General features: G+C 63.3%; 52 protein-coding genes (1 of these 52 running past the window's edge). 28 read left to right on the top strand and 24 right to left on the bottom strand.

The features are described 5' to 3' along the window. Together KLP42_RS03840 and KLP42_RS03835 are read right to left on the bottom strand one after the other, a co-directional pair. Positions 1 to 921, bottom strand: the 5' portion of a protein-coding gene (locus KLP42_RS03840; RefSeq protein ID WP_215564881.1) for a UxaA family hydrolase. The gene continues 612 nt to the left of window position 1, outside the view; only the first 921 of its 1,533 coding nucleotides appear in the window; its start codon is at positions 919 to 921; its stop codon lies off the left edge, out of view. Between the two features lie 49 nt (positions 922 to 970). Continuing rightward, positions 971 to 1,666: a FadR/GntR family transcriptional regulator gene (locus KLP42_RS03835; RefSeq protein WP_215565407.1), complete on the bottom strand. Its 696-nt coding sequence runs from the start codon at positions 1,664 to 1,666 to the stop codon at positions 971 to 973. A 271-nt stretch (positions 1,667 to 1,937) separates the two neighbouring features. Here KLP42_RS03835 and KLP42_RS03830 point away from each other — a divergent pair, with 271 nt between their 5' ends. The 17 genes from KLP42_RS03830 (at position 1,938) to KLP42_RS03750 (ending at position 21,535) form a co-directional block, all read left to right on the top strand. After that, positions 1,938 to 3,473, top strand: a complete 1,536-nt coding sequence (locus tag KLP42_RS03830) for a sugar ABC transporter ATP-binding protein (RefSeq protein ID WP_215565406.1) — start codon at positions 1,938 to 1,940, stop codon at positions 3,471 to 3,473. A 19-nt stretch (positions 3,474 to 3,492) separates the two neighbouring features. After that, positions 3,493 to 4,515 (top strand): ABC transporter permease, encoded by a 1,023-nt coding sequence (locus KLP42_RS03825; RefSeq protein WP_215564880.1) that lies wholly within the window; start codon positions 3,493 to 3,495, stop codon positions 4,513 to 4,515. Positions 4,516 to 4,609: 94 nt separating this feature from the next. Beyond that, positions 4,610 to 5,557, top strand: a complete 948-nt coding sequence (locus tag KLP42_RS03820) for an ABC transporter substrate-binding protein (RefSeq protein WP_215564879.1) — start codon at positions 4,610 to 4,612, stop codon at positions 5,555 to 5,557. A 66-nt stretch (positions 5,558 to 5,623) separates the two neighbouring features. Next, the gene (locus tag KLP42_RS03815) at positions 5,624 to 6,637 is read left to right on the top strand and encodes an aldo/keto reductase (RefSeq protein WP_215564878.1); all 1,014 of its coding nucleotides are present in this window, start codon (positions 5,624 to 5,626) and stop codon (positions 6,635 to 6,637) included. 2 nt (positions 6,638 to 6,639) lie between these two features. After that, positions 6,640 to 7,458, top strand: coding sequence for an amidohydrolase family protein (locus tag KLP42_RS03810; protein ID WP_215564877.1), 819 nt, complete (start codon positions 6,640 to 6,642; stop codon positions 7,456 to 7,458). 4 nt (positions 7,459 to 7,462) lie between these two features. Next, complete coding sequence (locus tag KLP42_RS03805) at positions 7,463 to 8,473, top strand: zinc-binding alcohol dehydrogenase family protein (protein ID WP_215564876.1); 1,011 nt, start codon at positions 7,463 to 7,465, stop codon at positions 8,471 to 8,473. 108 nt (positions 8,474 to 8,581) lie between these two features. Next, a complete protein-coding gene (locus KLP42_RS03800) occupies positions 8,582 to 9,313 on the top strand; it encodes an SDR family oxidoreductase (protein WP_215564875.1) in 732 nt (243 codons plus the stop codon). A 26-nt stretch (positions 9,314 to 9,339) separates the two neighbouring features. After that, complete coding sequence (locus KLP42_RS03795; protein WP_215564874.1) at positions 9,340 to 10,185, top strand: fumarylacetoacetate hydrolase family protein; 846 nt, start codon at positions 9,340 to 9,342, stop codon at positions 10,183 to 10,185. A 44-nt stretch (positions 10,186 to 10,229) separates the two neighbouring features. Further along, positions 10,230 to 11,546: an L-fuconate dehydratase gene (locus KLP42_RS03790; protein WP_215564873.1), complete on the top strand. Its 1,317-nt coding sequence runs from the start codon at positions 10,230 to 10,232 to the stop codon at positions 11,544 to 11,546. 113 nt (positions 11,547 to 11,659) lie between these two features. Continuing rightward, entirely contained in the window at positions 11,660 to 12,868 is a 1,209-nt protein-coding gene (locus KLP42_RS03785) for an efflux RND transporter periplasmic adaptor subunit (protein ID WP_215564872.1), read from the top strand. Positions 12,869 to 12,872: 4 nt separating this feature from the next. Beyond that, a complete protein-coding gene (locus tag KLP42_RS03780) occupies positions 12,873 to 14,831 on the top strand; it encodes a MacB family efflux pump subunit (RefSeq protein ID WP_215564871.1) in 1,959 nt (652 codons plus the stop codon). A 111-nt stretch (positions 14,832 to 14,942) separates the two neighbouring features. Next, on the top strand, positions 14,943 to 15,308 hold the full coding sequence (locus tag KLP42_RS03775) for a FlxA-like family protein (RefSeq protein WP_215564870.1): 366 nt from the start codon (positions 14,943 to 14,945) through the stop codon (positions 15,306 to 15,308). 131 nt (positions 15,309 to 15,439) lie between these two features. Next, positions 15,440 to 16,102: a TetR/AcrR family transcriptional regulator gene (locus KLP42_RS03770; protein WP_215564869.1), complete on the top strand. Its 663-nt coding sequence runs from the start codon at positions 15,440 to 15,442 to the stop codon at positions 16,100 to 16,102. A 180-nt stretch (positions 16,103 to 16,282) separates the two neighbouring features. Then, the gene (locus tag KLP42_RS03765) at positions 16,283 to 18,058 is read left to right on the top strand and encodes an N-acetylglutaminylglutamine amidotransferase (RefSeq protein ID WP_215564868.1); all 1,776 of its coding nucleotides are present in this window, start codon (positions 16,283 to 16,285) and stop codon (positions 18,056 to 18,058) included. A gap of 4 nt (positions 18,059 to 18,062) precedes the next feature. Further along, complete coding sequence (gene ngg, locus KLP42_RS03760) at positions 18,063 to 19,862, top strand: N-acetylglutaminylglutamine synthetase (protein ID WP_215564867.1); 1,800 nt, start codon at positions 18,063 to 18,065, stop codon at positions 19,860 to 19,862. A gap of 2 nt (positions 19,863 to 19,864) precedes the next feature. Continuing rightward, complete coding sequence (locus KLP42_RS03755; protein WP_215564866.1) at positions 19,865 to 21,067, top strand: osmoprotectant NAGGN system M42 family peptidase; 1,203 nt, start codon at positions 19,865 to 19,867, stop codon at positions 21,065 to 21,067. Positions 21,068 to 21,133: 66 nt separating this feature from the next. Further along, positions 21,134 to 21,535: a four-helix bundle copper-binding protein gene (locus tag KLP42_RS03750; protein ID WP_215564865.1), complete on the top strand. Its 402-nt coding sequence runs from the start codon at positions 21,134 to 21,136 to the stop codon at positions 21,533 to 21,535. Positions 21,536 to 21,574: 39 nt separating this feature from the next. Here the strand turns inward: KLP42_RS03750 and KLP42_RS03745 are convergent, their stop codons facing one another. After that, positions 21,575 to 21,970: a diacylglycerol kinase gene (locus KLP42_RS03745; RefSeq protein WP_215564864.1), complete on the bottom strand. Its 396-nt coding sequence runs from the start codon at positions 21,968 to 21,970 to the stop codon at positions 21,575 to 21,577. A 341-nt stretch (positions 21,971 to 22,311) separates the two neighbouring features. On the opposite strand from KLP42_RS03745, the gene KLP42_RS03740 reads away from it, so the two are divergent. The 5 genes from KLP42_RS03740 to KLP42_RS03720 are packed head-to-tail and all read left to right on the top strand — an operon-like array spanning position 22,312 to position 26,858. Continuing rightward, positions 22,312 to 23,481 carry an ABC transporter substrate-binding protein gene (locus KLP42_RS03740; RefSeq protein WP_215564863.1) on the top strand — a complete coding sequence of 390 codons (1,170 nt, stop codon included), beginning with the start codon at positions 22,312 to 22,314 and terminating at the stop codon, positions 23,479 to 23,481. Between the two features lie 50 nt (positions 23,482 to 23,531). Next, the gene (locus KLP42_RS03735; protein WP_215564862.1) at positions 23,532 to 24,392 is read left to right on the top strand and encodes a branched-chain amino acid ABC transporter permease; all 861 of its coding nucleotides are present in this window, start codon (positions 23,532 to 23,534) and stop codon (positions 24,390 to 24,392) included. Further along, positions 24,389 to 25,420 carry a branched-chain amino acid ABC transporter permease gene (locus KLP42_RS03730; protein WP_215564861.1) on the top strand — a complete coding sequence of 344 codons (1,032 nt, stop codon included), beginning with the start codon at positions 24,389 to 24,391 and terminating at the stop codon, positions 25,418 to 25,420. Before KLP42_RS03735 ends, KLP42_RS03730 begins: the two co-directional genes overlap by 4 nt. Beyond that, a complete protein-coding gene (locus tag KLP42_RS03725; protein ID WP_215564860.1) occupies positions 25,417 to 26,163 on the top strand; it encodes an ABC transporter ATP-binding protein in 747 nt (248 codons plus the stop codon). Before KLP42_RS03730 ends, KLP42_RS03725 begins: the two co-directional genes overlap by 4 nt. Beyond that, the gene (locus KLP42_RS03720) at positions 26,160 to 26,858 is read left to right on the top strand and encodes an ABC transporter ATP-binding protein (RefSeq protein ID WP_215564859.1); all 699 of its coding nucleotides are present in this window, start codon (positions 26,160 to 26,162) and stop codon (positions 26,856 to 26,858) included. The genes KLP42_RS03725 and KLP42_RS03720 overlap by 4 nt, the downstream gene beginning before the upstream one ends. 169 nt (positions 26,859 to 27,027) lie before the next feature. Here the strand turns inward: KLP42_RS03720 and ligM are convergent, their stop codons facing one another. The 3 genes from ligM to purU all read right to left on the bottom strand — a co-directional run bounded on the left by ligM (position 27,028) and on the right by purU (position 30,320). Further along, positions 27,028 to 28,440 (bottom strand): vanillate/3-O-methylgallate O-demethylase, encoded by a 1,413-nt coding sequence (gene ligM / locus KLP42_RS03715; RefSeq protein ID WP_215564858.1) that lies wholly within the window; start codon positions 28,438 to 28,440, stop codon positions 27,028 to 27,030. A 149-nt stretch (positions 28,441 to 28,589) separates the two neighbouring features. Then, a complete protein-coding gene (locus tag KLP42_RS03710; RefSeq protein WP_215564857.1) occupies positions 28,590 to 29,324 on the bottom strand; it encodes a GntR family transcriptional regulator in 735 nt (244 codons plus the stop codon). Between the two features lie 147 nt (positions 29,325 to 29,471). Beyond that, positions 29,472 to 30,320 carry a formyltetrahydrofolate deformylase gene (purU, locus tag KLP42_RS03705; protein WP_215564856.1) on the bottom strand — a complete coding sequence of 283 codons (849 nt, stop codon included), beginning with the start codon at positions 30,318 to 30,320 and terminating at the stop codon, positions 29,472 to 29,474. 508 nt (positions 30,321 to 30,828) lie between these two features. On the opposite strand from purU, the gene KLP42_RS03700 reads away from it, so the two are divergent. After that, entirely contained in the window at positions 30,829 to 31,722 is an 894-nt protein-coding gene (locus KLP42_RS03700) for a methylenetetrahydrofolate reductase (protein WP_215564855.1), read from the top strand. A gap of 87 nt (positions 31,723 to 31,809) precedes the next feature. Here KLP42_RS03700 and KLP42_RS03695 read toward each other — a convergent pair whose 3' ends face one another. The 6 genes from KLP42_RS03695 to KLP42_RS03670 all read right to left on the bottom strand — a co-directional run bounded on the left by KLP42_RS03695 (position 31,810) and on the right by KLP42_RS03670 (position 39,659). Next, entirely contained in the window at positions 31,810 to 32,343 is a 534-nt protein-coding gene (locus KLP42_RS03695) for a DUF992 domain-containing protein (protein WP_215564854.1), read from the bottom strand. Between the two features lie 671 nt (positions 32,344 to 33,014). Continuing rightward, positions 33,015 to 33,659, bottom strand: coding sequence for a hypothetical protein (locus KLP42_RS03690; protein ID WP_215564853.1), 645 nt, complete (start codon positions 33,657 to 33,659; stop codon positions 33,015 to 33,017). Between the two features lie 55 nt (positions 33,660 to 33,714). Next, positions 33,715 to 35,910 carry a GNVR domain-containing protein gene (locus KLP42_RS03685; protein WP_252192788.1) on the bottom strand — a complete coding sequence of 732 codons (2,196 nt, stop codon included), beginning with the start codon at positions 35,908 to 35,910 and terminating at the stop codon, positions 33,715 to 33,717. Positions 35,911 to 36,021: 111 nt separating this feature from the next. Then, positions 36,022 to 36,732 (bottom strand): hypothetical protein, encoded by a 711-nt coding sequence (locus KLP42_RS03680; RefSeq protein WP_215564851.1) that lies wholly within the window; start codon positions 36,730 to 36,732, stop codon positions 36,022 to 36,024. 128 nt (positions 36,733 to 36,860) lie between these two features. Next, the gene (locus tag KLP42_RS03675; protein WP_252192754.1) at positions 36,861 to 38,057 is read right to left on the bottom strand and encodes a polysaccharide biosynthesis/export family protein; all 1,197 of its coding nucleotides are present in this window, start codon (positions 38,055 to 38,057) and stop codon (positions 36,861 to 36,863) included. A 123-nt stretch (positions 38,058 to 38,180) separates the two neighbouring features. Further along, complete coding sequence (locus KLP42_RS03670; protein WP_215564850.1) at positions 38,181 to 39,659, bottom strand: O-antigen ligase family protein; 1,479 nt, start codon at positions 39,657 to 39,659, stop codon at positions 38,181 to 38,183. 266 nt (positions 39,660 to 39,925) lie between these two features. Between KLP42_RS03670 and KLP42_RS03665 the strand changes: the two genes are divergently transcribed. From KLP42_RS03665 to KLP42_RS03655, 3 genes are all read left to right on the top strand, one after another. Next, positions 39,926 to 40,552, top strand: a complete 627-nt coding sequence (locus KLP42_RS03665) for a transglutaminase-like cysteine peptidase (RefSeq protein WP_215564849.1) — start codon at positions 39,926 to 39,928, stop codon at positions 40,550 to 40,552. A gap of 155 nt (positions 40,553 to 40,707) precedes the next feature. Further along, positions 40,708 to 41,502 (top strand): DUF6030 family protein, encoded by a 795-nt coding sequence (locus KLP42_RS03660; RefSeq protein ID WP_215564848.1) that lies wholly within the window; start codon positions 40,708 to 40,710, stop codon positions 41,500 to 41,502. Positions 41,503 to 41,817: 315 nt separating this feature from the next. Then, positions 41,818 to 42,591 (top strand): metallophosphoesterase, encoded by a 774-nt coding sequence (locus tag KLP42_RS03655; protein ID WP_215564847.1) that lies wholly within the window; start codon positions 41,818 to 41,820, stop codon positions 42,589 to 42,591. Here KLP42_RS03655 and KLP42_RS27380 read toward each other — a convergent pair. After that, positions 42,515 to 42,940 (bottom strand): hypothetical protein, encoded by a 426-nt coding sequence (locus KLP42_RS27380; RefSeq protein ID WP_502941262.1) that lies wholly within the window; start codon positions 42,938 to 42,940, stop codon positions 42,515 to 42,517. The genes KLP42_RS03655 and KLP42_RS27380 overlap by 77 nt on opposite strands. A gap of 105 nt (positions 42,941 to 43,045) precedes the next feature. Next, complete coding sequence (locus tag KLP42_RS03650; protein ID WP_215564846.1) at positions 43,046 to 43,846, bottom strand: pseudouridine synthase; 801 nt, start codon at positions 43,844 to 43,846, stop codon at positions 43,046 to 43,048. A 153-nt stretch (positions 43,847 to 43,999) separates the two neighbouring features. Here KLP42_RS03650 and prmB point away from each other — a divergent pair, with 153 nt between their 5' ends. After that, positions 44,000 to 44,923: a 50S ribosomal protein L3 N(5)-glutamine methyltransferase gene (gene prmB / locus KLP42_RS03645; RefSeq protein ID WP_353844801.1), complete on the top strand. Its 924-nt coding sequence runs from the start codon at positions 44,000 to 44,002 to the stop codon at positions 44,921 to 44,923. A gap of 271 nt (positions 44,924 to 45,194) precedes the next feature. Beyond that, positions 45,195 to 46,367: a GGDEF domain-containing protein gene (locus KLP42_RS27235; protein ID WP_215564845.1), complete on the top strand. Its 1,173-nt coding sequence runs from the start codon at positions 45,195 to 45,197 to the stop codon at positions 46,365 to 46,367. 37 nt (positions 46,368 to 46,404) lie between these two features. Here KLP42_RS27235 and KLP42_RS03635 read toward each other — a convergent pair whose 3' ends face one another. The 10 genes from KLP42_RS03635 to KLP42_RS03590 form a co-directional block, all read right to left on the bottom strand. Beyond that, complete coding sequence (locus KLP42_RS03635) at positions 46,405 to 47,334, bottom strand: hypothetical protein (protein ID WP_215564844.1); 930 nt, start codon at positions 47,332 to 47,334, stop codon at positions 46,405 to 46,407. A 303-nt stretch (positions 47,335 to 47,637) separates the two neighbouring features. Continuing rightward, positions 47,638 to 48,162, bottom strand: coding sequence for an invasion associated locus B family protein (locus tag KLP42_RS03630; protein ID WP_215564843.1), 525 nt, complete (start codon positions 48,160 to 48,162; stop codon positions 47,638 to 47,640). Between the two features lie 158 nt (positions 48,163 to 48,320). Then, entirely contained in the window at positions 48,321 to 48,935 is a 615-nt protein-coding gene (locus tag KLP42_RS03625) for a biliverdin-producing heme oxygenase (RefSeq protein ID WP_215564842.1), read from the bottom strand. Between the two features lie 38 nt (positions 48,936 to 48,973). Continuing rightward, complete coding sequence (locus tag KLP42_RS03620) at positions 48,974 to 50,278, bottom strand: HlyD family type I secretion periplasmic adaptor subunit (protein ID WP_215564841.1); 1,305 nt, start codon at positions 50,276 to 50,278, stop codon at positions 48,974 to 48,976. Then, positions 50,265 to 52,109 carry a type I secretion system permease/ATPase gene (locus KLP42_RS03615; protein ID WP_215565403.1) on the bottom strand — a complete coding sequence of 615 codons (1,845 nt, stop codon included), beginning with the start codon at positions 52,107 to 52,109 and terminating at the stop codon, positions 50,265 to 50,267. The genes KLP42_RS03620 and KLP42_RS03615 overlap by 14 nt, the downstream gene beginning before the upstream one ends. A 12-nt stretch (positions 52,110 to 52,121) precedes the next feature. Next, entirely contained in the window at positions 52,122 to 52,865 is a 744-nt protein-coding gene (locus KLP42_RS03610; RefSeq protein WP_215564840.1) for a M10 family metallopeptidase C-terminal domain-containing protein, read from the bottom strand. 69 nt (positions 52,866 to 52,934) lie between these two features. Beyond that, entirely contained in the window at positions 52,935 to 55,478 is a 2,544-nt protein-coding gene (locus KLP42_RS03605; RefSeq protein ID WP_252192753.1) for a TonB-dependent receptor, read from the bottom strand. A 252-nt stretch (positions 55,479 to 55,730) separates the two neighbouring features. Beyond that, positions 55,731 to 56,747 (bottom strand): FecR family protein, encoded by a 1,017-nt coding sequence (locus KLP42_RS03600; protein WP_215564839.1) that lies wholly within the window; start codon positions 56,745 to 56,747, stop codon positions 55,731 to 55,733. A gap of 114 nt (positions 56,748 to 56,861) precedes the next feature. Further along, entirely contained in the window at positions 56,862 to 57,362 is a 501-nt protein-coding gene (locus KLP42_RS03595) for an RNA polymerase sigma factor (protein ID WP_215564838.1), read from the bottom strand. Between the two features lie 119 nt (positions 57,363 to 57,481). After that, positions 57,482 to 57,671 (bottom strand): hypothetical protein (locus KLP42_RS03590; RefSeq protein ID WP_215564837.1); only part of this gene is annotated, 190 nt, incomplete at its 5' end.

Genomic DNA, 57,671 nt, shown 5'->3' with positions numbered 1-57,671 from the left:
CGACAGAACTGTCGTGCCGCCATGGCGCACGATGAGATCGGAGGCATGGCCGAGCGCCGGATTGGCGGAAATGCCGGAATAGCCGTCCGAACCGCCGCATTCCAGTGCAAGCTTCAGCCGGGAGAGCGGCTGCGGCGTGCGGCGGGCGGCATTCACCGCCGGCAGCATTTCCTTGATCGCGGCGATTGCCGCATCGATGGTCTTCTTCGTGCCGCCGTGCTGCTGGATGGTCATGGTGCGCAGCCGGTCGCCCTCCTCCATCTTGTAATGCTCGAGGATCGGCGCGATCTGATTGGTCTCGCAGCCGAGACCAATCATCAGGATGCCGCCGAAATTCGGATGGCGGGCATAGCCCTGGATGGTGCGGATCAGCAGCCGGTAGCCTTCGGAGCGGTTGTTCAGCGCGCAGCCGCCGCCATGCGTCAGCGCCACAACGCCATCGATGTTCTCGAAACCGTCGAGCCCGCCCAGGCGGTTGAAGTAGTCGGCGATGTAGCGGGAGACGGTGGCGGAACAGTTCACCGAGGAAATGATGCCGATATAGTTGCGGGTGCCGGCGCCGCCGATGCCGCGATCATAACCGAGGAAGGTGCGCCGCTCCGCCTCCGGCACCATGCCATGTTCCTCGATATCGACGCAGAACTGGTGCTCGTGCTCGGAGGGCAGCATGGCGAGGTTGTGGAGGTGCACATGCTCGCCGGCCTCGATATCCTTCGTGGCAAGACCGATGATCTGGCCGTATTTCTTCACCTCCCGCCCGGCAGCGATGGGCCGGAGTGCCACCTTGTGGCCGCGGCCGATCAGATCGCGCGCCACGAGGTCGCCATAGCCGGTCGGGCTGCCGGCGGGAATGGAGCGGCGGGCCACCGCCACGTCATCGGCACCGTTCAGCACGATCACCGGAGATATTGTCTCGTTCATCCGTTCCTCCTCCCTGGAGGGTCTTTGTCGTTTGAGGGAAACCCCGCTCCTATCGGGGTTCGCTGTCGAGCCAGCGGCGTTTGGATTCCTCCAGATGCGCGCGCATCATCGCCTGGGCCAGCAGCGCATCGCGCGCCTCCAGCGCCTCAAGGATGGCCTCGTGCTCGACAAGCGCCAGGCTCCAGGTGTCCGGCGTTTCGAAATGCTCGCGCAATTGGGTGGAGAGCGGGCTGTGCCGGTCGTCGAACAGTTCACCGACCAGCCGCTGCAGCACGCTGTTGCCGGACTGGCCGGCAATCGTCAGATGGAACTGCCGGTCCTGCTCCACCGGCTTGCGGCCCTCGGCGATCTCCGTGCGCATGGCATCCAGCACCTGCCGCAGCGCGCGCAGCGTTTCCGGCTGCATGCGGGCGGCCGCCATCAGGATGACGGTGCCTTCCACCGCCGCACGGGCCTGCATCAGTTCGACCGGGCTTTCGCCGATGGACACGGGGCTCTGCGGCCGCCGTTCGGCCGTCGCCACCACATAGATGCCGGAGCCCATGCGGATCTCGACCGTGCCGTCGATTTCAAGCGCGATCAGCGCCTCGCGCAGCGACGGGCGCGACACCCCCAGCTGCTGGGCAAGCTCGCGCTCCGCCGGCAGCCGCTGACCGAGCCGGAAATGACCGCTCTGGATGAGGCTGCGGATCTGGTCCGCCACCTGCTGATAGAGCCGCCGCTCCGTTGTCCTTATCCCGTTCATCACCGACGTCATGATCTCCTTTGGCCTTACCATAGGAGGTCATCACCAAACTGGCAAGACCAATGATTTTTTATTTGTTTCATATGCTTACATCATAGGAGCCCAAAATACGATTGAAAATCGCCAAATTGGCTTGACCAGTTTGGCCAGACCGCCTACCAGTAATGCCTGTCGGCCGCCGGGTGGAGCTGGAGCGGCCATGCGCAAGCTTGCGCAGGGAGGAGACTTGATGCAAACCGGTCAGGCCACGCATGGCGGGACAGTCGCGCCCATGACGCAAGGGGGGCGTGCGGCGAGACGGGACGGCGAAACGCTGCTCAGCCTCACCGACATCCGCAAGGAATTTCCAAGCGTGGTGGCGCTTTCCAATGTCAGCTTCGACCTGAAGCGCGGCGAAGTGCATGCCGTCTGCGGCGAGAACGGCGCCGGCAAGTCCACGCTGATGAAGATCATCAGCGGCGTCTACACCCCGACCTCCGGCCGCATCACCTACAAGGGTGTCGAGCGCCAGTTCTCCTCGCCGCTGGAGGCGGAACGCCTCGGCATCGCCATCATTCACCAGGAACTCAATCTGGTGCCGCACCTGACGGTGGCGGAAAACATCTATCTGGCCCGCGAACCGCGCCGGGGCTTCCTGGTCGACCGCCGGAAACTGAAGGCCGATGCCCAGGCCTGTCTCGACCGGCTGGGTGTCGCGATCGCGCCGGAGCGGCTGGTGCGCGAGCTTTCGGTCGCCCAGTGTCAGATGGTGGAGATCGCCAAGGCGCTGTCGCTCAACGCCGAAGTGCTGATCATGGACGAGCCGACCTCCTCGCTGACGGAGCAGGAGACACGCCTGCTGTTCAAGGTCATCCATGACCTGAAGCGGGATGGCGTCGGCATCGTCTACATCTCCCACCGCCTCGACGAGATGGCGGAGATCGTCGACCGCGTGACCGTGTTGCGCGACGGCCGCTACGTAGCGACCGATGCCTTCGCGGACACCAGCATCGACCAGATCGTCGCCCGCATGGTCGGCCGCTCGCTGGAGGAGAAGTTTCCCGAGCGCACGGCGCAGCCGACCGACGAAGTGATCTTCAGCGCCGAAAACCTCACGCGGCGCGGCGTGTTCAGCAATGTCAGCTTCAGCCTCAGGCGCGGCGAGATCCTCGGCTTTGCCGGATTGATGGGCGCCGGACGCACGGAAGTGGCGCGCGCCATCTTCGGCGCCGATTCGCTGGATGCCGGACGGGTGAGCCTGGAAGGCCGCGAGCTTGCGATCCGCAATCCGCGCGATGCGATCGAGGCGGGGCTCGCCTATCTGTCCGAAGACCGCAAGGCGCAGGGACTCGCCATCAAGATGCCGGTCGATGCCAACATGACGCTGGCGAACCTCAAGTCGCTGTCGAACCGCCTCGGCCTCATCGATTTCGACCGCCATGCCCGCGTCACGCAGGACTATGTGGACCTGCTCAGCATCAAGACGCCGTCGATCCGCCAGCCGGTACGGCTTTTGTCCGGCGGCAACCAGCAGAAGATCATCATTGGCAAATGGCTGTTCCGCAAGTCGCGGGTGATGTTCTTCGACGAGCCGACGCGCGGCATCGATGTCGGTGCGAAATTCGCCATCTACAAGATCATGGACGAACTGGCCCGCGAGGGTATCGGCGTCATCCTGATCAGCTCGGAACTGCCGGAAATCCTAGGGATGACCGACCGTGTTGCCGTGTTCCACAACGGCCGTGTGACCGGCGTGCTGGAAACGGCCCGTACCAGCCAGGAGGAGATCATGCGCTATGCTTCCGGCTTCGGTCCCACCCAGCACTGACATGCCGAATGCGAGGACGATGATGACAGCCCCCAAGGAACCAACCAGCGCTCGCCTCAGCGACCGCCAGAAGGACGTGATCCAGAAATTTGCCGCTCTCGGCAGCCTTTTCGTGCTGATCGTCGTCTTCTCGCTGACCAGCAGCGCCTTCTTCACCGTCAACAACGGCATGACGATCGCTCTGCAGGTCACCTCGATCGCCCTGCTCGGCATCGGCGCGACCTGCGTGATCATCACCGGCGGCATCGATCTGTCTGTCGGCTCCGTGCTGGCGCTGGCAGGGGTCGTCGCGGCCCTTCTCGTCAAGGAGGCCGGCTTTCCCGTCTGGCTCGGCATGCTGGCCGGCATTCTCACGGGCTCGCTGTGCGGCCTGGTCAACGGCATCCTGATCACCCGCATGAAGCTGCCGCCCTTCATCGCCACGCTCGGCATGATGCTGATCGCACGTGGCGTGGCGCTGCAGATCACCGGCGCGCGTGCCGTGTCCGGTCTCGGCGAGAGCTTTGGCGAACTCGGCAATGGCGCGCTGATGCGCATCGTCACCATCGGCGACGACGGCTTTCCGACCGTGGTGTTTCCCGGCATTCCCTATCCGGTGATCCTTATGGTGGTGATCGCGCTTGCCGTCTCCTTCATGCTGAATCGCTCGATCCTCGGCCGCCATATCTACGCCGTCGGCTCGAATGTGGATGCGGCGCGCCTCTCCGGCGTCAATGTCACCCGCGTCACCAGCTTCACCTATATTCTGTCCGGCACGCTGGCCGGCCTGACGGGCTGCGTGCTGATGTCGCGCCTTGTCACAGGCCAGCCGAACGAAGGCGTGATGTACGAACTCGATGCCATCGCCAGCGCCGTGATCGGCGGCACCTCGCTGATCGGCGGCGTCGGCACCATTTCCGGCACGGCCATCGGCGCCTTCGTCATCGGCATCCTGCGCAACGGCCTCAACATGAACGGCGTCTCCGCCTTCACACAGCAAATCATCATCGGTCTCGTCATCCTGGTCACCGTCTGGATCGACCAGCTGCGCAATCGCCGATGACGACGGGGCGCGGACCCTTTTCCGCAAACACCAAGGGGAGTGGGAGCTCCCGGGAGGCGCCCGCCAGGGCCACTTCATTTCAGGAGGATGGACAATGAAGAAAATCGCATCTGCCTTGCTGGCATCGGCATTCATGATCTGCGCCGCATCGGTGTCGGCCCAGGCGGCGGAAATCGCCGTGATCGTCAAGACCGTCAACTCGACCTTCTGGCAGAACGTGCAGAAGGGCGCGGATGCGGCGATCAAGGAGGTCGGCGGCGGCAACACCATGACATTCCAGGGCCCGGCCGCCGAATCCGCCATCGCCGACCAGGTGAACATGGTGGAAAATGCCGTCAACCGCGGCGTCGCCGGCATCGTTCTGGCCCCGTCGGATCCGGATGCGCTGGTTCCGGCGGTGAAGAAGGCCTGGGAGGCCCGCATTCCGGTCGTCATCATCGACTCCATGCTCGCCAAGGGCGCCGAGCAGTACTACCAGTCCTTCCTCGCCACCGATAACCGCAAGGCGGGCGAACTGGCCGCCAAGGCGCTGATCGACAAGGTGGGCAAGGAAGGCAAGATCGCCGTGATGTCCTATGTCGCGGGCGCCGGCTCGGAAATCGGCCGCGTCGGTGGCTTCACCGATTACATCAAGGCCAATTCCAAGCTCCAGATCGTCGGCCCCTTCTACTCGCAGTCGCAGATGGCAACCGCGCTGAACCAGACGACCGACGTGCTGGCCGCCAATGCCGACCTCAAGGGCATCTTCGGCGCAAACGAGCCGACCGCCATCGGCATGGGCCGCGCACTGAAGGAATCCGGCAAGGCCGGCAAGGTCGTGGGCGTCGGCTTCGACGGCAACCAGGACCTGCAGAGCTTCGTCAAGGACGGCACGCTTGCCGCCATTGCCGTGCAGGGCTCCTTCCAGATGGGCGAACTCGGCGTGAAGACGCTTTCCAAGATCCTCAAGAAGGAAAAGGTCGAGAAGTTCGTCGATACCGGCGTCGTCGTCGTCACCAAGGACAATATCGACAAGCCGGAAGCCAAGAACGTTCTCTACTGATAGCGATCCATCGCGCGCGGTCCGACAGGGCTGCGCGCCCTTTCCCCACACTGCACGAGAGACGTCATGAAGGCCGCCGACATCCGCACCCACGCCCGCACCGGGGTTTCGCTCACCAGCATGGGACTGGGCTGCGCCCAGATGGGCAATCTCTACCGCGTGACACATTATGCGGAATCGGAAGGCGCCTTCCGGGCCGCGTGGGAGGCCGGCATCCGCTATTTCGATACGGCCCCCTTCTACGGCTTCACCCGCTCCGAGCGTCGGCTGGGCACCATGCTGACCGATCTGGCCCGCACCGATTACGTGGTCAGCACCAAGGTCGGCCGCGTGATGACGCCGGACGAAAGCGTGGGAGCCGAAGAAGACGGCTATATCGAGCCCCTGCCCTTCCGCCCGGTCTACGACTACACGCATGACGGCGTGATGCGCTCCTTCGAGGCAAGCCAGCAGCGCCTCGGGATCCTGAAGCCGGACATTCTCTATGTGCACGACATCGGCAGCGTGACCCATGGCGAGCGCCACGCCCATTACTGGCAGCAGTTGACCGAAGGCGGCGGCTTTCGCGCCCTCACCCGGCTGCGGGAGGAAGGCCTGACGCGGGCCATCGGCCTTGGCGTCAACGAGTGGGAAATCATCCGCGATGCCCTGCAGGTGGCCGACATCAACATCTGCATGCTGGCCGGTCGCTATACGCTGCTGGAACAGCAGAGCCTTTCGTTCATGGATGACTGCGCGCGCCGCGGCGTCGGCATCGTCATTGCCGGCGCGTTCAATTCCGGTATTCTTGCCGGCAATCGCAAGTTCAACTACGCCGATGCACCCGCCGATGTGCTGGCCCGCGTCGATGCCCTGCGCGCGGCCTGCGAGGCCGAAGGCATCACGCTGCAGGCGGCCGCGCTGCAGTTTCCGCTCGCTCATCCGGCAGCCCTCACCATCGTCTCCGGCGCCCGCAATGCCGAGCAGCTGACGGCCAATGTCGGCTGGTTCGAGGAAAGCATTCCCCCCGCTTTCTGGGCCCGCCTGAAGGACAAGGGCCTGATTGCCGAGGGCGCCCCTGTTCCGGCTGCGGGAGCCTGAGCATGCGGATCGATGCCCACCAGCATTTCTGGCGTCTCGCGGACCGGTCCGGCCAGTGGCCGCCGCCGGAGCTTGCACCGATCCACCGCGATTTTGCGCCGGCGGATCTTCTGCCGCTGATGGCCGCCTGCGGCATCGACGGCACCGTGCTGGTGCAGACCATGGAGAGCGCAGCCGATACCGTCTACATGCTGGACCTGGCCGAGCGCCACGCGTTCATCCGTGGCGTGGTCGGCTGGACGGACCTGAAGGCGGACGATGCGCCGAGCGCCATTGCCGAACTCGCAGCCCAACCGAAACTCAAGGGTCTGCGCCCCATGCTGCAGGGCCTTGCCGAGGAGGACTGGATCGCCGACCCTGCCCTTGCACCGGCCGCCGAGGCCATGGTGGCCGCCGATCTTGCCTTCGATGCGCTGATCTTTCCAAAACATCTGCCGCATCTGCTGACCTTCGCACGGCGTCATCCGGACCTCCGGATCGTCATCGATCACGGCGCCAAGCCGCTGATCGCCGAGGGCCGTTTCAGCGCCTGGCGGCAGGATATGGCCGCCCTTGCCGCCCTGCCGCAGATCTGCGTCAAGCTCTCCGGCCTGCTGACCGAAGCCGGCGACCAGAAGCCCCAGGCGGTGCGCCCCTATGCGGAGACGCTGCTGGAGCTTTTCGGCGCCGAGCGCGTGCTGTGGGGCAGCGACTGGCCGGTGCTGCGTCTCGCCGGCGATTATCAAGGCTGGTTCGAACAGGCTCGCGCCATCGTGCCGGAAGCCGATCACGCCGCCATCTTCGGGGCCAATGCCGCCCGTTTCTATCGTCTGGAAAGGTAAGTAAATGCTGACGATCATCTGTGACGAGCCCGGCAAGCTGACGGCCATCGAACGGCCGAAGCCCACGTGTGCGACCGACGAGGTTCTGGTCCGGGTGCGCCGCGTCGGCGTCTGCGGCACGGATCTGCACATCTTCACCGGCAACCAGCCCTATCTCTCCTATCCGCGCGTGATGGGCCATGAACTGGCAGCGACCGTGGAGGAGGTTCCGGCGGGAAGTCGTCTCGTGCCTGGTTCGACGGTCTCGATCATCCCTTACATTTCCTGCGGCACCTGCGATGCATGCCGCAAGGGCCGCACCAACTGCTGCCGCAATATCGGCGTTCTCGGCGTTCACCGCGATGGCGGCATGACGGGCTATCTCAGCCTGCCGGAACGCTTCCTTTTGCCGGCAGACGGCCTGTCGCTCGACCAGGCGGCGATGGTCGAATTTCTGGCGATCGGCGCCCATGCGGTGGCACGCGCCGGCACGAAAGCCGGCGAAAGCGTGCTGATCGCAGGTGCCGGCCCCATCGGCCTTGCGGTGGCCGTCTTCGCCAAGATGGAGGGCGCCGTCGTGACGATGATCGACGGTCGCGAGGATCGCCTCGCCTTTGCCCGCGATCACCTCGGCATCGATGCCACCGTTCTGCTGGGCGAAGGCGACGTGGACCGGCTTTCGGCGCTGACCGACGGAAACTTCTTCGAGACGGTGTTCGATGCAACCGGCAATCCGAAGGCGATCGAGCGCGGTTTCCGCTTCGTCGCCCATGCGGGAACCTATGTTCTGGTCTCCATCGTCGCGAGCGACATCACCTTTTCCGATCCGGAATTCCACAAGCGCGAGACGACGCTGCTCGGCAGCCGCAATGCGACGGTCACCGATTTCGAGCATGTGATGGCTGCCATGCGGGCCGGCCACGTGCCGGATGCACTGGTGACGCACCGCATGGGGCTCGCGGAGGTACCGGAAAAATTCTCCGGCCTTCTCGACCCGGCGGCCGGCGTGGTGAAGGCGATGATCGAGGTTGCGTGACGCAACAACGGTCAATGGGGGCACTGGTCAAGCGCCACCCAAGGCGGCAGCATGCGGCACGGCGCCGACAAGGGGCGCGCGAAGGACAAGAACAGGGAGCAGACGAACATGGCAGATCTTAAGGGCAAGACGGTGCTGATCACCGCCGCCGGACAGGGCATCGGGCGCGCCAGCGCAATCGCCTTCGCAGAGGCCGGTTGCACCGTCCATGCCACCGACATCAACGAACAGGCGCTGGCAGAGCTGCCGACGCGTGACACCCTGAAGGTGGAGCGCCTGGACGTGCTGGACGAGGCGGCGGTGAAAGCCTCAGTCGCCCGCATCGGTGCCGTCGACATTCTCTTCAATTGCGCCGGCGTCGTGCATGGCGGCTCGATCCTCGAGATGAAGGACGGCGATCTCGATTTCGCCATGGACCTCAACGTCAAGGCGATGATCCGCACCATCCGGGCCGTACTGCCCGGCATGATCGAGCGAAAGGATGGCGCGATCATCAACATGTCCTCGGTCGCCTCCAGTATCAAGGGCGTGCCGAACCGCTTCGCCTACGGCGTCAGCAAGGCCGCCGTGATCGGTCTCACCAAGGCAGTCGCCGCCGACTACGTCGCGCACAACATCCGCTGCAACGCCATCTGCCCGGGCACGGTGGAAAGCCCCTCGCTGCAGGACCGCCTGCGCGCCCAGGGCGATTATGAGGCGGCGCGCGCCGCCTTTATCGCCCGCCAGCCGATCGGGCGGCTTGGCAGGCCGGAAGAAATCGCAGACCTTGCCGTGCATCTGGCCGGCGCGACCTACACCACCGGCCAGGCCATCGCCATCGACGGCGGCTGGACCATCTGACGCATTCAACGAGAAGGACATTCCCCATGAAACTGCTTCGTTACGGCGCCCCCGGCGCGGAACGCCCCGCGCTTGTCGATGCAAGCGGCACGATCCGCGACCTGTCCGGCCATGTTGCCGATCTCGCAGGCGCAGCGCTCGACCCGGCAGCACTGGCGAAACTGGCAGAACTCGATACCGCTTCGCTTCCGGCCGTCGCCGCCTCCGAGCGGCTTGGCCCCTGCGTTGCCGGAACGGGCAAGTTCATCTGCATCGGTCTCAACTATTCCGACCATGCCGCCGAATCCGGCATGGCGGTTCCGCCGGAGCCGGTCATCTTCATGAAGGCAAGCTCGGCGATCTGCGGCCCGAACGACGACGTGCTGATCCCGCGCGGTTCGGAAAAGACCGACTGGGAGGTCGAACTCGGCGTCGTGATCGGCAAGACGGCAAAATATGTCTCGGAAGCGGAGGCGCTGGATTACGTGGCCGGCTACTGCGTGTCCCATGACGTGTCCGAGCGCGCCTTCCAGACGGAACGGTCCGGCCAGTGGACCAAGGGCAAGTCCTGCGACACCTTCGGCCCGATCGGCCCCTGGCTGGTGACGAAGGACGAGATCACCGATCCGCAGAACCTCGGCATGTGGCTGAAGGTGAATGGCGAGACGATGCAGAACGGCTCCACCGCCACCATGGTCTACGGCGTGGCTTTCCTCGTTTCCTATCTCAGCCAGTTCATGAGCCTGCATCCGGGCGACGTCATCTCCACCGGCACGCCGCCCGGCGTCGGCATGGGCATGAAGCCGCAGCGCTACCTGAAGCCCGGCGACGTGGTGGAGCTCGGCATCGAGGGTCTCGGCACCCAGAAGCAGACCTTCCGCGCCGACATCTGACCCTTCCAAGACACACCTGACATCTGACTGCCGGAGACACGAGCATGGCCAAGATCACCGACATGCGCATCATCGACCTGAGGTTCCCCACATCGCAGAGCCTGGATGGCTCGGATGCGATGAACCCGGATCCGGATTATTCGGCAGCCTATGTCATCCTCGAAACGGACGTGCCCGGTCTGGCCGGGCACGGTCTCACCTTCACCATCGGCCGCGGCAACGACATCTGCTGCATGGCGATCGATGCCATGCGTCATCTTGTGGTGGGCACCGATCTGGAGACGATGAAGGCGCATCCGGGAAAATTCTGGCGGCACCTGACCGGCGACAGCCAGTTGCGCTGGATCGGTCCCGACAAGGGCGCCATGCATCTCGCAACGGGTGCCGTCGTCAATGCGCTGTGGGACCTGATCGCCAAGGAAGCCGGCAAGCCAGTCTGGCGGCTCGTCGCCGACATGGCGCCGGAGGCGATCGCCGACATCATCGACTACCGCTACCTGACCGACGTGCTGACCCGCGACGAGGCAATTGCCATCCTCTCGAAGGCCGAGGCCGGCAAGGCGGAGCGCATCGCCATTCTGGAGCGCGAGGGCTATGCCTGCTACACCACCTCCGCCGGATGGCTGGGCTATGATGACGAAAAGCTGCGCCGCCTCTGCCAGGAGGCCGTGGATGCCGGCTTCAACCATGTAAAGATGAAGGTCGGCCGCGATCTGGAAGACGACATCCGCCGCCTGACCATCGCCCGCGAGGTGATCGGCCCGGACCGTTACCTGATGATCGACGCCAACCAGGTCTGGGAGGTCGATCAGGCCATCGACTGGGTGAAGCGTCTCTCCTTCTGCAATCCCTTCTTCATCGAGGAGCCGACCAGCCCGGACGATGTGGCCGGCCACCGCAAGATCCGGCAGGCGATTTCGCCGGTCAAGGTCGCGACCGGCGAGATGTGCCAGAACCGCATCATGTTCAAGCAGTTCATCGCCGAGGGCGCGATCGATGTGGTGCAGATCGACAGCTGCCGCATGGGCGGCCTGAACGAGGTGCTGGCCGTGCTGCTGATCGCCGCCAAGTTCAACCTGCCGGTCTGGCCGCATGCCGGCGGGGTGGGCCTGTGCGAATATGTGCAGCACCTCTCGATGATCGATTACGTGGCCGTCTCCGGCACGAAGGACGGCCGCGTGATCGAATATGTCGATCACCTGCACGAACATTTCCTCGATCCCTGCCTTATCGAGAATGCCGCCTACATGCCACCGAAGCTGCCGGGCTTTTCCATCGAGATGAAGCCGGAGACGCTGGCGCAATTCGCCTTCGCCCCCGTGCGGGCCAGCGCCACGGCGCCCTCCGCAGACGCCGCCTGACGGGAAAATCTGGCGCGGATTACCAAGCTTTAATCCGCAAGGCATTGACCGCGGATAGCCCGGAGAATTAAGGGAACTCACAAGTTCTCATAAAACCCCGGGTTTGTTTCCGCATGTTTCTCACACGCCGTACTCTGCTGCTGATGGTGGCGATCGCCGCAGCCGCAGGTCTTGCATGGACATATTTCTCCGCCGAGCCGGCTGGCCCGCGCTATCTGACGGCGCCGGTGACGCGCGCCGATGTGGAGGAAACCGTGCTGGCGACGGGAACGCTGAAGCCGGTGCGGCTGGTGGCGGTCGGCTCGCAGGCGTCAGGCCGCATCACCTCCATCAAGGTGAAGCTTGGCGATACCGTCAGGAAGGGCGACCTGATCGCCGAGATCGATTCCACCACCCAGACCAACGATCTCAAGACGGCCGAAGCCTCGCTTGCCAATGTGAAGGCACAGCTTTCCGAAAAACAGGCAACGCTGCAAGGCTACCAGACGACACTGGCACGCCAGAAGGCCGTCTATAGCAGCCAGGCCGGCTCGCAGGCCGACCTGCAGACCGCCGAGACCAATGTGAAGACCACCGAGGCGCAGATCGCGGCGCTGAACGCGCAGATCGTTTCGGCCGAGATCGCGGTGAAAACGGCGCAGGCGGAACTCGGCTACACCCAGATCACGGCGCCGATGGACGGCACCATCCTGTCGATCGTCAACCAGGAAGGCCGCACCGTCAATGCCAGCCAGTCGATCCCCACGATCGTCATTCTGGGCGACCTGACCACCATGACGGTGCGCGCCGAGATTTCAGAGGCCGACATTCCCAAGGTCGAGCCCGGCCAGCATCTGCGCTTCAACCTGATCGGCGACCGCGCGACCGTTTATGACGCCACGCTGGAGACCATCGAGCCGGCACCGGAATCGATCACCAGCGACAGCGCCGTCAGCAGTTCCACCACCACCAGCAGCAGTTCCTCCTCCAGTTCCTCCTCCTCGGCGATCTACTATATCGGCACCTTCAACGTGCCGAACCCGGAGGGCAAGTTCCGAACCTACATGTCGGCAGAGGTCAACATCGTGCTGGGCACCGCCAAGGGCGTGCTGACCATTCCCTCCTCCGCGCTGGGAACCATCGACAAGCAGGGACATACAAAGGTGCGCGTCATAGGTTCCGACGGTCAGCCGCGCGAGCAGCAGATCGTGGTGGGTCTCAACAACAAGATCACCGCCGAAGTGCGCGAGGGGCTTTCCGAAGGCGAGCACGTGATCATCGGCCAGGCGAGCGCGAGCAAGAGCAGCAGCAACAATCGCCCCGGCCCGCCGATGGGGTTCTGAGCCGATGAGCGCGCCCCTGATTTCCGTCGAGAAGCTGCGTCGCGACTACGTGTCCGGCGAAGGCACGCTGACCGTGCTGAAGGATATCGACCTCACCATCGAGCGTGGCGAGATGGTGGCCATTATCGGTGCCTCCGGTTCGGGCAAATCGACGCTGATGAACCTGCTCGGCCTTCTCGACCGCCCGACCGCCGGAACCTATCGCGTATCCGGCAAGGATACCTCGGCCCTCGACAGCGACCAGTTGTCGGCGCTGCGGCGCGAACATTTCGGCTTCATCTTCCAGCGCTACCACCTGCTGGCGGAGCTTTCGGCTGTCGGAAATGTGGAAATTCCGGCCATCTATGCCGGGCGCTCCCGCGGCGAGCGGCGCGAGCGGGCTGCGGCCCTGCTCGGACGGCTCGGCATGGCGGACCGCACCGGGCATCGGCCTGGCCAGCTCTCGGGCGGCCAGCAGCAGCGCGTCTCCATTGCGCGTGCCCTGATGAACGATGCCGAAGTGATTCTCGCCGACGAGCCGACCGGCGCACTCGACCGCCAGAGCGGCGAGGAGGTGCTGCGCATCCTCGAAGAGTTGAATGCCGACGGCAAGACCATCATCATCGTCACGCACGATCCGAGCGTCGCGGCGCGCGCCAAGCGGATCATCGAGATCTCCGACGGGGTGATCATCGCCGACCGGCGTACCGATGCGGCAACCGGAGCAGTCATCGGGACGCCGCAGGATGAAGCCGCACCCGCGCCCGCCCCGAACCGCTGGGGCGCCGGGCTGGACCGTTTCCGCGAAGCCTTCACCATGGCGCTGAAGGCGCTCGCCGCGCATCGGCTGCGCAGCTTCCTCACCATGCTCGGCATCATCATCGGCATTGCCTCGGTCATGCTGGTGGTAGCGCTCGGCACCGGCAGTCAGCAGCAGATTCTCGCCAATATCAGCAGCCTTGGCACGAACACGCTGGAGATCTTTCCCGGCAAGGGGTTCGGCGACACCCGGTCCGGCCGCGTGACCACGCTGGTTGTGTCGGATGCCGACGCCCTGACCAAGCTCACCTATGTGGCGGCCGTCACGCCCACCGTCTCGACCAGCACGACCGCACGCTTCGGCTCCACCGTCGCCAACGCGCTCGTCAACGGCGTGGGCAGCCAGTATTTCATCGTCAAGGGCTCCACGCTGGTCGCCGGCCGCTTCTTCGATGACGAAAGCGTCGCGACGCTCTCCCAGGATGCGGTCATCGACGAGAATACCGCAGAAGCCCTGTTCAGTTCCTCCGGGCTCGATCCGGTCGGCCAGATCATTCTCGCCGGCACCGTTCCGGTGCGGGTGGTCGGCGTGATTTCCTCGCAGCAGGGGGGCTTCGGCTCCAGCGACAACCTGTCAATCTACCTGCCCTATACCAGCGTGCAGACGCGTTTTCTGGGCACCACATCGCTGCGCAGCGTAACGGTGCGCGTCGCCGACGATGCGGAAATGGATGCCGCCGAGCAGGCCGTGACCGACTTCCTCACCCGTCGCCACGGCACCAAGGATTTCTTCATCCTCAACACCGACGACATCCGCAAGACGATCACCAGCACGACACAGACCATGACGCTGCTCGTCTCGGCCATTGCCGTCATCTCGCTGATCGTCGGCGGCATCGGCGTCATGAACATCATGCTGGTCTCGGTCTCGGAACGGGTGGCGGAGATCGGGGTGCGCATGGCGGTCGGGGCGCGGCGGATGGATATCCTGCAGCAGTTCCTCATCGAGGCGGTGCTCGTCTGCCTCATCGGCGGCAGCCTTGGCATCATGCTGGCACTGTCGGTCGGCGCTGCCGCATCGCTGTCCGGGGCGGGCATCAGCCTGATCTTCTCGGCAACGCCCATGCTGCTCGCCTTTGCCTGCTCCTGCCTGATCGGCATCGTGTTCGGCTTCCTGCCGGCCCGCAATGCCTCGCGTCTCGACCCGGTCGCCGCCCTCTCCTGAGGCCGGCGACAAAACCGAGGGTTTATTGGTACTTCTCGGTACAGGTTATTAAGCCTCAGTTAAGCTGCGCAGCGCACCTTGCGGCTGTTTCACCGGCACGAGGTTTTCACCATGGTTGATTCGATTTCCAGCACCGCATCCACGCTCCTGTCGTCGTCCACGACGTCCACAAGCACCTCCTCCTCGTCGAGCAGCGCCGACATCGCCAGCCTTGAGGCACAGCTTGCCGCAAAACAGGCGAAGCTCGCCGAGACCGAGGACGAAGCCGAAAAGGAGGAACTGCAGGAACAGATCGACGCCCTGCAGAAGCAGATCGACGAAGCCAAGGCCGCCCAGGCCAAGGAGAGCGCATCCGCGTCCAAGTCCACCGAGGAGGAGCCGGAAGAACCGGCAAAGCTGTCGGGCGAGAGCGAGCGGATCGGCACCACCAACTTCGACGAGACCACCGAGTTCGGCAGCCGTACGATCTATGTCTGAGCCGACCCCGATCGGGCACGATCTGCGTTCATGCCCGATCGACGGGTGATTTTCCTCGGAAACTGGGTTAAGGCAACCAGCGCGGGACGCTGATCGCAACGATCGCTCCGCTGCGACAGGTGCATGGCCCGATGGACGATCACGACAAGAACAGGGATGGCGAAGCGGCGGCCTCGCCCCTCAAGCGCGGACGGGGCCGTCCGAAAAGCCTGCCGGACCCGTTGCGGCGCCAGGCCATCATCGACACCGCGCGCCGCACCTTCATCGAGCTCGGGCTGGCAGGCACCACCACCGAGATCGTTGCCAATCGCTGCCGCATCTCCAAGCAGACGCTCTACCGGCTGTTTCCCAGCAAGACGGATCTCCTGATTGCCGTTGTGGCCGCACATCGGCAGATGATGCTCGACCTGCCGCGACCGGCCGATGAGGACGCTCCGCTTGCGGAGGTGATCGGCAGGATCTTCATGCTCGATATCGATGCGGAGACCGAGCGCGAACGCGAGGCCTTCATCCGCATGGTGATGCAGCAGTCGCACCAGATGCCGGAACTGATGGAAGTGCTGTTTCGCGAGGGTCCGGACACCTCGCGCCGGCAGCTTGCCGAATGGCTGACCGGCGAGATGGCCAGGGGCAGGCTTGTGCTGGAAGACCCGGTGACCGGCGCGCGCATGCTGATGGATCTGCTGATGGGTGGCATCGGCCGTGGACCGAAGGGCTGGAAGGATCTGGCCGACCGGCGCCGCCACATGGAACAGGCGATTGCCCTCTTCGTGCGCGGCACGCGTCCCGACTGATCCGGACCCCGCGCGCAGGTTCGCAAAAAGCCCGCCTGCTTCTGCAAAAAAGATCGCAACCTTTCTGGAACTTCTTCGTTTGGCCCATGGCTGGGGTGCGACGACGGGTCGGCTGCAGCCTTTCGCGTCCCTGCCAACGGGGCAATTTCGAGAAGGAAGAAAGAGGCTTAAAGCAGCACAGTGTGTGGAATCTGCGGAGAAATTCGGTTCGACGGCGCTCAGCCATCCCCTCTGGTTCAGGCAAGGATGATGGAGGCGATTGCGCCCCGGGGACCGGATGGTTCCGGCATGGTCATCCACGGCTCGACAGCCCTGTCGCATCGGCGTCTGTCGATCATCGACCTGTCGCAGAAGGCGCGCCAGCCGATGGTGGATGGCGAACTCGGCCTCACCATCGCCTTCAACGGCTGCATCTACAACTATCCGGAGCTGCGCGCCGAGCTTGAAGGCAGGGGCTACCGCTTCTTCTCTCATGGCGATACCGAGGTGATCCTCAAGGCATGGCATGCCTGGGGCACGGCCTGCGTCGAACGCTTCCACGGCATGTTCGCCTTCGTCATCCACGAGCGCGACACCGACCGCGTGGTGATGGCGCGCGACCGCTTCGGCATCAAGCCGCTCTATCTGGCACGGACCGCCGGCGCCCTGCGCTTTGCTTCCACGCTTCCGGCTCTCGTGAAGGGCGGCGACATCGACACCTCGATCGACCGAGACGCCCTCCACCACTATATGAGCTTTCATGCGGTCGTGCCGCCGCCGCGCACGATCCTCAATGGCGTGAAGAAACTGCCGCCGGCAACCCTGCGCGTCATAGAGGCAGACGGCCGTGAGACGGATCGCCTCTACTGGAACCCGCCGCACCAGCGCGATGCAACCCTGGCCGACCTGTCGCGCGAGGAATGGCGCGACCGCGTGCTGGATGCGTTGCGCATCGCGGTGCGCCGACGGATGGTCGCGGACGTGCCGGTCGGCGTGCTGCTGTCCGGCGGCGTCGATTCCAGCATCATCACCGGTCTTCTGGCGGAGGAAGGCCAGAAGGACCTGATGACCTTTTCCGTCGGCTTCGAGGAGGCCAACGGCGAAAAGGGCGACGAATTCGTCTATTCCGACCTCATCGCCCAGCGTTTCGGCACCGATCATCACAAGATCTTCGTGCCCTCCTCGCAGCTGATGGAGGCGCTGCCGGGGGTGATCGGCGCCATGTCGGAGCCCATGGTCTCCTATGACAATGTCGGCTTCTATCTGCTTGCCAAGGAAGTCTCCAAGCACATCCGCGTCGTGCAATCCGGCCAGGGAGCGGACGAGGTGTTTGCCGGTTACCACTGGTATCCGCCGCTGCAGAACACGAACGATGTGGTGGGCGACTACGCAAAGGTCTTCTTCGACCGCTCGCATGAGGTGCTGAAGACCCAGCTCAATCCGGACTGGATGGCCGACAGCGATGTGAGCCGCGCGCTGGTGGCCGCGCATCTGACAAAGGCCGGCGCCGATACCCCGGTCGATGCGGCACTGCGTCTCGACAGCCAGGTGATGCTGGTGGACGACCCGGTCAAGCGCGTCGACAACATGACCATGGCATGGGGGCTGGAGGCGCGCGTGCCCTTCCTCGACCACGAGCTGGTGGAGCTGGCGGCGAAAATCCCGCCGGAATTCAAGCTGAACGAGGGCGGCAAGGGCGTGCTGAAGGATGTCGCCCGCCTGGTCGTTCCGCATGAGGTGATCGACCGCAAGAAGGGCTACTTCCCGGTGCCGCAGTTGAAATATGTCGACGGACCCTATCTCGACATGGTGCGCGATGCGCTGACCTCGCAGGCCGCACGCGAGCGCGGCATCTTCCGCGACGATTATCTGCAGCGGCTCTTTGCCGATCCGACTGGTCACATCACGCCGCTTCAGGGCTCGGAACTGTGGCAGGTGGGGCTGCTGGAACTGTGGCTGCAGGCACAGGGGGTGTAGGACCATGGCAGGCAACAAGACGAGCGAGCGCGCCCAGCGCATCCGCAGCGACAAGGCCGTGGCGCACCGGCTGAAGCGCAAGCGTTTCGAATCGCTGCGCCAGACGGCATCGATGCATGAGGAAGGGCCGACCCTTTCCGCCTGCATCGATTGCGGCTGGGGCCGCCTGATCTTCGCGCAGACCTTCGACGATGCCGGCGAGCTTGTCTCGGCGCTGCGCGAGGAAGCGCCGGAGCACCGCGATATCGCGGTCTATGTCGCAGATCCACATGTGCTGCTGGCGGAAGCGCCGCAGGAGATCTTCCTCGATCCCTCGCATACCTATCGGCTGGACCTTTCCACCTATCGTTCCGGCCGCCGGCAGCCGCGCGGCTTTTCCGTGCGACGCCTGACATCCGAGGCCGATGCCCGCGCGGTAAACCGCATCTATGCCGCCCGCAACATGGTTCCGGTGCGGCCGGATTTCTTCTGGTCGAACCGCGACAACCGCGCCATCACCTATCTGGTGGCGGAGGACGAGGCGACCGGCGAGGTGATCGGCACGGTGACGGGCATCGACCACGTGCGCGCCTTTGCCGATCCCGAACAGGGTTCATCGCTCTGGTGCCTTGCCGTGGATCCGCAGGCCCGCCATGCCGGGATCGGCGAAACGCTGGTCCGGCGGCTTGGTGAACACTTCAAGGCGCGCGGCGCGGCCTTCATGGATCTGTCGGTGCTGCACGACAATGCGCAGGCGATCGCGCTCTACGAGAAACTCGGCTTCCGGCGCATTCCGGCCTTTTGCGTCAAGCGCAAGAACTCCATCAACGAGCGTCTCTTTGCCCGGCCGCTCGAAGCCTATGATGCGCTGAACCCCTATGCCCGCCTCATCGTCGACGAGGCCCGCCGCCGCGGCGTGCATGTGGAGATCACCGATGCGGAGGGCGGCTTCTTCAGGCTCTCCAATGGCGGCCGCTCCGTGCATTGCCGCGAGAGCCTCTCGGAGCTTACCTCCGGCGTCGCCATGTCGATCTGCGACGACAAGGCCGTCACCCGCCGCGTGGTGGAACGTGCCGGCCTGACCGTGCCCGAACAGATGACGGCAGGAGACGACGATGCGGCGCTGGCGGCCTTCCTGGAGAAGCATGCGCGCGTGGTGGTGAAACCGGCTCGCGGCGAACAGGGCCGCGCGGTGGCCGTCGGTCTCTCGACACTCAGCGAGATCAAGAGCGCCATAGCTGCCGCCCGCGAGGTCTGCGACCGGGTTCTGATCGAGGCCTGCTTCGAGGGCGAGGATCTGCGCCTCGTCGTCATCGACTTCAAGCTGGTGGCCGCCGCAATCCGCCGTCCGCCGCATGTCGTCGGCGATGGGCGCAGCAGCGTGCGGCAGCTGATCGAGACGCTGTCACGCCGCCGTGCCGCGGCAACCGGCGGCGAAAGCAGGATCCCCATCGACGCGGAGACCGAACGCTGCCTGCAGCTGTCGGGCCTGACCCTGGAGGACGTGCTGGAGGAAGGCCGCGACGTTGTGGTGCGCAAGGCCGCCAATCTGCACACCGGCGGGTCGATCCATGACGTGACCGCAATCGTGCATCCCCGGCTGGTGGAGGCGGCGGTCAAGGCGGCGCGCGCCATCGACATTCCCGTCGTCGGCATCGACTTCATGGTCCGGAGCCCGACGGATCCGGACTATGTCTTCATCGAAGCCAACGAGCGGCCGGGGCTGGCCAATCACGAGCCGCAGCCAACGGCTGGGCGGTTTCTCGATCTGCTGTTTCCGCTCTCGGGGCATCGCGCCGCCCGCAATGCGCTGGGGAAGATGTGACGATGACCACCGATATCGACGAAGACTACCTGCTTGCCCAGTTGAAGGCGCTGCTGGCGATCAACAGCCCGACGGGCTACACCGACCAGGTGGTGATCCACTGCTCCCGCGAGCTGGAGCGACTGGGGCTGACGCCGGAACTGACACGCCGTGGCGCGATCCGCGCCGTGCGGCAGGGGAGCCGCCGACAGGGAGCGCGGGCGATCGTCGCGCATGTCGATACGCTCGGCGCCCAGGTCAAGGCGATCAAGGAGAACGGACGGCTGGAACTGGTGCCGATCGGCCACTGGTCTGCCCGCTTCGCCGAGGGCGCGCGGGTGACGATCTACAGCTATCACGGCGCCTTTCGCGGCACGATCCTGCCGCTGAAGGCCTCCGGCCACACCTTCAATGACGAGGTGGACACGCTGCCTGTCGGCTGGCCCTACGTCGAACTGCGCGTCGATGCCGTCACCCGCTCGGCGGCCGAGACGCTGGCGCTCGGCATCGACGTGGGCGACACGGTGGCGATCGATACCGGCGCCGAATTCCTCGACAACGGTTTCATCAATTCCCGCCATCTCGACGACAAGGCGGGCGTTGCCATCCTGCTTGCAGCAATCGAGGCACTGGAGCGAACCAGAGCCAACACGCCGGTGGATACGCACTGGCTCTTCACCATTGCGGAGGAAGTCGGGGTTGGCGCCTCATCGGTCGTCTCGCCCGACATCGCCTCGATGCTGACGATCGACAACGGCACCTCGGCACCGGGGCAGAATTCCTCCGAATTCGGCGTGACCATTGCCATGGCCGACCAGACCGGCCCCTTCGATTACCACCTGACGCGCAAGCTGGTGGAACTGTGCGAGGAAAAGCGCATCCCCCACCAGAAGGATGTGTTCCGTTATTATCGATCGGATTCCGCCTCCGCACTGGAGGCAGGCCATGACATCCGCACGGCGCTCGCCACCTTCGGCGTCGATGCCTCGCACGGTTACGAGCGCATCCACAGGCACGCACTGGTTTCGGTGGCGCAGCTCGTCTCGGCATTCGCCGTCAGCCCCGTGCTGATCGGACGCGACGTGAACGAACTGTCGAGCGCGAAGGGCTTCACCACCCAGCCGACACAGGAGGCGGAACAGGACGTGGTCGTACCGGTCGCCAGGCGACGCGAACCCGAGCAGCAACGCCCGCATCGCGGCAATTCCTCGCCGAGCGTGGTCTGAAGCGGAACCCTGTCCGGCAGGCGGGGTTAGAGCGGCATGCCACCACGACGCAAAGGAGATGATGTGATGCATGTTCGCGAAATGATTTCGACCCACCCGCATGTGCGCGGCAAGGCGGAGGACGCCCTGCTGCGCTGCATCGAGCAATGCTACGACTGCGCCCAGACCTGCACGAGTTGCGCGGATGCCTGCCTTGGCGAAGACATGCATCAGGATCTGATCCAGTGCATCCGCCGCAACCTGGATTGCGCCGATATCTGCGCCGCGACCGGCGCCATCGCCTCGCGCCGTACGGGCTCCAATACGCAGGTGATGCAGGCGGTTATTCAGGCCTGCGCGGAAGCCTGCCGGGTCTGCGGTGAGGAATGCCGCAGCCATGCCGAGATGCATGATCACTGCCGCATCTGTGCCGAAGCCTGCGAGCGCTGCGAAAAGGCATGCCGCGAGGCGCTGCCGGTGGTTCACTGACCGGCCGGGCGGGGTGCCCTGCGACACCCTGCCCTTCTCTCAGCCCTGAAGCGGGCCGAAAAACGCCAGCCAAAGCGCATAGAAGAACAGGACGCCGTTGGCGAGCAGCAGACAGAAGACCGCGAACGATCCCAGATCCTTGGCATTGCGCGCCACCACGGAGAATTCCGGCGAGATGCGGTCGACGATCTCCTCCACCGCCGTGTTCAGCGCTTCCATCGCCACCAGCACCAGAAACAGGAGCAGGCTGGCGAAGAAGATGAAGAAGCTCGCGCCGATCGCCAGATAGATGACGTTCACAATGGCGTAGACCAGAAGTTCATGCCGGAAGGCCGTTTCGCGCCACAGGCGGCGGGCGCCGCCGACCGAATAGCTCGCCGCCGCAAGCACATGCCCGAGGCCCCGCTGCTTCTGGTGATGAACGGTTTCCGACATCTCGCTCCCCATGATCCTTGCCAGCACATAACCCGACCGAAGGCCGCTGCAAAGCCCCGGCCTCCGCAAGGCCGCCGGTGATGGCGATCCGGTGCCCGAATATGCGTCGGCAGGGCCGGCCCCGCCGGCCCGCTGGGTGGCACCGGCGGATCGGCAAAGGGACCGAGCGATTCGCATTTCTCACGTCACGCCGGCTTGTCCTGCCTGCGTTTGCTGTATACATTGACGCCGGCGCCACTGGTGAGGAGACTGGGAATGCGCCGCGGAATTCAGCAGCACAGCCGTTGACGGGTCCAGGGGAGTGGGCCTGCCGCATCGCCGTTACTCAGGGAGGAGTATACATGGCATCCTTATCGAGACGCATGTTCATTGCAGGTGCCGCACTGTGCGGCCTGCTTGCATCCGGCGCTCATGCCGCCGACACGGTGAAGATCGGGCTCATCCTGCCGATGACCGGCCCCTTTGCCTCCACCGGCCGCCAGGTGGATGCCGGCGTGCGCGCCTTCATGGCGCTGAATGGCGACACGGTTGCCGGCAAGAAGATCGAAGTGGTGCTTCGCGACGACGCCGGCACCGCCGACCAGACGCGCCGCATCGCCCAGGAACTGGTGGTCAAGGACGGCGCCAACATCCTGATGGGCTTCGGATTGACGCCGCTTGCGCTCTCCGTGGCACCGGTGCTCGGCCAGGCGAAGGTGCCGGCCATCATCACCTCCGCCACCACTTCGGTGATCACCCAGAAGTCGGAATATTTCGTGCGCACCAGCATGGCCGGCCCGCAATCGGCCGTGCCGGTTGCCACCTGGGCCGCCAAGAACGGCCTGAAGCGCGTCGTCACCCTCGTCAGCGATTACGGACCCGGCATCGATATCGAGAAAGGCTTTACCGACCAGTTCAAGAAGGATGGCGGCGAGATTCTCGAAGCGGTGCGGGTGCCCCTGCAGAATCCGGATTTCGCGCCCTTCCTGCAGCGCGTGCGTGACACCAAGCCGGATGCCGTCTTCGTCTTTGTCCCCTCCGGCGTCGGCTCGATCTTCATGAAGCAGTTCGTCGAACGCGGCCTGCGCGATGCCGGCATCAAGCTGATCGCCACCGGCGACGTGACCGATGACGATCTCCTGAACGGCATGGGCGACGCAGCACTCGGCGTCATCACCGGGCATTTCTATTCCGCCAACCACGACAGCCCGGAAAACAAGGCCTTCGTGGCGCAGGTGCGCAAGGCCAACAACAACATGCGGCCGAACTTCATGTCCGTCGGCGGCTATGATGCGATGGCGCTCGCCTATGCGGCGCTCAAGAAGACCAATGGCGACATCGACGGCACCAAGCTGGTCGAGGCCATGAAGGGCATGTCGTGGGTGAGCCCGCGCGGACCGATTACCATCGACCCGAAGACCCGAGACATCGTGCAGGACATCTACATGCGCGAGGTAAAGAAGGTGGATGGCGAACTCTACAACGTGGAATTCGCCACCTTCCCGAAGGTGCGTGACCCGAACACGCCCTGACCGTTCAGGCAAGGCAGGGGTGCCGGGCCTTCCCGGCACCGGGAGGACCGATGCTGACAATCCTGTTCGACGGCATTGCCTATGGCATGCTGCTGTTCGTTCTGGCGTGCGGGCTTGCCGTGACGCTGGGTCTGATGAATTTCGTCAACCTGGCGCATGGCGCGTTTGCCATGGCCGGCGGCTATGTGACCGTGGTGATGATGAACCGCTACGGCCTCTCCTTCTACTGGAGCCTGCCGGCCGCCTTCCTCGCAGCAGCCCTGCTGGGCGCGGCGCTGGAGGTGACGCTCTACCGGCGGCTCTATGCCGCCCCACATCTCGATCAGGTGCTGTTCTCCATCGGTCTCGTCTTCATGGCTGTCGCCGGCATCGATTACTTCATGGGCGGCCAGCAGCAGTTGATCTCGCTGCCGCCGGAACTCTCGGGCCGCTTCTCGCTGTTCGGCGTCGGCATCGGCCGCTACCGGCTGTTCATCATCATCCTCTGCGCGCTCCTCACCCTTGCCCTGCAGCTGACGCTCACCCGCACCCGCATCGGCAGCCAGCTGCGGGCCGCCGTGGATGACGGGCGCGTGGCCCGCGGCCTTGGCATCAACGTGTCGCGGATCTTCGTGCTGACCTTCGCGCTCGGATCCGGTCTCGCCGGGCTCGGCGGCGCGCTCGGCGTGGAGCTCCTGGGTCTCGACCCGAACTTCCCGCTGAAATACCTCATCTATTTCATGATCGTGGTGACGATCGGCGGAACCTCCTCGATCACCGGCCCCTTCCTGGCGGCGCTGTTGCTCGGCGTCGCGGATGTGGCCGGAAAATATTACCTGCCCTCGCTCGGCGCCTTCATCATCTATGCCGTCATGATCGCCTTCCTGATCCTGCGCCCGCATGGCCTGTTCACCCGGGAGGGCGGCAAGTGAGCGCACCGCATTCGCAGATCGCCGCCGCATTTCTGCGGCGCAAGGCCGCCTGGACCCCGCTGGAGGCCGGGCTCTGGTGCCTGGCGCTTGCCGCAGCCTTCCTGTTCCCCTCGCAGCAGTTGCTGCTGAGCGAGATCGCCATCCTCGCCCTGTTTGCGCTGTCGCTGGACCTGATCGTCGGCTACGCCGGCATCCTGTCGCTCGGCCACGCCGCATTCTTCGGCGTCGGCGCCTATACGGCTGGCCTCTTCTCGCTGCATGTCTCGGCCGAACCGCTGACGGGCCTTGCTGTCTCTGCGGTGGTGGCGGGGCTGCTCGGGCTTGCCACCAGCTTCCTCGTGCTGCGCGGCAGCGATCTGACCCGCCTGATGACCACCTTCGGCGTCAGCATGCTGCTGGCCGAAGGTGCCAACCAGGCCGCCTGGCTGACCGGCGGCGCCGATGGCCTGAGCGGCATCCTGCTGGAGCCGATCGCCGGCACCTTCGAATTCGATCTCTGGGGTCGCACCGGCTATCTGTATTGCCTGGCGGTGCTGTTCATCCTGCTGCTTGTGGCCCGCCGCATCGTCCATTCACCCTTCGGCCTTTCGCTGAAGGCGATCAAGCGCAACAGCCGCCGCGCCGCCATGCTGGGTATTGCCCCCAACAGGCGCATCGTCATCATCTACACCATATCGGCGCTCTATGCCGGCATGGCCGGGGCGCTGCTGACCCAGACCACCAGCTTCGTGTCACCCGATGTCCTGGCCTTCCACCGCTCGGCCGACGTTCTGCTGGTGCTGGTGCTGGGCGGCGTCGGCTATCTCTATGGCGGCATCGTCGGCGCGGTGATCTTCACCCTGCTGCGCGCCTGGCTGTCGGTCGTCACACCGCAATACTGGATGTTCTGGATCGGCCTGATCCTCGTGGCGCTGGTGGTGATCGGCCGTGACCGGCTGCATCCGGCCCGCGCCATTGCCCTTGTCCGGTCTCGTCTGCCCGGACGGGCAGGCGAGAAGGCGGTTCCGCTCTCGGAGGACAGCCGATGACACCGGCACTCGAAACGCAGATGCTCGTCAAGCGCTTCGGCGGGTTGATCGTCACCAACGAGGTCTCGCTCAGCGTGCGTCCGGGCGCCCGCCATGCGCTGATCGGCCCGAACGGCGCCGGCAAGACCACGCTGATCAACCTGCTGACCGGAGCGCTGACGCCAAGCGGCGGACGCATCCTCCTTTCGGGCGAGGACATCACCGACACCACGCCCTTCGCGCGGGTGCGCAAGGGCATTGCCCGCACCTTCCAGATCAACCAGCTGTTCAACGATCTCACACCGCTCGAATCCGTGATGCTGGCGGTCGGCGAACGCATGGGGCATGGCAGCCGCCTGTTCCGGCCGCTCTTCGCCGACCGCACCGTCAGCGAAGAGGCCGCCGCATTGCTGGAGCGGTTCCGGCTGGCCGATGTCATGTGCCTGCCGACCCGCGACCTGCCCTATGGCAAGCAGCGCCTCCTGGAAATCGCCCTTGCGATTGCCCTTCAGCCGAAGGTGCTGCTGCTGGACGAGCCGGCGGCCGGCGTGCCGGAGGAGGACCGCCACGAGGTTCTTGCCATCGTCCGCGCACTTCCTTCCGATGTCACCGTTCTCCTGATCGAACATGACATGGATCTCGTCTTTTCCTTCGCCGACCGTATTTCGGTGCTGGCGGCCGGACGGCTGTTTGCGGAAGGCACCGTCGAAGAGATTTCCGGCGATCCGCAGGTCAAGGCGATCTATCTGGGAGATGCCGCATGAGTGAATTGCTCCGCGTCGAACAGCTGGTGGCCGGCTATGGCGAAGCGCAGGTGCTGCACCGCATCGACCTCTCGCTCGCAGAAGGCCGGTCGCTGGCGCTGCTTGGCCGCAATGGCGCCGGCAAGACGACGCTCCTCAACACGCTGGTCGGCGTCACCACCCATCATGCGGGCCGCATTCACCTCGGCGGCGGCGAGATCACCCGGATGCGCGCCGAACAGCGGGCGGCGCGCGGCATCGGCTGGGTGCCGCAGGAGCGCAACATCTTCGCCTCGCTGACGGTGGAGGAAAACCTGACGGCCGCCGCCCGGTCCGGCCGCTGGGACCTGTCTGCCGTCTACCAGATGTTCCCGCGCCTTCAGGAACGGCGGCGCAACCTCGGCAACCAGCTTTCCGGCGGCGAGCAGCAGATGCTGGCGGTCGGCCGCGCGCTGATGCTGAACCCGCGCCTGCTGCTGCTGGACGAGCCGCTGGAAGGCCTTGCACCGATCATCGTCGACGAATTGCTGGCGGCGCTACGCCGCATCGTTACCGGCGAGGGCCTGTCCGCCATCATCGTGGAGCAGAAGGCCCGCAAGATCCTGCCATTGACCGACGAGGCCATCGTGCTGAACCGCGGCATGATTGCCCTGCACGCCGCCTCCGATGCCCTGCTTTCGCAGCCTGCCGAACTGGACGCGCTGCTGTCCGTCTGACACCTCCGCCCCCTTCCCTGTGCACAAACACGAACGGCGCCCGCCAAGGCGCCGTCCGATGGGATCTGGCAGGCAAGGGAACGCCGCGTACGTCGGCCAAACACCGACCGGGACGTCTTCCAGCCTGCCCGCATCCTTCCGATCCGGGCAGGCACGGCCGGACGGCCGATCAGGCGCCGCGCTTGGTTCGCCAGCTGTCGGCGTAGTTTTCGCGGGCCTCGCGGGCGTAAGGGGTCGGCGAAACGCGCACGCGGATTTCCGCCTGCTTGTGCCGCTCGACGGAAGTCTTGCCCGAACCGCCATCCGGCTCGCCCCAGACCAGCGTCAGCACCTCGCCTTCCTGCACGTCGGCATCGACGACGCCGAGCGACAGCACGCAGCGCTCGTTATAGGAATAGCCGTTGAACATCGACATGCCGACCTTCTTGCCATCGCGCAGGATGAGGTCCGCGCTGGTGGACGCATAGTTCGGCTGCGGGAAGTCGATCCACTTGTAGTGATCCTCGCCCGGCCGGAACGCAGACGCGATCACCTCGACGACATCCTCGGCATTCCACTCGAAGGTCACCTTCTTGCGGTTGTTGGCGCCCTTCATCTTTTCCAGCGCCGCCTTGCCGATGAAATCCTCCTTCTTCCAGCCAATGTAGAAGTCATAGCCGAGTTCGAACGGGTTGACGTAATAGTCCTCGATATTGTCGGAGACGAAGCTTCCACCGATCGAGCCCATGGCCTCGTAACTATCGGCGCCCAGCCAGTCGCGATAGGCGGCCAGCATGCCGTCGCCGGTGTAGATGCCCGGCAGCGGCGAGGGAATCCAGCCGCTTTCCAGCGTGTTGGTGGAATAGGCGCGGCTGCCGCAACGCACCAGATCGACGCCCGCATCCCGGGCGGCTTCCAGAATGCACGAAAGAATGTAGCTCTTGTCCTCGTAGGGACCCCAGATTTCAAGGCCCGGCGCGCCGGACATGCCGTGGCGCAGCGCCTGAACCTTCTTGGAGCCGACATTGATCCAGTCGACATGGAAGAACTTGATCTCCTGAATGGGGCCACCATTCATCTTCTCGAAGATCTTCGGCGCTTCCGGACCCTGGATCTGGTAGCGGTAATGGGTGCGCAGCACGCGCTCGCCTTCCGGCCGCGACGGTGAACGCGGATCGTGCTTGATGCGCACGTTCCAGTTTCCATAGGCCGCGCAGAACATCAGCCAGTTGGAAGTAGGCGCACGGCCGACCAGGATGAACTTGTCTTCCCGTTCGCGGAAGATGATGTGGTCACCGATCACATGGCCGTTCGGCGTGACCGGAACGAAGTGCTTGGCGCGGTTGAGACCGAAATTCGAGAAGGAATTGATGCCGTGATGGGAGAGAAACTTCTCCGCATCCGGCCCTTCGACGATCAGTTCGTCCATATGGTGCGACTGATCGAACAGCACTGCGGAATGACGCCAGGCCGCCTGTTCGGTGCGCCAGTTGCTGAATTCCGGCGCCACCACCGGGTATACATACATGCCCGTACGCGAATGGCGCAGAAGCTCCACCGCATTCTTCGAACCCGCCAAAACGCTGCTTAAACTCGAAACCATTTCTGGGCCTCCTCCCATGATGATGAATTCCATGTATACACAGAACGACGGCGAGGCAAAATTTTCAAGCCCAAAATTTGCAAAAATGCAGGACGCCGCCGCAGCGCGCGCACTGTCGGGCACAGGTGTCAGGCTGTCGATGGAAAAGCTCAGTCCTGCAGCAGCGCCAGAACCTTCACCTTTTCCAGAAGGGACGGTTCTTCCTGCAGGATATATTCCAGATTGTTGCGGGCGGTGCGGGCATGCTCGCGCGCGATTGCCTCGGCGCGACTGCCCTCGCGGTTCTCGATGGCGCGCACGATCGCCCGGTGCTGGTCCTGCGCGGTCCTCAGCGAGCGACGGAAGGCCGCGATGTTCGACTTGTTCGGCAGAAAGGCAGAGGGCGAGGCAAAAGGCAAGGCGCTGGCACGCTCCACCTCGCGGCGGATCACATCGCTGCCGGCAAGGGCCGCCATCTGCCGGTGAAATTCGGCGTTCAGATCGGCATAGACGTCGAAATCCACATCATCCGGCTCTTCGCCGAAGCAAAGATCCAGCCGCGCCACGGTCTGTTTGATCTCGGCGAGCAGATCCGGTGCGACACCACGCTCGGCCGCAAGGCGCGCCGCCATGCCTTCCATCACGCCGCGCACCTCGATCGAATCGACCACATCGGCAATGCCGAAGCGGCGCACCACGAAGCCGCCATTCGGCAGGCGGTCAAGCAGGCCTTCCTCGGCCAGACGCGACAGCGCCTCGCGCACCGGCGTGCGGGAAATCTCCAGCAGTTCTGCGAGCGGCACTTCGAACAGGCGGGTGCCGCCCTGCAGCTCGCCGCTCAAAATCCGTTCCCGCAATTCGATGACCGCGCGTCGGCCATGCGTGGCCGCTTCCATCTGCCGCATCAAGCCTTGCCCCATATCAGCCGGACACCCACCGCCGGCCATGCATTGCTGTATCCACAGCATGTCCCGAAAGACAAGAACAATCAACGCAGGGCGATCCGCAAGCCGGCAGCGGGACGGGAAGGCTGTATACAGGCACTGCAACGCCTACTTGGCGAAGACGACCGTCTTGTCCTTGTTGAGCAGAACGCGATCCTCCAGATGCCAGGCCACGGCCCGCGCCAGCACTCGGCGCTCGATATCACGGCCCTTGCGCACCAGATCGTCCGGCGTATCGGCATGACTGACGGGCTCGACATCCTGGCAGATGATCGGCCCCTCATCCAGATCGCCGGTGACATAATGCGCGGTGGCACCGATCATCTTCACGCCGCGCCGATGCGCCTGATGATAGGGCTTGGCACCCTTGAAGCCCGGCAGAAAACTATGGTGGATGTTGATGCAGCGCCCGGAGAGCCAGGCGGAAAACTCGTCGGAGAGGATCTGCATATAGCGGGCAAGCACCACCAGTTCCGCCCCGCTTTCCTCGATCACCCGCTGGATGGCCGCCTCCTGCTCGCGCTTGCTTGCCGCCGTCACCGGCAGGTAATGATAGGGGATCGAACCCATCAGCGTCAGGTTCAGGGCCTCGCGCGGATGGTTGCCGATGATCGCCACCGGCTCCATGGCAAGCTCTCCGATCCGCGTGCGGTACAGAAGGTCGCCCAGGCAGTGGTCGAAGCGCGAAACCAGCAGCAGCACCTTGCGGCGCGCGCCGGCCACCCTCAGCGTCAGATCCAGACCGAAGCGGCGCACCTCCTCGTCCAGCGCTGCGCGAAGCGTGGCGGCATCCGGTTCGGCCCGGAAGGCGACGCGCATGAAGAACATGCCGGTCTCCGGATCGTCGAACTGATGGGCCTCGGTAATGTCGCCGCCCTGCCCCGCCAGACGGCTGGCAACAGCCGCCACGATACCGCTGCGATTGCCGCAGCGAAGCGTCATGATGAATTCGGACATGCTCCTCCCTTCGGGCCGGCGCGCGCGTCCAGCCTCTCCTCCGCAAGACCTGTTGACGACGCTCGGCAGGCGCGCAAACCCGTGACGCAAACGCCCGCCCAGCCGTTATTGATGTCGCAAATGCCGCAGATGTCGCCGGCAGACCAGAAAGGCGGGCCGGAAGACGCGGGTCGGACAATGAGGGCCGCTATGGTTCCCGCATGACCTCGTCCGGCACCTCGACCACCTCATCCAGCCGACGGCACGCACGCACCGGCACCTATCCCGCGCGCCACGCACAGGCCTTCGACCGCTCCTCCACCGGGCTCTCTGCAACACGCGCCACGGAGACTGCCAGAGCGAGGCCAGCGGCGCAAGCCATGAATACATCAGAATATCGGCAACGCGCCGCGAGGCCCGTGCATCGCCATGAAGAGCCCGCAAAAATGCCTGAAACGCGCCGTTTCATGAGAAGAGGCTTGGCACCGAACGGAATCTATGTATACATTTTTGACGGGAGAGATGGAGGATGAGCATGGACATGCGCAGCAATCCGCATCGCGAGACGTCAGCCGGCCCCGGCCTGCTGGATCACTGGTCTATCGAAGTCATGCCGCGCACCGCGGCGAAAATTGCAGATTTCAAAAGCCTGCTGCCCTCCGGCACGCGCGTCTACATCGCCCATATCGACGGCACGCCGCTGGATGACATGGTTGCGACGGCGCGACGCCTGGCGCGCGACGGCTTTCCGGTCCTGCCGCATATCCCGGCACGTTCCATCGAGAGCAACGCAGCGCTCGAAGACCTTCTGACGCGCTACCGGCAGGAGGCCGATGTGCGTCAGGCCCTTCTGCTCGCCGGCGGCAACAGTGCGCCGCGCGGCAGCCTGACGAGTTCGCTCGACCTGATCGAGACCGGCCTGTTCGACCGCATGGGCTTTACCGATCTGCATGTGGCCGGCCACCCCGAGGGCAATCGCGACATCGACCGCGATGGTTCCAGCACGGGCGTTGATGCCGCCCTGGTGACCAAGCAGGCTTATGCGAACCGCACCGATGCCCGCATCGCCATCACCACCCAGTTCGCCTTCGACGCCGAGAGCGTAACGCGCTGGGCCGAACGCATTGCCGCGATGGGCATCACGCTGCCCGTGCATGTGGGCATTGCCGGGCCCGCCAAGCTGCAGACGCTGATCAAATACGCTATTTCCTGCGGCGTTGGCCCTTCGCTGAAGGTGTTGCAGAAGCGGGCACTCGATGTCACGCGCCTGCTGGTGCCATATGAACCAACCGATCTGGTGGCGCAGCTGGAACGCTACCGCGCCAGCCATCCGGACAGCCTGATCCGGCAGGCACATGTGTTCCCGCTTGGCGGCATCGAACCGGCCGTCGACTGGTGCAAGCGGCAGAAGGCACGGGCCTGACAGCAGGTTTGCCGTCAAAAAACAGACCGCGCCGACCGAACGTGGTCGATGCGGTTTTTTCTGTTCAGTGACCGATGGCCACGCCGATCAGGTGGCCGGCGTCAGTGTCAGCGATGTGCCGGTTGCCGCCACGTTGAGGCCAAGCTGCCCCGTGACGCTTACTGTCTGCAGATGGATCGAGCCGGACGTGCCGCCGATCAGAACGTTTGCACCGATACCGGCTCCAACCGTTGCCTCGGCCGTGATGCCCTGGTAAAGCCCGGCCAGCGAGCCGTGATGATAGCCCGCAGTCGGTGCGAGCACCGCCCATATCAACCGGCTGCGCGTGGTGAAGCCGAGATCGACGCCCATCTTGCGCACCACGCCGGTATACTGGTCGAGCGGCTCGCTGCCGATGGCAGAGGTAAAGACGCAGGAAGCCCCCTTGGCGGAACCGAGAACATAGCCGACGCCGCCTTCGATGGTGCAATCCAGATAGCCGATCCGCACACCGCCGCTGGCATCGTCATAGGCCGGCACCGGTGCTGCACCCGGACGCCGCACGACATCTGCCGCGAGGGCAACTCCGGCGCTCTGCAGCGCCGTGAATGCAGCCAGCGCTACCGCAAATCTCTTTTTCATCCCTGTACTCCATTCTTTTCTTTTGTTCTGGCTTTTCTTTTATTCTGGCTGCTGGGCGATATGTCAGTCCAGCAACTCCTTGTCCTCAACGCCTGTGGCAAAAGAATGATCCCGCGCATCGATGCGAAAAGCTGACAGCACACATCAGGACGCCATTTCTTACCGCGCGCCGCACCGCACCGCCAAGCGCGACCTCCGAGACCAACTCACCGGACCGGCACAAGTTCAGGAGCGTTGAGATGCGCTGGCAACAGACTTTTCGGATGAGGAGACAGTCGGCAGGCGTCCCCTTGCCCGCAGCACGAACCCTTCATCCGTCATCGACATGACACACTGCATGTCAGGCGCAGGAGTAAGACAGTCGTGACGGCCCGATTGCTACCGCAGGCAATATGTCTTGACGTTAACGATGTCGTTATAGACGGATCATAAACAAGCACGCCCATCTCCGACCCGCGGCCACAATTGGGCGGTTACGGACAATCTCGGCAAGGAAGCCCTTGAATGCGCCCTGCCGAAGATTGTCTTTGAATAAGTGGCCAGATGGTCTCCGCCCCTGCATCTGGTGCGGCCCGGGCTTTCCTACCGCACCTGTTGCGGGCGAACCACCTGTCACCCGCGACTTTCACGCCAGACCCGATCCTGTCTGGTGCACCACCGATGCTGGTCGGTTAGGGGACGGGAAACAGCATTTCCGAACCCTTGACCGCCTGCAGAGCTTCGATCCGCTCCGGCGGAACAAGAGGCATCTGCTCCTGCACCATATCGAAAACGGCCGGCGGCAGGTCGGAGAGGAAATCCACGGCATCACGCGGCGGCACCGCCAGAAGAGTGGTTCGGATATCGGCCTCAAGGTGGTCGCGCGCAAGAGCAAGCACCGCCGGCGAAACACGCCGCCACTGGAAGAAACGGGTGCGGATGACTGCAAATTCCGACGGCGCATAGCTCTGGGAATAGCCCAGCAGCTTTGCCTGTTCTTCCGCAGTGCCACCGAGGAACCAGCGCGCGAAAGCGAGCCGTGCCCAGAGCGCGCCATCGGTCGGTTCGCAGGCGAGGCCGCGTCGCGAATAATCCTCAACCTGTCGGAGGTCGGCAACCCAAGCGTCACGATCCTGGCGTGGATCGATCTGGTCCGCCTTCCAGGTCACAAGATCAACGACTGCCGTCACACCCTGGGGCTGACACGCGGCAAGAACAGCATCGGCGCGCGTGAGAGCCTCGTCGACTGCGGCGCTGGAAACAGGATCCTTGCCGAAGGCAACGCGCCTGACGTCAACCATCTCGCGCGCGGCGACCGACACGGGAATCGTCTTCAAGGCAAGGCCGCAGACACATGCTGCGGCCCCGAGAAGGATTACGCCTATGACAGGATCAGCTTTCATGATCCACGTAATAGGAACTGTAACGCGAGCTGTAATAGTCCGAGGAGCCGTATTCGCGGTAAAGCTTCAGCTTCTGCACATCGACCTTGTTGAGAACGACACCGATCGTGCGCTCGGCGATCTGGTGCTCCGCAGTCAGCGTCTGCCTCACCACCTTGCGGGCAACCGCGCCCCATTCAACGACCATGATGAAACCGTCGACTCGACCGGCGATGGCGCGCGCATCCACAACCGGCGCCAGCGGCGGCAGGTCAAGGATCACATAGTCATATTCGGCCGTTGCCCGCGCCAGAAGCTGCTGCATCTGCGGCGAGGCCAGCAGTTCCGACGAATGGGTGATCCTCCGCTTCACGACAACCGGCAGGAAGTCCAGACCGGATTCCGGATCATTCAACAGGGCCGACTTGAACGGCAAACCCGCCGTCAACACCTCCAGCAGGCCGACATCCGCATGCTGACCAAGCATGCGCGTCGCGCCCGGATTGCGAAGGTCGCAGTCGATCAGCAGTGTGCGCCCGCTCTTTGCCGCCACCTGAGCGAAGTTGACGGCAATTGTCGATTTCCCCTCGCCCGGAAGGCAGGAAACAAAGCCCACGACCTTGTTCGGCTTCTGCACATTGACGTCCACCGCGATCTTACAGCTGCGCAGAGTTTCGGAGAAAGACGACAGCGGATAAGTCAGCGCGAAATTGGAAATCGTGGTCCTGTAATGCGCCCGATGCGGCGTGGTTGCCTCTGCATTGTCGTAAGTCTTCTTGGCGATCGCGGGGGTAGCTCCCAGATATTCGAGGCCCAGGATGTCACGAACCTGATCACCCGTGCGGAAGAAGCGATCACGGAATTCGCGGAATGCAGCGACGCCACCGCCGGCCATTAAACCGAGCAGGACGGATGCGACGAGCACGAGAGAACGTCGCGGGCTGCTCGGTGCTCCGGGCGGCACCGGCCGCGTGATGATACGGGCCTCGGTAACCGGGAAAGACTGTTGCTGTACGGCCTCCTGATAGCGCTGCAGAAACGTCTGGTAGAGGTTCTTGTAGGTTTCGGCAGACCGCTCGAGTTCTCGCAACTGGACCTGGGTTTCGCTTGCCGCCACAGTTACCTTTGTTGCGTTCTTGACCCCCTCCGTGATGTTACGCTCACGGGACCGCGCGACCTCCAGCTCACTCTGGTAGCTTTCAGCGATACGCCGCAGCTCATCGAACATGAGGCGGTTATATTCCGACATTTCCTGTCGCAGGCGCACCGCCTGGATATGATCCGGACCGAGGCGCCTGGTGATTTCAGATTCCAGCTTGGACGCGTTCAGATATTTTTCCCGCAGGGTATTGATGACAGAACTGTCGAGCGCATCGGTGACGATGGCATCGGTCTTACCACTTGCGATAATTTCCTGAATTCGATCATAACGGGCCTGTGCCCGTGCCGTGTCTGCCCGTGCGACGATCAATGCGCTGTTCAGCTCTGTCAACTGTTGATCGGATACGAGGCCTCGACCTGTGGAAACCAGCCCATGTGCAGCACGAAATTTTTGCACGGCAAGATCGGATTCAAGAGATTGCTGTCGCAACTCTTCAATCCGATCTTGAAGCCATTCCCCCGCGCGTCTGGTCGCCTGATATTTCGAATCCAACTTGTCATTCAGATAGGATTCCGCAATTCCGTCTGCGATCTGCGCCGCCAAACCAGGCGAGACAGCCGTAAAAGCAATTTCCAGCACATAGGCGCGTCCAACGCGTTGAACGCCCAAGCCGCCCTTCAGCCTCGCCAGCGCCCCCCGACGCTTCGCCTCTGCCGGATCAACGTAGGTTGCCTTGCTCTTATCTACACCCGCACCGAGATCCGACAAAAAACTGCGGAAAATTGCAAGACCGCTCGCCAGAAGTGAGCCGTCAGATGCCATGAACTGGGCGTTATCTTGCAGTTTCAGCCGATCGACGGTCGCAAGACCGATACTGTCGGATTTCAACAACTCGACCTGACTGAGCACCGAAGCCTCGTCATCGAGCACACCGCCTATGGTAGAAAGCTGCTGAACGATCTCGCTGTTACCGCGGTCGATCAGAACACGTGTTGTCGCAGTGTACATCGGCACCGCAGTCACAAGGTAGACGACGCCAAGAACCAACGCCAGGACAACAGAAATCAACAACACGGGCCACTGACGCCGTGCAATCGCAATCAGATGCTCGGCATCAAATGAAGGTAAGGCGGCCTCACCGGGCTCAACACCGTTTGAATCCGAAACGACGACACGTTGATTCACTGGAAAATCCCAACTATAGCAATAAAGAGGTTAGCCGCTCGTAGTCGGGCTAACCACGGTGGTGTCGCCATCATCAGTCGAACCACTGGATGATCCGCCTCCCGCACCCCCAAACGTACCCGTTCCACTCGCGGTTGTTGTCGTGCCACCCTCGGTGCCGCCGCCGCCAGCCCCACCAGCGCCGGCCGCATCGCCGCCAGCGGTGCCAATTGCGGCATCCCCTCCGGCAGTACCGATTGCCGCGCCACCACCCACGACGCCAGTTTCGGCTGTCTGAGTATCGGTTGCGCTTCGCCGAGATGCCTCAGCAAGCTGCGCACTCGACGCGACAGCGACCTGAATCTGCGCAGCAGCCACCTGATTGTTGCCTGCCGCAAGTGTAGCAGCGGCCAGGTTGGAACCAGAGACAAGCGCCGCCGCCTGGCCAGGGCTTGCTGTCAGCGCAGCGGCCTGTAAGGCGGTCAGGGCTTCCGTCAGTTTCTCGGCAGACACGGCAGCCAACAAGAGTGAGGCAACGCGGGTCGGTAATTCCGCCACATCCACCGCCAGAATGCTCTGCGGATTCCCGAGGAAAGCAGAGAGGTCTTCCGGCGTCGCAGCGGTTACAACCGGCGCCGGATTACTGGCTGCCTGCTCCGTATTCGGCGCAGCAGGCGTCGCATCCTGCGCAAGGGCCGGCAAACCCATGAACAGAGTCAAGCTCGACGCGATGATCTGAGCATTTCGAGTTATAAGGCCCATGACGAGCGAACTCCTGTTAAATTTCAGTTGACCATAGGACGCAAACAACGGCGAAATTCAAGCATTTCCGTGGCGCTCGCACCAACAATCGGCACTTAACCCTAATGCCGGCACGAGCTCCAGCACTATCAGTTGTTTCTCAGGTTATCGCGTGTATTCACGACGTTATTCACCGAAGACGTCGCCGAATTCAGGATAGTCAGGAACTTCGTCAGCTCAACGGCATCAGACGTCGAGACGTAGAGCACATCCTTGTTCTGCATCGGGAACTTCTGGACAGCAAAGAAACCTGCCGGATCCCGGAGATTGGCTCGGAAAATGACGGGAACCTGCTCCGAACGGAACCGCTTGGTATCCACACCAATACTCGAAAGGAAATCGCGGCTGACGACACGGTACAGAAACACAGCCGTTGGCTCTGCCTTGTCATCCAGAAGCCCGCCGGCTTTTGCCAACGCGTCTCCCAGCATCAGATCGGAGTCTTCGAAATCGATACTCCCGCTTTGGCCCGTCACACCGAAAGCAAGAAATGTACGGCGCTCACGCCGCACGATCACGGTATCTCCCGGCTGAACATAGATATTTTCAGCAGAGTTTCTCGCAAGCAGATTGTAGGCAACCGTCGCCTGACGTCCGCCGCGCTGAACCGTGATGGTCGTTTCCGCAGCAGGCCCACTCAGGCCCCCCGCCTCGGAAATCACATCAAGGACACGCTCGCCCGCAGGGCTAAGATCTATTTTCTTCGGAGAGTTTACATCCCCGAGCACTGCGGCTTCCCGCGAACGGCTATCCACGACCGTCAGAACGACCTGAGGTTCGATGGCGCGATTTGCCAGGCGGCTGGCAATTTCGATCTGAACATCATCCACACGACGACCCGCCGCACGAATGGTGCCCGCATAAGGAACAGTAATATTACCTTGGCGATCAACGGTTTGATTGGGAAGCGTAATATAATTGCCGGGGCGAGATCCTGCATCGGCCGGAATGAACAGACCGCCCGCCTGCGCCTCGAAGATTGCAACCTGAACCGTGTCACCCACACCCAGCAGAATATCCGGCACACCGCCACGGCCACCACCGAAGCCCCCGCTCAGACTGCCGGAAGAAGCCTGGGCAACATGCTGCAAAACAGATTCCGTAATATCGACCAAGGCATAGTCGATGCCGACCTTCTGCTCAGGCGAAGCGACCTTGACTGAAGCTCCAGCATCCACTGCCCGCTGATCCGGCCCGGACCGCGGAAGCGTTGTACATCCGGCCAGAAGACTTGCCATAGCAATTGATAAAATACGATTTGCCTTCATCCCCGTCAGTCCCGCCATATCATTGAGAGGTTGCTCATACTAAATTATGGATAGCCTCGCGGCTCCAGCATTTTCTTTCGCACCGCACACTTTTCAAGGAATCCTGAATGTACGTGTAGCAAATAGACAACAACATTATGGTTAATTTTTCATTTCGGAGGAGCTCAAACGTCCGCCACCAATGGATCCAATCATGCCAAGGTAAACAGCCCACCACGTTGCAAAGCCGGGTATTTGCAACGAGAAATCGATAGCCGAATGAATCGCCACAAGAATGATTGACGCTATACCACCGACAACGACAAATCTACGGCTCTTCCGGTTTAAAAGTCCACGGCGCAGCAACTGCATTACTGTGGCAAAGAGAACAAGCACGACCATGATGAAGGGAAGCCCCAAACCGAGCATACCATCCAAATAAACGTTGTGCGCCATGTCCCAGACACCAGTCACCCCGCACGCAGCGTCACGGTAGGCCGGAAAGACGTTGATGAAGGCGCCAGGCCCTGCCCCCAGCACAAGATTGTCGCGGATTGCCGCCAGAATGCCTGGCAACACACAGAACCGACCATCCTCCGACCCCTGAACTTCCGCGCGCAGCACCACACGACCGGCAAAGACGCCGGCGACGATCAGGAGCGCCAGGAGGATGCCGATGATCCTGATAACGCGCGTCTTGCCGTCTTCCGTCGTTCGTGCCGCAAGGCCTGCTTCCGTGTGCGGTGTAGCAGGAAAGAATGTCGCCAGAGTGAACATGGCAAAAAGGGCGATGAACGTCGCCAGAACCCCGCCACGCGAACTTGTCGCCAGCACGGCGCCAAACGCGGCAAAAACCAGAAGAGCCCAGCGCATCGCCTGCGCCGGCGTCCAGCCGGAACGCCGGTAAAGGAAGGGACTCCCCGGGATCAGCTGGAATCGAAAGCCCTTGTAGGTAGACAGCAGCGCAATCAGCGTGACGCCGTAGAACGTCGCCGCAGTATTGCGGTTGACAAACGGGGCCGTCAGATTGCCCAGGTAATATTGCTTGTCTCCGAACATCAAAGAGCGGGGAAACGCGACATACTGGAACAGCGCAAACACCGCCATCAGGCCGCCGGCAACGGCAAACACGCGGAGAGCCCGTTCGATGACGGAGTCGCGCCGGAACAGCATCAGCACCGTCAGGATCGCCATGGCAGGCAGGCTGATCGACAGAATGGCATCCGGAACCGCGCCGGGCATCGGGGAAATGGAGGCGGTGGCTTTGATCCCGAACTCGGGCAAGACCCGCCAGGCAGAATGTCCCGCAAGCCCGAAAGGCGTATCCAGCGTCTGCACCACACTCCACAGCACGGCAAACAGCCAGCAGGCCAGGACCGCCACAAACAGACTGCGCGTCGCCCTGGGCAGCCCCATGGCCAGATAAGCCAAGGCCATGCTTGCGGCCATCAGGATGCAGGCCAGACTGATGGAAACCGGATAGACCGCCCCTTGCGTCAGCATCGTCACCACGACGGAAAGAACAAGCAGGCCCGTCGCAACCTGTCGAAGAACACGTCGCAGAATCGTTTCGTCTTCCGGTTCGGATGAACTGCCGGATCTCTGGCTGCCCGAAACAAATGTCGCTGATTTCGCTACCAACGCACTACGGCCCTTTGCACGGCAAGATGGTCATGTCCCGAAGACTGCGGCAATAAGACTTAGTCCGTTCGGATATTCAAGTGCAAACTGAGTGCAGATCGTCAGGACATGATATTTCGTCGGTTACTGTGCGTTTCTCACCATATCGGGACACATCCTGCCGATTTGCCGAAAAAAGCGGTCATAGCTCAAATTGAAGTGTTCCACTTAAGGCAACATCGCATGCTGCCAGCTTAAAACCGTCCCAGAAAGGCGCAGAGAATTCGATGCGCCGGCAACTTGAACGGGACGAAATCATGAGTCGTGTCCATATTGCATGCGCAGCCGCGCTCCTGATTCTGGCGGGCAGTGCTCCGGCCTTCGCCATCGGTCCGACGGGTCTGGCGGCACCCGCCCCGAAGAAGATCCTGCGGATAGCGGCCGCCAAGCCGACGCTTGCCCCCTTCGCCTTTGTCAGTTTCTGCGTGGCGCATGGAGACGAGTGCAGAACGCGCAACTCCGCTTCCACGCTGGTGCTGACGCCGAACCTGCTGCGCGAACTGAAACGGGTAAATGTCGAGGTCAACAACACCATAACCCCGATGAACGATGCCCCCGGCCGCGATTCCTGGGATATCGACGTGCGCTACGGTGACTGCGAGGACTACGTGCTGACCAAGCGAAGCCGTCTGGCGAAACTCGGATGGCCGGAGAACAAGCTTCGGGTGGCGGTAGCCATGACGCGGAACAACAACGGACACGCCGTCCTCGTCGTCAGCACGGACAAGGGAGACCTTGTCCTCGACAACCGCAACGACGAGATCAAGAACTGGCAGGACACCGACCTGCGCTGGTTGAAAATTCAATCGGATGAAAATCCGATGTTCTGGAACGAAGTATCGGCCGGGCGTTGAGAAGGAACGGAGGGAGAAAGCCCTCCGTCCGGCAGCCGCGCCTGTCGCAGCAGCGGCAAATGCACCGCAGGATGTCAGCTTCCACTTGACCGGTTGTTGAAACTGATCCACCTCAGGATTATTGCGATACTGTTCATCGAATAATCAGCGGCGGCATGACGACACAGAGCGATCAACAGGCCATGGGCAAGTTGCCGCGCCCGAAACGTCGCTGGGCACTGGCGGTCTGGCTGCTGCTGGGAACCGGTGCCACGGTGGGCACGGTGCTGTTTGCCAATGATGCCCGCAACTGGAAACTTCTGCGGCATCGTCTCGGCCTCGACATTCAGCAGCCCGCGGGTGAACACATCCACAAGACCGAGCGCGTCACGCACCGCTCGCGCAGTCCATGGTTCATCAGGAGGCCCGTGCCGCAGATCGTCGCAAATCTGAAACCCGCCATCGATCCGGCGCTGCAATGCAAGATGCTGGCCGAGGAAGAGCAGGAACCGCCGCAGTTCACCGTCGATTCCGACGGCAACTGGCAGTGCCTCGGCTTCTGGTCTGCCGCATCCACGACGGAGGCCGCCTCTGTCTTTCTCCAGGTACGCGGCAATGGACAAAGCGAGATCAGTTCCTGGCGCATGAAGCTCAGCAAGGGCAAGACCGACGGGCAGGCCGTTCTTGACAAGGGGATCGCCATGATGCGGGACGGCATTCGCCCTTTCCCCATCCCTTCTGACCTGCTGGACACGATGCGCCACGACATTGCCCGATGGAATGATTTTTACATGGTCCTTGGCCCCTATGTCGTCACATTTCGGCGGGAACTGCTGGATCCGACACGCTTCAACCTGATTGCGCTCGATCGGCGCGTCGACCATTACCCGATCGCGCCCTCGGCCCAGGCGGTCATCGCGGCAGGACGTCAATTGCGATCGGTTCAGGGAGACGCCATCGCCAGTCCTTAGTCCGTGTCGCGAAGCGCCCTTCCTTGCGGCGCAGATGTTCGTTGCCACTGACATACCGAAATGTGTACAGGGCGCTGCATATTAGGGGCTTGACCATGCCGCGACCCGGAGCCAAGTGTTCAGGATCAGCCTGCGTCATAAGAAGTCATCAAAGAGGCATCATTGTCCGAATGTTCAACAGCCTGGCCCCGCATGCACCCGACTGTGCCGAAAACGGTCGGCCACGGCGCGCGGTATGCCGGCAGGTAATGCGGTGGCAGATCCCGTCGGACAGCCCAAAACGAAAGGTGCAGATTGACGTCATTTAGAAGGCTGATGGACTGGTTCCGCGGAAGGAGCGCTCCGCCGTCACCGCTGGTGTCGCGGCAGCGCCTGGATCTTGGCGAACAGGCACCGGCCTACGCGCTTTACGCCATCGGCGATGTGCATGGCTGCATTCGCGAACTCATCGAAGCCGAGAACCGGATCGCCGATGACATTGCAAGCACCGGCGTGCCGGGCCTCGTGATCCTTCTGGGCGACTATGTCGATCGCGGACCGGATTCGGCTGCCGTTATCAACCATCTCAGCCGCCAGAGCGCGCAGGGATTGCGGCGCCTGGCGCTGTGCGGCAATCACGACGAAATGTTTCTGCGCTTTCTGACCGATCCCCGCAGCGCGTCAACCTGGCTGGATTTCGGAGGACGCGAGACGCTGATGTCCTATGGCGTCAATATCGAACTGGTCCAGCGCCGGGACCGTATCGATTTTGCCGCTCTGCGCCAGTTGCTCGACGATGCAATTCCCCTGTCGCACATGGAATTCATCCGGAAGATGCCCGCCAGCCTGAAGCTCGGCAGCTATGTCTTCGCGCATGCCGGAATTCGTCCGGGCATCTCCCTCGAGGAACAGACCGATGAAGATCTGCTCTGGATCCGTGAACCGTTCCTGTCGCGCGGGCCGGAACTGCCGCTGACGGTCGTCCATGGCCACACCCCCGTCGCTGAACCGGAATTCAAGCCGGGGCGCATCGCTATCGATACCTGCGCCTATGCCACGGGACGCCTGTCGGTGCTGAAGCTCTACCAGGATGAGGCGACCCTGCTTTAGGCAGCCTATCTCTGGAGGGCGCGTGTCGCATCGCCCTCCTGTCGCAGTCTTTCCGGCCGCCTCGCGACGGCGGCAGCGCATAGGCAGCCAGCGCATCGCCGATCGGCGTTTCCATGAAGTGATGGCCTCCCGCAATGATGACGAGATACTGTCGGCCATTGGCCTCATAGGTCATCGGCGTTGCCTGGCCGCCGGCCGGAAGCACGTCGCTCCACAGTGTTTCATCCGTTTGCATGTCGATCGCCCGGATCAGCCCGCCCGCCGCAAACACCAGGCCGATCAGTGAAAGCACGATTGCCAGCAGCCTCACCAGCCTTGGGCCCGCCTTTCCGCGCGCCCGTTCCGCCATGCTCTCCTCCAGCCATTCCAGGGGTGCAACCTGCGCAACCGGAAAGACGATGCAGCGTTCCTGTTCCGGACAGAATGTTGCAGCGGGGCAGGCTGCAGCGCCCGCTCAGCGGTGTTGCTGCCTGCCGGTCGCCAGGTGAAGGCCGTGCAGTTCGGCCTCGGTCAGCGGCCGCAGCTCGCCCTTCGGCAGGTCCCCCAGCGTCAACTGCCCGATCGCGACCCGAACCAGCCGCAGGCAGGCGATGTCCATCGCCTCCAGCATGCGGCGGATCTGCCGGTTGCGCCCTTCGTCGAGAACGATTTCCAGCCAGGCGGTGCGGCCGCCACTGCGAAGAAGATCGGCACGTCTGGCGGTCAGCCGCTCACCGTCATGCTGCAGGCCATCAATCATCGCCCTTAGTTCGGCCTCCTGCGGAACCCGGTCCACCTGCACGTGATAGGTCTTCGGCACATGGGTCTGCGGATCGAGCAGTGCCTGGGCAAACTCCGTATCATTGGTGAACAGAAGCAGGCCCTCGCTTGCCTTGTCCAGCCGGCCGACCGGCGACAGATGGGCGTGATCCTGCCCCTCAAGGCAGGCAAACACCGTCGGACGCCCCTCGGGATCATGTCGCGTCGTGACCAGACCGCGCGGCTTGTTGAGCATCAGATAGACATGACGCTCCGCCTCCACCGCGCGACCGTCCACAGCGATCTGCGAGAGGCCGAGTTCCACCCAGTGCTCCGTATCCCGAACGATCCGGCCATCGACCGTGACGCGGCCGGCGGCAACCAGCGCCTCAGCCTGGCTGCGCGAGCAGAAGCCGAGCTTGGAGAGCGCGCGCGGCAAGGTGGCCCGCTTGCCGCCCTGGGCAGGAGCGGCCGGCCGGCCGGGGCTGGATTTCTGCCGTTTGCGGCTGTCCTTCATCGTCCCATTCCCTGAGCGGCCGTCCGTCGGTTGACCTGCCGCCCTCTGCTATTCTAGAGCCAGAAGACATCCGATGCACAAACCCGCGCGGCCGCTTCCTTCCCATACCTGCCTTTCGGCAATAAGGGAGCCGGCGCCTCTTTGGAAGTGAGAGTGACGTTGAACCAGGACGAAGTGACCCGCGAACTCGTGACCCTGCGCGATTACTGGCGCTATGCGATCTCCCGCTTCAATGCGGCCGATCTCAGCTATGGGCACGGCACCACCACCGCCAGCGACGACGCTGCCTTTCTGCTGCTCGATTCGCTGGACCTGCCGATCGACGCGCTCGATCCCTTCCTCGACGCGCGGCTGCTTGCCGCGGAACGCAGGCTCCTCGCCGAACGGATCGAGGCGCGGGTAACCACCCGCAAGCCCTCCGCCTATCTGACCGGGCGCTCCTATATCCAGGGCGTGCGCTTCCATGTGGACGAGCGGGTCATCGTGCCGCGCTCGCATATCGGCGAAATCCTGTTCAGCGAATATCTGGGCGGCACCGGTTCCGCCGTGCTTCCGGACCCGATGGCCGTCGAAAGCGTCGTCGATATCTGCACCGGCTCCGCTTGTCTTGCGGTTCTGGCGGCAAAGTTCTTCCCGAACGCCGGCGTCGATGCCGTCGATCTGTCCGCCGATGCCCTTGAGGTGGCAAAGCGCAACCTTGCCGAACATGACGTCGCCGACCAGGTGACGCTGCATGCCGGCGATCTCTTTGCGCCGCTGGCCGGGCGAAGCTACGATCTGATCATCACCAATCCGCCCTATGTGGATCACGCCGCCCTCGACGGCTATCCGCCCGAATTCCAGGCCGAACCGCGCATGGCGCATGACGGCGGAGAGGACGGGCTCGACCTCGTCCGCCAGATCCTGGCGCAGGCTGCAGACCATCTCAATCCGGGCGGCGGCATGATCTGCGAGATCGGCTCCGGCCGCGAAATCCTCGAGGAGGAATTCCCGCATCTGGACTTCGTCTGGCTGGAAACCGCCGAATCGCAGGACGCCGTGTTCTGGATCTCAGCAGAGGCTCTTGGGGTCTCCTGATGCCGTTCCCGACGGCCGCCGCCACGCATTGATGCAAGGCCGATACGAGGCTGCCATGCCTTGCCGCCCGAGAGGAATCTGGGGCGGCCGGGGCGATGCGGCGGCCGTTTCTCCAATCCCGGCGACCGGCCCGTCTCGAAATGGAACGCCGCGCGCGTTGCCGGTGCGCAACAGAGCGGCGAAACGTTCGGGGGATAAGCACATCCGGCCGTTGTGATGCCGACGATTCCGACAGCTAATCGGGCTGCCAACCCGGAATGGAGTCGGGATCGTGTCCACGATCGACACACAGAACATCATCTTCTATCTGCCCGCGTCGATGTTCCTGCTGATGGCGTGCAGCTTCTTTCTGCTATGGCGCATCGGACTGGCCTCCGCCTGGCAATGGAGCGCAGGCTTCCTGCAGACCGGCTGCGGCTTTGCCCTGTCGAGCTTTCCGATCGAGCCGAGCTTCGACCAGTTCGTTTCCGGCATTCTCTACACCGGCGCCGCCTACTGCTATGGCAGCGCGATCCTGCTGCATTTCGGCAAGCCGCTCCTGCAGCGGGCGCGATGCCTGGTGGCGCTCGGCTTCCTGCTTCCTCACGGTCTGCTGGTGCTGGTGGTGCCCCGCCTGCGCTGGGACCTGTTCTTGATCGAGATCGTCTTCGCCACGCTTATCGGCATGGTGATCGCGAAGGTTGCCAGAGAGGCGAAACGGCCGGCCGACAGGAGCCTTGTCTTTTCCGGTCTGCTGGTGGTGCTGGACTGCCTGGTGCGGGCCATCGTCTTCACCTTCCTCTATCCGACCAGCAACGAGATGGGCGATTTCCTGCATTCCGCCTACAACATCTCCGTGCATGTGACGACGATCACCGTCTGTCTGCTGTTCCCTTTCTCCGCCGTGGCGGCCATGGCGGCGGCAGCCGTGCAACGGCAAAGGATGGTGGCCGAGCACGATCCGCTGAGCGGCCTTCTCAACCGCCGCGGCTTCGAGGCCGCCGTCAGTTCCCTGCGGGGCGCCGAGCATCGGTCCGGTGCAATCATCCTCTGCGACATCGATCGCTTCAAAAGCATCAATGATGCCCATGGCCATCTGGTCGGTGATCGGGTGATCGTGGCCGTGGCGCAGGAATTGTCCCGCCATGCGGGCGACAAGGCGCGGGTGGGCCGCTTCGGCGGCGAGGAATTCATTCTGTTTGTCCTCGGCGCCACCGAGCCGGAGGCCAGGGACCTTGCCGAACATCTGAGGCTGCAGTTCGCCGCGCGGCGCTGGACGGAGGCTGGCCTCAGCCGCCCGATCACCGTCAGCTGCGGCATCGCCACGGTTGCGCCGGGCGAAGACCCGCTTGACGAAAGCATCGACCGGGCCGACCGGGCTCTCTATCTGGCCAAGGCCGCCGGCCGCAACCGCGTCCGCCTTGCATCCGCCCAGCCTGAGCGACAGGTGGACAGGGCCGTCTGACGATCGGAGATCGGCACACGCGCCTGCCCGCCTGCGGTCAGGCCTGAAGCGGCGCGAAAACCCTTTCACGCATGCGCTGGAAATCGGCCTTCAGTGCCTCGTAATCGTCATGCGCCATATAGCCATTGTCACAGAGGTGGCTGCCCGGGTGAAACAGGTGCCGCCGTATGGTTTGCGCCGCGTCTCTGTGCCTCTCCAGCCACCCATTGACTTCGTAGGCTGTCCAGATCTGCCGCTCGTTGAGCGTGTCCGGCCCGATGAAGGTCTTGATGACGAAATCGGCCTTCGTCTCGGAGCAGAGTCCGCCCTCGGTCACCTTGCGGTTGAGAATGCGGAAATAGCCGCCGGGAAGCTTTTCTTCCGTCCGCGCGATGAAGCGTCCGATCAGAAGTCCGTCTGCGAATGGGATATGCATGTCCGTATCGATCAGGGCCCCGGTATCGGAATCGAGTGCGAGGGAGGGAAGAATGATCGTATCGACCAGACGCTGACCGATCGCCCTTATGGCTTCCCGCCGGGTGCCGCAGCGTTGCAGCAGCCGCTCGGCGGCATGTTCGAAGAAACCCACGACGGTATCATGGGCGCACATCTCGACATTCTTGCGGTTGCCGTTCGAGGTGAACACGGCAAGCCGCATGAGATGATGCGCCTCGCCGGGCACCGGGATCGGGCGGATCCAGAAGTGCAGCATGTCATAGGCGCCCGAATTCGGCCGGCCCCGGGTCGGCGGCGTCAGCACCAGATCCGCGTAGAGCGAGCTGTAGGCATGCCCGGCCTTCTGATGCAGGGCCTCTGCCACCGCCGCCAGTTCATCCGGGCGCAGACGGCTTTCGGTGCGGAAACGGGGGGCAATCCCTTCCATCAGGGTCACGAACACCTCGTGGCCATGTTCCTGCAGGGTTTGCTTGAGCGTGCGCGCTTCCGCCCTGACCAGACCTTTCGACAGACGCTCGTCTATGATGACCAAAGCGGCATCCCTCCCCGGCAATCATTGCCTGGATCATGATGATTTCCTCTTTTGCCAAACAGGCTCGCCGGGACCGAACGGCCCGTCCGGCATCTCTCTGTCTGCAGCTTCCGCACGGCCTGTCAAGTCGGCAGGGCCGACCGAACTCCCTGCCGAACCGCAGCAAGACAGGCGACCATACCTGGACGCCGCGCACGCAGGCAGGCACAGAGAGCGATGACGTCCCTCTGGCGAAGGCCTTTGCTCCGGCGAAGGACGGCCGGCGCGCAGCGATACCGCCGGCCGTCCCCCCTCGAAGCGCCCTCACTGACTGCGTTGGATCATCAGTTCCTTCAGCTGATCCGCAACCGCGCCAAAGCGGTTCAGCGGCACGATGAAGACCACGGGTTTCTTGCTGGAAGCCACCCGTGCGTGAACCTTCAGGACCTGGCCAGCGTAGAGTGCCGCGATCATCGCGCCGGTCCAGCTGATATCGACCATGCAATCCCGGCGCCCGAAACCGTGCAGGGGCATCCTGGCGCCCGCCGGGGCATCATCGATCTGAATGCGGGCGCCATCCGCCAGGCGCAGCCCGGCAGGAAGCACGATCCGCCCGACCATATGGTCGCTCGACATCCATCCGAGTTCCATCACAATGCCCGCCAGGGCCTTTGCGCGATCCTCGTGCCTGTACTGCATCATCGGCACGCCCCGGGGGCCGACATGCGTGATCTCCCAGTCGGCGCAGGGTTTTGCCCCAACCACCGCGCCGCCGGATGAGGGAACCATCGGCACCATCACGGTGCCTGACAGCAAGAGAGATGAAGGCGAGACCGCAAGTTTCGACATTGGCATTTCCTCCTGTATTACCGCATCTCGTTTCCGCCTGGCTGGCCGGGGCGATGCAGGTCAACCGGCAAGCAGGGGCGTGTCGGACGAGGCACAGGCCTCGCGGCGACAGTCGGACAGGAGGATGGATTGCCACGCCGGCAGCGCCAGGCCGCCGATCATGCAAACAGCTCGCCGGCGATCTGGTGAACGCGCCGGAAGGCCGCTTCCGCACCGGCAATTGCCCGGCACTCCTGATCTTCCGTCAGGGGGATGGCATCCAGGGCTGCCGTGAACGTGCGCCAGTGCAGGCCGCGGCCTTCGGGTGCGCCGGCGAGATGCCGCGCGCCGAAGGTTTCGCCAAGGCCAAGCCGGCCTGCGTCCTTCAGCAGGAAGGCGGCGCCGAGATTGGAGCCTTCCACCACATAGAGCCAGCCCAGCGCCTCGGCGATATCGACGGCACTGTCGCCCGACAGCATCGGCGGCGCATCGATCCGGGGCATGGCAAGACCGAGATCGGCAAAATCCCGTTCGATCAGGAGGAGCCTTCGCCGGCCGGCGAGATCCGGCAGCATCATGTCGAGCCGCTCGTCGAAGAACAGGCAGTCCAGATCGCGATGAAAGACATATTGCAGCATCAGAAACAGGCCGTAGCGTTCCCGATCCGCGAAAGGATCGGCCGCCATGATGCGCTGATCGATGCGCTCGTGCGCGACGCGGGTTGCAGCCTTCAGGCGCCTGGTGCGGCTGGCTTCCTTTTCCTGCGGCCGTTCGGCCAGTTCGGCGAGGGTCATGTCGGTCCTTTCTTGAACATTCAATGCGTCACGAGCGGTCATTCCTCGCGGAATGCCCGGTTGATCTGGTCGGAGAGCGGTTTGACGAGATAGGAGAGCGCCGTGCGATCGCCGGTCCTGATCATGGCTTCGGCCGGCATGCCCGGCACCAGCGTCAGGTCCTTCAGCTTCGCAAGTTCCTCATGCGGAACCTGCAGGCGGACGAGATAGTAGGAGGCTCCGGTCCGCTCGTCGGTGGTCAGGTCGGCGGCAATGCGGCTGACATGGCCGTTCAGTTCCGGCGTCGTGCGCTGGTTGAAGGCCGACAGGCGCAGCACCGCGCGCTGGCCGGGCTGGATCTGGTCGATATCCCTCGGCGCGATCTGCACCTCAAGCGCCAGATCGTCGCCCTCCGGCACGATCAGCATGATGGGATCGGCGGGATTGACGACGCCTCCGACCGTGTGGACGGCGAGCTGATGCACCACGCCCGCCTGCGGGGCAATGATGTCGATCCGCTTCAGCTCGTCCTCGGCCGCCACCTTCCGCTCGACATATTCCCCGAACTGGGCCTGCACCTCGCGAAGCTCGCGCCCGACTTCGGTCTTCAGATCCTGGTCGACGGAGAGGATCTGCAGCCTTGTTTCGGTGATCTTGCCGCGGGCCTGGGCCTGGTAGGCGATCTTCTCGCCGCGCTCGCCGCCATAGGTGGCGGCCTGGGTCTTCAGACTGTTGAGACGCTGGACGGACACGATCCCCTGCTCGTGCAGGCCCTGCTGCGAAACGATCTCTTCTTCCAGCACCTTCAGGCCATCCGCATAGGCGATTTCCTGGGCCTTCAACCCCTCGATCTCGTGTTCATATTGCGCAATGCGCTCGGCGAGCTGGGCCTTCCTGCCCTCCCGCGACTGCTTGCGGAACTCGAACAGTCGCGTCTCGCTGTGGATCGCCGAGGCGAGGTCGGCGCTGTCACGCCGGTCAAGCAGCCAATCGGGAAAGGCGATCACCTCCAGATCGTCACGCTCGGCCTCCAGCCGCGCAAGGCGCGCGGCAAGCTCGTCCAGCCGCTTGGTGACGATGGCAAGGCTGGCGCGTGTCTGGGTGGCATCCAGGCGCATGACGACCGCACCAGCCTCCACCCTGTCGCCTTCGCGCACCCGGATCTCTCCGACCACGCCGCCGCTCGGGTGCTGGACCTTCTTGACATAGCTGTCCACCACGAAATGGCCGGAAGCAACGACTGCGCCGGACAGGCTGGTTGCCGCAGCCCAGCCGCCGATGCCTGCGACCAGCGTGACGCTGGCGACAAGCCCGATCCTCAAGTGACGGCGAATGGAACGGGACACATCCTCAACGCCTGACATCCGGCTCCTCCTTATCATTGCCCGTCTCGACGTGCTCTGTCCGTTGGAGAGGATCGGCGACAACCCGCAGCGGGGTCAGGCCGTGGCCCGTCACCGCAAAACCCTTGCGCGCCGCCGGCGGTGCCGCCGGAGCGGCCTTGAGGACCTTTGACAGCACCTCGTCGCGCGGTCCGAATGCCTTCTGCCGCCCGTTCTCCATCACGAGCACGAGATCGACCACACCAATGGCACTCGGCCGATGCGCGACCACGACGGCGATCCCGCCGCGCTCGCGCACCGCGGCGATGGCGCTCACCACGGCCGCTTCACCTTCCGCATCCAGATTGGCATTCGGCTCGTCCAGCACCACCAGGAAGGGATCGCGATAGAGCGCGCGGGCAAGACCGATGCGCTGGCGCTGGCCGGCCGACAGGGCTGACCCCGCCTCGCCGATCGGCGTGTCGTAGCCCTTTTCGAAGCGCAGGATGAGGTCGTGAGCGCCGGCGGCCCTTGCTGCCGCCACGATCGCCTGCGGATCGGGATCGTCATCGAAGCGGGAGATATTCTCGGCAATGGTTCCGTCGAACAGTTCGACGCCCTGGGGCAGATAACCGATGTGCCGGCCCAGCGCTTCGCGATCCCATTGCTCGAAACTCGCCCCGTCAAGCCGCACCTTGCCGGCAATCGGCGACCATGCGCCGACGAGAACGCGCGACAGCGTCGATTTCCCGGACCCGGATGCGCCGATGATGCCAAGCGCGCTGCCGGCCGGCACGGCAAAGTCCAGCCCCATCACGGTCGGCTTCCGCTCTCCCGGCGGCGCAATTGCGATGGCTTCGGCGCGCAGTTCGCGTTCCGGCTTCGGAAGGGCTGTGACAGATGCGTCCGGCGGCAGTTTTCCGAGCAGGTCGCTCAGCCTCTCCCAGCTCTGGCGCGCCATCAGGTAGGGTTTCCAGCTGGCAATGGCCAGATCGACGGGAGCCAGCGCCCGGCCCATCATGATCGAGCTGGCGATCATCACACCGCCCGACGCTTCCTGCTCGATCACCAGCCAGGCACCGACACCGAGGATGGCCGACTGCAGCATCACGCGCAGCGCCCTGGAGATCCCGCCAAGGCCGCCGGCCACATCGCCGGCCTTGCGGTTGGCGGCAAGATAATCGGCATTGGCCTTGCTCCAGCGCGCGCCGATTCGGCGGCCGAGCCCCATGGCCTGCACCACTTCCGCATTCCGGCGGCCGGCTTCCATCAGGCCATTTCGCACCATGTTGGTGGCGATGGTGTCGCGGATCGGCTTTTGCGACAACACATTGGTGAGCGCCGTCAGCGACACCAGAACGATGGCGCCGACAAGCGCCGTCATGCCGATCCAGACATGGAACAGAAAGCAGAGACCGAGATAGAGCGGCATCCAGGGCAGGTCGAACAGGGCGGTCGGCCCCTGACCGGACAGGAAGCCACGCACGTTGTCGAGATCACGCAGCGGCTGCAGGCCGTCACCCTGCATCCGCGTCAGGAGCGGAAGACGCACCACGGCGTCATGAACCCGTCCGGACATCTGCAGGTCGAACCGCTCGCCGATCCGCAGCAGCACGCGCGAGCGGATGATGTCCAGAAGGGCCTGGAAGGCGTAAAGCCCCGCCGCAAGCACGGCAAGACCGAGCAGCGTCGGGACGCTGCCGCTCGATAGCACGCGGTCATAGACCTGCAACATGAACAGAGGACTGGTCAGCGCCAGCACGTTGACCACGCCGCTGATCAGGGCAATGCCGATCATGGTTCGCCGGAGAGGCAAGACCACCGCCGCAGCATGAAGCTGCGACGGTGTCTGCCGTTGGAGATCCAACAACATCATGCGTGCCACTTAGACAAGGATGTCAGCGGAGCTGAAGTCCATGCTGAAGGTAGCAGCAGAATGACCGGTCAGAGTAACCGAGCCGCCGGACCACGTAATGACTGCATCACCGGCGGCATTCGCGGTAACGGCGCTTGCGACGTCGGTGAAGGAGGTGAAGGCCGTTACCGACGAGAAGTCGATGAGGTCGTCGCCGATTACGAAGTCGGTGATCGTATCTGCCCCATTGCTCGTGCTGAGGAAGACAAAGGTATCCTCACCGGAATCCCCGAAGAAGGTGTCCGATCCTGCGAAGCTGTACTGGGTGTCGTCGCCGGTCGTGCCATACTGTTCGGTACCGACGATTCCCAGGTAGCTGTAGAGGCTTGCTGCGGATGCGGTGCCCGCAGTACCCATCAGCTGATAGATGGCGTAGTTGAAGGTGGTGTTCGGCGTGGCTCCACCGAGATCGATCAGAAGTTCGACGGTGTCGATGCTGTAGGGGGTGCTACCGCCGCCCGACAGGCCTTCGCCGAAGGTAAGCGTATTGACCGTACCGACAAAGCCGCCATTCGCCGGATAGGTGAACGATCCTTCCAGCAGAACGGCTTCGACCGGTCGGCTGCCGCCTTCATCACCGCCTGCCCACTGCGAGAACGGCGTTGACGCCGGGTAAAAATCGCCGTGTCCGGAGAGGGGATCGAGAGCCGTCCACGCGGTGAGATATGCCTTGATGTCCTCGGCGCCGGCATACTGGTAAATCTTTGCAACCATGTCATTTCTCCTTGTGTCTTGGTCCATCCCCATGATGGAGCCGTCCTTCCGACGAAGCGGAAGGAATTCCTAGAATCTGATGTTCAGTGAAAGCGTCGCGGTGCGGCCGGGTGCGGGGTAACTCGCAGCCCCCAGCGCCGGCAGGTAGGCGACATCCGTGACATTGTTCACCGCGAAGCGCAGCTTCGTGTTTTCGTTGATCGCGTAGGAACCGTATATGTCGAGGGTCGTGTAGCTGTCGGTTGCATAGGCGCTGAGCAGGGTCTGCATGGTGCCGATCTCCTGCTTCTGCGCATCAACATGCGTAACCCTGGCGCCAATCGTCAGCGTTTCCTCAAGGAACCGAACCCCTGCATCCGCCGTGAAGCGGTATTTCGGAACCCCGAAGATGACATACTGCCCCGTATTGTATGAGGTACCGTTATAGGTGTACTGCGAGGCGTAATCCGCGTCCGTGTAGGTGAACGAACCGCCGAGATAGTAGCGCCCGGCATCGTAATTGCCTTCCAGTTCGATCCCGCGCATCCGGGTCGTGCCGTCGAGATTGACGTAGGAGGCATACTGAACCGCACCCAGATCGACCGTGCCGAGGGCGATGTAGTCATCGACCTCGCGATAGAAGCCCACGACCTTCGTCCGGACGCTGTCGCCGGCCTGAAATACGTTGTCCTGCGAAAAGTTGACCCCCAGCTCGTAGGTGTTGGCGGTTTCGGCACCAAGATCCGGATTGGGAGCATTGGCCGGACCGTATGAGCCCACATGCGAGCCGCCAATGAGCGCCTCCATGATCGTCGGCGGGCGGAAACCCTCGGTGTATTTGCCGAAGATCTGGACGCTGTCGAACGGCTTCACCGCAATTGTAGCGGTTGGCAGCAGCTTGGAATCGGAGACTGCGACGTGAACATCCTCTGTCGGATATTCATAGGAATAATAGGCCGGATTACCCCATACGCGGCATCGGATACCATCGGAATAGTAGCGTAGGCAGTTTGATGGCGGATTATAAACCTGCACAGGCTCGCTGAATACCGTGGAGGTTCCCGACAGACGATAGTAATCGTATCGCAATCCGCCGGAGAGCGTCAGCCAGTCGTCATGGTCCAGCGTGGCGTTGGCAAAGCCGCTGATCATGTCCCGCCGCCCGGAGGGGTTCGAACCGCTGTACCACAGGGCCTGGTTCGGATCAGCGGCGATGGCAGCTCCGGTCACGGTGGTTTTGCCGAGATCGCGGAAGGCCTCCATGCCATAGTTCAGAGACAGGTCCCCGAAGGGGAGTGCAAACCGGCTGGTGTTCTCGATGCTGCCGCCGAACGTCTTCATACCGTAGTTGACATTGGCGTCGTCGACGCCGTCTGTTCTCTTAGGTCTGAATTCATCGTTCTCGACACGGTTCAGCCAGAGCCTCGCCTTCAGATCGATGAGTTCGCTGTCCGGATCCCAGCCGAATGCGGCAACGAAGGTGTTGTTGGTGACATCCTCGGTATCTTCGCGCAGGCTGCCCGACGTGGTTGTGTCGGTTGTTCCCTGGCTGAAGGTCGAGCGATAATGCAGCCAGCTCAGGTCGAGCGTGGTATCGTCTGTCGGTTGCATCTGCGCCTTCAGGAGGCCCGAGGTCGTTCCCGATCCGGTGAAGATCGGCTTGTCCATGCCGAGGCCTTCCCAGTCGCCCCCGACGGAACCGTTCTTGCCGATCTCGTATTCGCCCAGTTTCTTTCGGCTGATGCCGCCGACCAGGGCAAAACTGTCCGACAGGCGCACGGCCGCCGATCCGGACCCCGAGAAATGATATTCATTGGTCCCAATCGTCAGATCGGTCTCGGCACCCGACTGCTCGCCGTCGCGGATCAGGTCGTCTGCCTCAATCGTTCTGAAGTTGACGGAACCGGCCAGCGCGCCCGCACCGCCCGCGCCCGAGGTGCTGCTTTTCTCGACCTCGATGGAACGGATCAAAGCCGGATCAACATAGGTCAGGCCCGAGGAGCCATGGCCGGCGCGCTGGAAGTTCTGGCGCGCACCGTCAATCATCGTGACCACACGGTTCTGGTCCTGCAGACCGCGAATGTTGACGTTGAGACCCTGGTTCTGATTGCTGTCGCCGGACACCAGCACGCCTGCCGTGTTCGCCAGCAGATCGCGGGCATTGCGTGCCGACGCGTTCCGGATGGCATCGCGCGAGACCACGCTGACGCTTGCGGGCTCCTGATAGACCCAGTCCGGCGTCCCCTGATAGCCTGCGCCCGTCAGTGCGTTGCGCCCCATATTACCGGTGACCAGCACCTGATCCAGGACGACGGAATCTTCCACCATCGTACCGTCGGCCGGCTGTTGCGCCCCGATCAGGGCCGCCGTACCGTTTGCCGACAGGCGATAGGCAATGCCGGTGCCGTCCAGCATCCGGGCCAGTGCCTCCGCCGGCGAAAAGCTGCCGATCACGGCTTTCGTCTGGATGCTGCCCGCAGTGGCCAACGACAGCGTCACCTGCAATCCCGACTGGCGGCCGAACGCGCTGATGGCGCTGGCCAGCGACTGAGCCGGAATATTGAACGCTCGCGTTTCCCCCGGTCCGGACTGGGCGGTCGCCGTGGCCGCTGCCGTCTGTGCCGAAGCCGGCATTCCCCCACACAGGGCAGCCAGCGTCGTCGTAGCCAGCAATGCCGCGCGGCAGTTCCATGACCTGCGCTCTCCCCGTTGATGTCTGCTGCGAACACGACACGCCATCACTCTCTCGTCTCTCCTGCCTTTGAAGTTGGGAAATTACTTGAATTTTCCACTCAACAAAGAGACGATTGCCGCGCGATTTTTTTTCACGCTTTTCGCGATTTTTTTCCAGGTGACTGAAATCACGGGTGAAATTGCAGCGCGCGCTCAGAAGCGGGCGATGATCCGGGCCAGGTTCGATACGGTGTGAACCTTGCCGCCATAGGGTTCAACCAATGCCTCAAGCGCCCGGTCGGGTGCACGCAGGTCGTAGAAGCCGGTCACGGTCTGGCGGGCAAGCACGGGGTCGGGAATGGTGATCCAGGCCGGATGGTAGCGCTGGATCTGCTCTATCACCGAACCGATCGTCTGGTTTACGACATAAAGCCGTCCGGTGCGCCAGCTGCCGATGTCTTCGAGCGCGATGCTCTGCTTGCGCATCGCCCCTGTGCTGGTGTCGACCAGCAGCATTTCGCCCGGAACCAGCGTCTCCGGCGGCGCGGCGGATGCAGAATCGACAGAAGCCCTGACGCTGCCGTGTTCCAGCGCGACCGAGGTCAGCCTGTCGCTGATCTCGACGTCGAAGGCGGTGCCGAGAACCTGCACCGTCACGCTGTTCGCATCAACGACGAATGGCCGCTGCTGGTCTGGCACGACATCGAAGAAGGCCTGCCCCTCCAGGAGCACCACCCGCCGGCGGTTGCCGGAAAAATCCGTTGCGATCGCGCTCGAGGCCGCAAGCTGCACGGTGCTGCCGTCCGCCAGGGTCACGGTGCGGCTCTCCGCCGTCGCGGTCCTGTAGTCGGCGCGCAACAGGATGAGCACGCTCGGCAGAAAGACCGCGAACAGACAGAGTGCGGCGCCGGTGATGGCGGCCAGCATTCCCCGGGAACGCCAGGCAGAGCGCCGCGGCATCGGCCTGGTTGCGGACGCGACACCTGCCCCGGAACGGGGACCATTCTCCCAATGTTCGCGATATTGCGGCTCGGTGCCGCCGAAGGCCTGCCAGGCCCGTTGCGTACGCTGCCAGGCCAGCCGGTTCCTGCCGGACGCAGCCAGCCATGCCTCGAAATCGGCCCGGAGCCGATCATCCTGCGGCGTCTCCTGAAGCTGCAGCAGCCAGTCTGCCGCCTCCTCCAGGATCTGCGGGGGAAGCTCGATCTTTCCGTCAGAGTTAACCGTCATGAGGCTCAAGCCTGCTCCAGTATGTCATGCTGCATTGCCCCGGCACCTGTTCCTGTTCAAGAGACGATCAAGGCGAAGATTTTTTTCATCGACTGCCGGCATTTCAGGCAGGGGTCACTTCATTTTCGCCGCGAACTCCGCAAGCGCCGCCTTGATCAGCCTGTGCACGCTGGCAACCGAGATATCCAGATGGGTGGCGATCTCCTCCATCCTGTAGCCGCCGAAGCGGTGCATCTCGAGAGCAATGCGGGTGCGCGCCGGCATCTGCGACAGCACCGCCTCCACGCTACGGATCTGCTCGCAGAAAAGCGCATGATCTTCCGGGCTTCCATGATCCTGCGGCAGGCCCCAGAAAGGCGTGTCATCGGGTGAATGACGCAGATCATATCGCCGCCGCTTGCGCACATCGAGTGCAAGATTGCGCACGATGCGCAGCAGATAGGGCTTCAGCTTGTCGGGATTGTCCGCGTCTTCGGGAACGAATTTGAGAAAGGCTTCCTGAACGACGTCCTCGGCATCGGCACGTGACCCGAGTATCGGCGTTGCATAGTTAATCAGATCGATGCGGTGCGCGAGATAGGCCGTATAGCGCCTATCGTCTTCCTTGATGCCCATACCGTGACCGGACGCTGAAATACTGGAAATTCAAAAGGATTGTCAGATGGGGGCGATTACAGCGCCGGTCCCCCACCGGATGTCGCCGAAAACACCGATGAGCCAAAGAATACTTGACCCTAAAAGTCAAGGAATATTTCCGCGCGACCTGGCACGGCACGCATCGGGAAGACAGCTAAAACGTGAGCGCGACGAACAGGCCACCTTTGCTTTTCTGACCAAGGCCGCGAGATATGCTCCTTCATCGACAGGAGCGGAACGGGATGGTTGGAGATGGCGCTGATGCCATGCTTGAAGTCATGGATGAAG

The sequence above is a fragment of the Rhizobium sp. CSW-27 genome, from assembly GCF_018760785.1.
Taxonomy (GTDB): Bacteria; Pseudomonadota; Alphaproteobacteria; order Rhizobiales; family Rhizobiaceae; genus Neorhizobium.
This window is presented reverse-complemented; position numbering and strand designations above follow the sequence as displayed.

Bases quoted from the DNA above. Each gene is read 5' to 3' on its own strand.
- KLP42_RS03835 (WP_215565407.1), bottom strand. From the start codon at position 1,666: ATGAACGGGATAAGGACAACGGAGCGGCGGCTCTATCAGCAGGTGGCG.
- KLP42_RS03830 (WP_215565406.1), top strand. From the start codon at position 1,938: ATGACGCAAGGGGGGCGTGCGGCGAGACGGGACGGCGAAACGCTGCTC.
- KLP42_RS03825 (WP_215564880.1), top strand. From the start codon at position 3,493: ATGATGACAGCCCCCAAGGAACCAACCAGCGCTCGCCTCAGCGACCGC.
- KLP42_RS03820 (WP_215564879.1), top strand. From the start codon at position 4,610: ATGAAGAAAATCGCATCTGCCTTGCTGGCATCGGCATTCATGATCTGC.
- KLP42_RS03815 (WP_215564878.1), top strand. From the start codon at position 5,624: ATGAAGGCCGCCGACATCCGCACCCACGCCCGCACCGGGGTTTCGCTC.
- KLP42_RS03810 (WP_215564877.1), top strand. From the start codon at position 6,640: ATGCGGATCGATGCCCACCAGCATTTCTGGCGTCTCGCGGACCGGTCC.
- KLP42_RS03805 (WP_215564876.1), top strand. From the start codon at position 7,463: ATGCTGACGATCATCTGTGACGAGCCCGGCAAGCTGACGGCCATCGAA.
- KLP42_RS03800 (WP_215564875.1), top strand. From the start codon at position 8,582: ATGGCAGATCTTAAGGGCAAGACGGTGCTGATCACCGCCGCCGGACAG.
- KLP42_RS03795 (WP_215564874.1), top strand. From the start codon at position 9,340: ATGAAACTGCTTCGTTACGGCGCCCCCGGCGCGGAACGCCCCGCGCTT.
- KLP42_RS03790 (WP_215564873.1), top strand. From the start codon at position 10,230: ATGGCCAAGATCACCGACATGCGCATCATCGACCTGAGGTTCCCCACA.
- KLP42_RS03785 (WP_215564872.1), top strand. From the start codon at position 11,660: ATGTTTCTCACACGCCGTACTCTGCTGCTGATGGTGGCGATCGCCGCA.
- KLP42_RS03780 (WP_215564871.1), top strand. From the start codon at position 12,873: ATGAGCGCGCCCCTGATTTCCGTCGAGAAGCTGCGTCGCGACTACGTG.
- KLP42_RS03775 (WP_215564870.1), top strand. From the start codon at position 14,943: ATGGTTGATTCGATTTCCAGCACCGCATCCACGCTCCTGTCGTCGTCC.
- KLP42_RS03770 (WP_215564869.1), top strand. From the start codon at position 15,440: ATGGACGATCACGACAAGAACAGGGATGGCGAAGCGGCGGCCTCGCCC.
- ngg (WP_215564867.1), top strand. From the start codon at position 18,063: ATGGCAGGCAACAAGACGAGCGAGCGCGCCCAGCGCATCCGCAGCGAC.
- KLP42_RS03755 (WP_215564866.1), top strand. From the start codon at position 19,865: ATGACCACCGATATCGACGAAGACTACCTGCTTGCCCAGTTGAAGGCG.
- KLP42_RS03750 (WP_215564865.1), top strand. From the start codon at position 21,134: ATGCATGTTCGCGAAATGATTTCGACCCACCCGCATGTGCGCGGCAAG.
- KLP42_RS03745 (WP_215564864.1), bottom strand. From the start codon at position 21,970: ATGTCGGAAACCGTTCATCACCAGAAGCAGCGGGGCCTCGGGCATGTG.
- KLP42_RS03740 (WP_215564863.1), top strand. From the start codon at position 22,312: ATGGCATCCTTATCGAGACGCATGTTCATTGCAGGTGCCGCACTGTGC.
- KLP42_RS03735 (WP_215564862.1), top strand. From the start codon at position 23,532: ATGCTGACAATCCTGTTCGACGGCATTGCCTATGGCATGCTGCTGTTC.
- KLP42_RS03725 (WP_215564860.1), top strand. From the start codon at position 25,417: ATGACACCGGCACTCGAAACGCAGATGCTCGTCAAGCGCTTCGGCGGG.
- KLP42_RS03720 (WP_215564859.1), top strand. From the start codon at position 26,160: ATGAGTGAATTGCTCCGCGTCGAACAGCTGGTGGCCGGCTATGGCGAA.
- ligM (WP_215564858.1), bottom strand. From the start codon at position 28,440: ATGGTTTCGAGTTTAAGCAGCGTTTTGGCGGGTTCGAAGAATGCGGTG.
- KLP42_RS03710 (WP_215564857.1), bottom strand. From the start codon at position 29,324: ATGCGGCAGATGGAAGCGGCCACGCATGGCCGACGCGCGGTCATCGAA.
- purU (WP_215564856.1), bottom strand. From the start codon at position 30,320: ATGTCCGAATTCATCATGACGCTTCGCTGCGGCAATCGCAGCGGTATC.
- KLP42_RS03700 (WP_215564855.1), top strand. From the start codon at position 30,829: ATGAGCATGGACATGCGCAGCAATCCGCATCGCGAGACGTCAGCCGGC.
- KLP42_RS03695 (WP_215564854.1), bottom strand. From the start codon at position 32,343: ATGAAAAAGAGATTTGCGGTAGCGCTGGCTGCATTCACGGCGCTGCAG.
- KLP42_RS03680 (WP_215564851.1), bottom strand. From the start codon at position 36,732: ATGGGCCTTATAACTCGAAATGCTCAGATCATCGCGTCGAGCTTGACT.
- KLP42_RS03675 (WP_252192754.1), bottom strand. From the start codon at position 38,057: ATGGCGGGACTGACGGGGATGAAGGCAAATCGTATTTTATCAATTGCT.
- KLP42_RS03665 (WP_215564849.1), top strand. From the start codon at position 39,926: ATGCGCCGGCAACTTGAACGGGACGAAATCATGAGTCGTGTCCATATT.
- KLP42_RS03660 (WP_215564848.1), top strand. From the start codon at position 40,708: ATGACGACACAGAGCGATCAACAGGCCATGGGCAAGTTGCCGCGCCCG.
- KLP42_RS03655 (WP_215564847.1), top strand. From the start codon at position 41,818: ATGGACTGGTTCCGCGGAAGGAGCGCTCCGCCGTCACCGCTGGTGTCG.
- KLP42_RS27380 (WP_502941262.1), bottom strand. From the start codon at position 42,940: ATGGCGGAACGGGCGCGCGGAAAGGCGGGCCCAAGGCTGGTGAGGCTG.
- KLP42_RS03650 (WP_215564846.1), bottom strand. From the start codon at position 43,846: ATGAAGGACAGCCGCAAACGGCAGAAATCCAGCCCCGGCCGGCCGGCC.
- KLP42_RS03630 (WP_215564843.1), bottom strand. From the start codon at position 48,162: ATGTCGAAACTTGCGGTCTCGCCTTCATCTCTCTTGCTGTCAGGCACC.
- KLP42_RS03625 (WP_215564842.1), bottom strand. From the start codon at position 48,935: ATGACCCTCGCCGAACTGGCCGAACGGCCGCAGGAAAAGGAAGCCAGC.
- KLP42_RS03620 (WP_215564841.1), bottom strand. From the start codon at position 50,278: ATGTCAGGCGTTGAGGATGTGTCCCGTTCCATTCGCCGTCACTTGAGG.
- KLP42_RS03615 (WP_215565403.1), bottom strand. From the start codon at position 52,109: ATGTTGTTGGATCTCCAACGGCAGACACCGTCGCAGCTTCATGCTGCG.
- KLP42_RS03610 (WP_215564840.1), bottom strand. From the start codon at position 52,865: ATGGTTGCAAAGATTTACCAGTATGCCGGCGCCGAGGACATCAAGGCA.
- KLP42_RS03605 (WP_252192753.1), bottom strand. From the start codon at position 55,478: ATGCCGGCTTCGGCACAGACGGCAGCGGCCACGGCGACCGCCCAGTCC.
- KLP42_RS03600 (WP_215564839.1), bottom strand. From the start codon at position 56,747: ATGACGGTTAACTCTGACGGAAAGATCGAGCTTCCCCCGCAGATCCTG.
- KLP42_RS03595 (WP_215564838.1), bottom strand. From the start codon at position 57,362: ATGGGCATCAAGGAAGACGATAGGCGCTATACGGCCTATCTCGCGCAC.